This is a genomic window from Serratia sp. HNCC26DJ244 (genome assembly GCF_057180565.1).
On the sequence record NZ_JBXUGO010000010.1, the window covers coordinates 1 to 57,671 of the forward strand.

At 49.2% G+C, this 57,671-nt stretch carries 57 protein-coding genes (1 of these 57 running past the window's edge); 19 read left to right on the forward strand and 38 right to left on the reverse strand.

Going from position 1 to position 57,671, the window contains the following annotated elements; genetic code table 11:
* From AC2A06_RS09955 to fkpA, 9 genes are all read right to left on the reverse strand, one after another.
* On the reverse strand, window positions 1-81 hold an 81-nt coding region (locus AC2A06_RS09955), incomplete at its 3' end, for an elongation factor Tu (RefSeq protein WP_003842260.1).
* Between the two features lie 67 nt (window positions 82-148).
* Complete coding sequence (fusA, locus tag AC2A06_RS09960; protein WP_473196596.1) at window positions 149-2,263, reverse strand: elongation factor G; 2,115 nt, start codon at window positions 2,261-2,263, stop codon at window positions 149-151.
* Window positions 2,264-2,359: 96 nt separating this feature from the next.
* The gene (rpsG, locus tag AC2A06_RS09965; RefSeq protein WP_023490241.1) at window positions 2,360-2,830 is read right to left on the reverse strand and encodes a 30S ribosomal protein S7; all 471 of its coding nucleotides are present in this window, start codon (window positions 2,828-2,830) and stop codon (window positions 2,360-2,362) included.
* Window positions 2,831-2,927: 97 nt separating this feature from the next.
* Entirely contained in the window at window positions 2,928-3,302 is a 375-nt protein-coding gene (rpsL, locus tag AC2A06_RS09970; RefSeq protein ID WP_004930426.1) for a 30S ribosomal protein S12, read from the reverse strand.
* 143 nt (window positions 3,303-3,445) lie between these two features.
* Window positions 3,446-3,733: a sulfurtransferase complex subunit TusB gene (gene tusB / locus AC2A06_RS09975; protein ID WP_023491354.1), complete on the reverse strand. Its 288-nt coding sequence runs from the start codon at window positions 3,731-3,733 to the stop codon at window positions 3,446-3,448.
* A gap of 9 nt (window positions 3,734-3,742) precedes the next feature.
* Complete coding sequence (gene tusC, locus AC2A06_RS09980; RefSeq protein ID WP_484380161.1) at window positions 3,743-4,102, reverse strand: sulfurtransferase complex subunit TusC; 360 nt, start codon at window positions 4,100-4,102, stop codon at window positions 3,743-3,745.
* A gap of 9 nt (window positions 4,103-4,111) precedes the next feature.
* Window positions 4,112-4,501 (reverse strand): sulfurtransferase complex subunit TusD, encoded by a 390-nt coding sequence (gene tusD / locus AC2A06_RS09985; RefSeq protein WP_484380162.1) that lies wholly within the window; start codon window positions 4,499-4,501, stop codon window positions 4,112-4,114.
* Complete coding sequence (locus AC2A06_RS09990; RefSeq protein ID WP_023491351.1) at window positions 4,501-5,223, reverse strand: helix-turn-helix transcriptional regulator; 723 nt, start codon at window positions 5,221-5,223, stop codon at window positions 4,501-4,503. Before AC2A06_RS09990 ends, tusD begins: the two co-directional genes overlap by 1 nt.
* A 454-nt stretch (window positions 5,224-5,677) precedes the next feature.
* Complete coding sequence (gene fkpA, locus AC2A06_RS09995; RefSeq protein ID WP_484380163.1) at window positions 5,678-6,541, reverse strand: FKBP-type peptidyl-prolyl cis-trans isomerase; 864 nt, start codon at window positions 6,539-6,541, stop codon at window positions 5,678-5,680.
* Between the two features lie 384 nt (window positions 6,542-6,925).
* On the opposite strand from fkpA, the gene AC2A06_RS10000 reads away from it, so the two are divergent.
* Entirely contained in the window at window positions 6,926-7,153 is a 228-nt protein-coding gene (locus AC2A06_RS10000) for a protein SlyX (protein WP_023491347.1), read from the forward strand.
* A gap of 48 nt (window positions 7,154-7,201) precedes the next feature.
* Here the strand turns inward: AC2A06_RS10000 and slyD are convergent, their stop codons facing one another.
* The 4 genes from slyD to kefG form a co-directional block, all read right to left on the reverse strand.
* The gene (gene slyD / locus AC2A06_RS10005; RefSeq protein WP_473196594.1) at window positions 7,202-7,789 is read right to left on the reverse strand and encodes a peptidylprolyl isomerase; all 588 of its coding nucleotides are present in this window, start codon (window positions 7,787-7,789) and stop codon (window positions 7,202-7,204) included.
* A gap of 216 nt (window positions 7,790-8,005) precedes the next feature.
* Window positions 8,006-8,209 carry a YheV family putative zinc ribbon protein gene (locus AC2A06_RS10010; protein ID WP_484380164.1) on the reverse strand — a complete coding sequence of 68 codons (204 nt, stop codon included), beginning with the start codon at window positions 8,207-8,209 and terminating at the stop codon, window positions 8,006-8,008.
* A gap of 75 nt (window positions 8,210-8,284) precedes the next feature.
* Window positions 8,285-10,093, reverse strand: a complete 1,809-nt coding sequence (gene kefB, locus AC2A06_RS10015) for a glutathione-regulated potassium-efflux system protein KefB (RefSeq protein ID WP_473196592.1) — start codon at window positions 10,091-10,093, stop codon at window positions 8,285-8,287.
* A 2-nt stretch (window positions 10,094-10,095) separates the two neighbouring features.
* The gene (gene kefG, locus AC2A06_RS10020; RefSeq protein ID WP_484380165.1) at window positions 10,096-10,647 is read right to left on the reverse strand and encodes a glutathione-regulated potassium-efflux system ancillary protein KefG; all 552 of its coding nucleotides are present in this window, start codon (window positions 10,645-10,647) and stop codon (window positions 10,096-10,098) included.
* Between the two features lie 173 nt (window positions 10,648-10,820).
* Between kefG and AC2A06_RS10025 the strand changes: the two genes are divergently transcribed.
* Window positions 10,821-12,740 carry an ABC transporter ATP-binding protein gene (locus AC2A06_RS10025; protein WP_023492797.1) on the forward strand — a complete coding sequence of 640 codons (1,920 nt, stop codon included), beginning with the start codon at window positions 10,821-10,823 and terminating at the stop codon, window positions 12,738-12,740.
* A 204-nt stretch (window positions 12,741-12,944) separates the two neighbouring features.
* Window positions 12,945-13,673, forward strand: a complete 729-nt coding sequence (locus AC2A06_RS10030; protein ID WP_484380166.1) for an ankyrin repeat domain-containing protein — start codon at window positions 12,945-12,947, stop codon at window positions 13,671-13,673.
* Window positions 13,674-13,715: 42 nt separating this feature from the next.
* On the opposite strand, the gene AC2A06_RS10035 is transcribed toward AC2A06_RS10030, so the two are convergent.
* On the reverse strand, window positions 13,716-15,212 hold the full coding sequence (locus AC2A06_RS10035) for a nicotinate phosphoribosyltransferase (RefSeq protein ID WP_037385498.1): 1,497 nt from the start codon (window positions 15,210-15,212) through the stop codon (window positions 13,716-13,718).
* Between the two features lie 10 nt (window positions 15,213-15,222).
* Window positions 15,223-16,083 carry a ribose-phosphate diphosphokinase gene (gene prs, locus AC2A06_RS10040; protein ID WP_484380167.1) on the reverse strand — a complete coding sequence of 287 codons (861 nt, stop codon included), beginning with the start codon at window positions 16,081-16,083 and terminating at the stop codon, window positions 15,223-15,225.
* Between the two features lie 196 nt (window positions 16,084-16,279).
* Between prs and AC2A06_RS10045 the strand changes: the two genes are divergently transcribed.
* On the forward strand, window positions 16,280-17,014 hold the full coding sequence (locus AC2A06_RS10045) for an NUDIX hydrolase (RefSeq protein ID WP_484380168.1): 735 nt from the start codon (window positions 16,280-16,282) through the stop codon (window positions 17,012-17,014).
* Between the two features lie 83 nt (window positions 17,015-17,097).
* Here AC2A06_RS10045 and AC2A06_RS10050 read toward each other — a convergent pair whose 3' ends face one another.
* The gene (locus tag AC2A06_RS10050; protein WP_023490143.1) at window positions 17,098-17,880 is read right to left on the reverse strand and encodes a PhzF family phenazine biosynthesis protein; all 783 of its coding nucleotides are present in this window, start codon (window positions 17,878-17,880) and stop codon (window positions 17,098-17,100) included.
* A gap of 10 nt (window positions 17,881-17,890) precedes the next feature.
* Complete coding sequence (locus AC2A06_RS10055; protein WP_484380169.1) at window positions 17,891-18,493, reverse strand: LysE family translocator; 603 nt, start codon at window positions 18,491-18,493, stop codon at window positions 17,891-17,893.
* Between the two features lie 147 nt (window positions 18,494-18,640).
* Between AC2A06_RS10055 and AC2A06_RS10060 the strand changes: the two genes are divergently transcribed.
* From AC2A06_RS10060 to AC2A06_RS10070, 3 genes are all read left to right on the forward strand, one after another.
* Window positions 18,641-19,621 carry a hydrolase gene (locus AC2A06_RS10060; protein ID WP_484380170.1) on the forward strand — a complete coding sequence of 327 codons (981 nt, stop codon included), beginning with the start codon at window positions 18,641-18,643 and terminating at the stop codon, window positions 19,619-19,621.
* Window positions 19,618-19,851 (forward strand): YheU family protein, encoded by a 234-nt coding sequence (locus AC2A06_RS10065; RefSeq protein ID WP_484380171.1) that lies wholly within the window; start codon window positions 19,618-19,620, stop codon window positions 19,849-19,851. Before AC2A06_RS10060 ends, AC2A06_RS10065 begins: the two co-directional genes overlap by 4 nt.
* Before the next feature lie 92 nt (window positions 19,852-19,943).
* Window positions 19,944-20,813 (forward strand): phosphoribulokinase, encoded by an 870-nt coding sequence (locus AC2A06_RS10070; RefSeq protein ID WP_484380172.1) that lies wholly within the window; start codon window positions 19,944-19,946, stop codon window positions 20,811-20,813.
* Between the two features lie 190 nt (window positions 20,814-21,003).
* On the opposite strand, the gene AC2A06_RS10075 is transcribed toward AC2A06_RS10070, so the two are convergent.
* The gene (locus AC2A06_RS10075) at window positions 21,004-21,411 is read right to left on the reverse strand and encodes an OsmC family protein (RefSeq protein ID WP_023491066.1); all 408 of its coding nucleotides are present in this window, start codon (window positions 21,409-21,411) and stop codon (window positions 21,004-21,006) included.
* Window positions 21,412-21,854: 443 nt separating this feature from the next.
* Between AC2A06_RS10075 and crp the strand changes: the two genes are divergently transcribed.
* Entirely contained in the window at window positions 21,855-22,487 is a 633-nt protein-coding gene (gene crp / locus AC2A06_RS10080; protein ID WP_023489059.1) for a cAMP-activated global transcriptional regulator CRP, read from the forward strand.
* 55 nt (window positions 22,488-22,542) lie between these two features.
* On the forward strand, window positions 22,543-24,615 hold the full coding sequence (locus tag AC2A06_RS10085; protein WP_484380229.1) for a YccS/YhfK family putative transporter: 2,073 nt from the start codon (window positions 22,543-22,545) through the stop codon (window positions 24,613-24,615).
* Between the two features lie 55 nt (window positions 24,616-24,670).
* Here AC2A06_RS10085 and AC2A06_RS10090 read toward each other — a convergent pair whose 3' ends face one another.
* The 17 genes from AC2A06_RS10090 to pilM form a co-directional block, all read right to left on the reverse strand.
* Window positions 24,671-25,057, reverse strand: a complete 387-nt coding sequence (locus AC2A06_RS10090) for a VOC family protein (RefSeq protein WP_484380173.1) — start codon at window positions 25,055-25,057, stop codon at window positions 24,671-24,673.
* Between the two features lie 194 nt (window positions 25,058-25,251).
* Window positions 25,252-26,478: a bifunctional acetylornithine/succinyldiaminopimelate transaminase gene (argD, locus tag AC2A06_RS10095; RefSeq protein WP_484380174.1), complete on the reverse strand. Its 1,227-nt coding sequence runs from the start codon at window positions 26,476-26,478 to the stop codon at window positions 25,252-25,254.
* Window positions 26,479-26,554: 76 nt separating this feature from the next.
* The gene (locus AC2A06_RS10100; RefSeq protein WP_023489055.1) at window positions 26,555-27,130 is read right to left on the reverse strand and encodes an aminodeoxychorismate synthase component II; all 576 of its coding nucleotides are present in this window, start codon (window positions 27,128-27,130) and stop codon (window positions 26,555-26,557) included.
* Window positions 27,131-27,132: 2 nt separating this feature from the next.
* A complete protein-coding gene (gene btsR / locus AC2A06_RS10105) occupies window positions 27,133-27,867 on the reverse strand; it encodes a two-component system response regulator BtsR (protein WP_023489054.1) in 735 nt (244 codons plus the stop codon).
* Complete coding sequence (locus AC2A06_RS10110) at window positions 27,867-29,552, reverse strand: LytS/YhcK type 5TM receptor domain-containing protein (RefSeq protein WP_484380175.1); 1,686 nt, start codon at window positions 29,550-29,552, stop codon at window positions 27,867-27,869. Before AC2A06_RS10110 ends, btsR begins: the two co-directional genes overlap by 1 nt.
* Window positions 29,553-29,772: 220 nt before the next feature.
* A complete protein-coding gene (gene ppiA / locus AC2A06_RS10115; protein WP_023489052.1) occupies window positions 29,773-30,342 on the reverse strand; it encodes a peptidylprolyl isomerase A in 570 nt (189 codons plus the stop codon).
* 387 nt (window positions 30,343-30,729) lie between these two features.
* Window positions 30,730-31,734, reverse strand: coding sequence for a tryptophan--tRNA ligase (gene trpS / locus AC2A06_RS10120; RefSeq protein WP_023489051.1), 1,005 nt, complete (start codon window positions 31,732-31,734; stop codon window positions 30,730-30,732).
* A gap of 2 nt (window positions 31,735-31,736) precedes the next feature.
* Window positions 31,737-32,435, reverse strand: coding sequence for a phosphoglycolate phosphatase (locus tag AC2A06_RS10125; protein ID WP_023489050.1), 699 nt, complete (start codon window positions 32,433-32,435; stop codon window positions 31,737-31,739).
* Window positions 32,428-33,105 (reverse strand): ribulose-phosphate 3-epimerase, encoded by a 678-nt coding sequence (gene rpe, locus AC2A06_RS10130; RefSeq protein WP_023489049.1) that lies wholly within the window; start codon window positions 33,103-33,105, stop codon window positions 32,428-32,430. The genes AC2A06_RS10125 and rpe overlap by 8 nt, the downstream gene beginning before the upstream one ends.
* Before the next feature lie 35 nt (window positions 33,106-33,140).
* On the reverse strand, window positions 33,141-33,953 hold the full coding sequence (gene dam, locus AC2A06_RS10135; RefSeq protein ID WP_484380176.1) for an adenine-specific DNA-methyltransferase: 813 nt from the start codon (window positions 33,951-33,953) through the stop codon (window positions 33,141-33,143).
* Between the two features lie 83 nt (window positions 33,954-34,036).
* Window positions 34,037-35,008, reverse strand: a complete 972-nt coding sequence (locus AC2A06_RS10140) for an SPOR domain-containing protein (protein ID WP_484380178.1) — start codon at window positions 35,006-35,008, stop codon at window positions 34,037-34,039.
* Window positions 35,009-35,256: 248 nt separating this feature from the next.
* Window positions 35,257-36,369 carry a 3-dehydroquinate synthase gene (gene aroB, locus AC2A06_RS10145; protein ID WP_484380179.1) on the reverse strand — a complete coding sequence of 371 codons (1,113 nt, stop codon included), beginning with the start codon at window positions 36,367-36,369 and terminating at the stop codon, window positions 35,257-35,259.
* A 291-nt stretch (window positions 36,370-36,660) separates the two neighbouring features.
* Window positions 36,661-37,182 (reverse strand): shikimate kinase AroK, encoded by a 522-nt coding sequence (gene aroK / locus AC2A06_RS10150; protein WP_023489045.1) that lies wholly within the window; start codon window positions 37,180-37,182, stop codon window positions 36,661-36,663.
* Between the two features lie 639 nt (window positions 37,183-37,821).
* Entirely contained in the window at window positions 37,822-39,069 is a 1,248-nt protein-coding gene (gene hofQ, locus AC2A06_RS10155) for a DNA uptake porin HofQ (RefSeq protein ID WP_484380180.1), read from the reverse strand.
* Window positions 39,070-39,079: 10 nt separating this feature from the next.
* Complete coding sequence (locus AC2A06_RS10160; protein ID WP_473196574.1) at window positions 39,080-39,994, reverse strand: hypothetical protein; 915 nt, start codon at window positions 39,992-39,994, stop codon at window positions 39,080-39,082.
* Window positions 39,987-40,523 carry a PilN domain-containing protein gene (locus AC2A06_RS10165; protein ID WP_484380181.1) on the reverse strand — a complete coding sequence of 179 codons (537 nt, stop codon included), beginning with the start codon at window positions 40,521-40,523 and terminating at the stop codon, window positions 39,987-39,989. Before AC2A06_RS10165 ends, AC2A06_RS10160 begins: the two co-directional genes overlap by 8 nt.
* On the reverse strand, window positions 40,523-41,365 hold the full coding sequence (gene pilM / locus AC2A06_RS10170; protein WP_484380230.1) for a type IV pilus biogenesis protein PilM: 843 nt from the start codon (window positions 41,363-41,365) through the stop codon (window positions 40,523-40,525). Before pilM ends, AC2A06_RS10165 begins: the two co-directional genes overlap by 1 nt.
* Before the next feature lie 121 nt (window positions 41,366-41,486).
* On the opposite strand from pilM, the gene mrcA reads away from it, so the two are divergent.
* Window positions 41,487-44,045 carry a peptidoglycan glycosyltransferase/peptidoglycan DD-transpeptidase MrcA gene (mrcA, locus tag AC2A06_RS10175; protein WP_484380182.1) on the forward strand — a complete coding sequence of 853 codons (2,559 nt, stop codon included), beginning with the start codon at window positions 41,487-41,489 and terminating at the stop codon, window positions 44,043-44,045.
* A 58-nt stretch (window positions 44,046-44,103) separates the two neighbouring features.
* Here mrcA and nudE read toward each other — a convergent pair whose 3' ends face one another.
* Entirely contained in the window at window positions 44,104-44,679 is a 576-nt protein-coding gene (gene nudE, locus AC2A06_RS10180) for an ADP compounds hydrolase NudE (RefSeq protein WP_023489039.1), read from the reverse strand.
* A 646-nt stretch (window positions 44,680-45,325) separates the two neighbouring features.
* On the opposite strand from nudE, the gene AC2A06_RS10185 reads away from it, so the two are divergent.
* The 5 genes from AC2A06_RS10185 (at window position 45,326) to pckA (ending at window position 51,369) form a co-directional block, all read left to right on the forward strand.
* The gene (locus tag AC2A06_RS10185; RefSeq protein ID WP_484380183.1) at window positions 45,326-47,458 is read left to right on the forward strand and encodes an IgaA/UmoB family intracellular growth attenuator; all 2,133 of its coding nucleotides are present in this window, start codon (window positions 45,326-45,328) and stop codon (window positions 47,456-47,458) included.
* A 102-nt stretch (window positions 47,459-47,560) separates the two neighbouring features.
* Window positions 47,561-48,241 (forward strand): GMP/IMP nucleotidase, encoded by a 681-nt coding sequence (gene yrfG, locus AC2A06_RS10190; RefSeq protein WP_484380184.1) that lies wholly within the window; start codon window positions 47,561-47,563, stop codon window positions 48,239-48,241.
* On the forward strand, window positions 48,238-48,648 hold the full coding sequence (hslR, locus tag AC2A06_RS10195) for a ribosome-associated heat shock protein Hsp15 (RefSeq protein WP_023490573.1): 411 nt from the start codon (window positions 48,238-48,240) through the stop codon (window positions 48,646-48,648). Before yrfG ends, hslR begins: the two co-directional genes overlap by 4 nt.
* Window positions 48,649-48,674: 26 nt before the next feature.
* Window positions 48,675-49,553 (forward strand): Hsp33 family molecular chaperone HslO, encoded by an 879-nt coding sequence (gene hslO / locus AC2A06_RS10200; RefSeq protein WP_484380185.1) that lies wholly within the window; start codon window positions 48,675-48,677, stop codon window positions 49,551-49,553.
* 196 nt (window positions 49,554-49,749) lie between these two features.
* Window positions 49,750-51,369 carry a phosphoenolpyruvate carboxykinase (ATP) gene (gene pckA, locus AC2A06_RS10205; RefSeq protein WP_484380186.1) on the forward strand — a complete coding sequence of 540 codons (1,620 nt, stop codon included), beginning with the start codon at window positions 49,750-49,752 and terminating at the stop codon, window positions 51,367-51,369.
* An 83-nt stretch (window positions 51,370-51,452) separates the two neighbouring features.
* Here pckA and envZ read toward each other — a convergent pair whose 3' ends face one another.
* Window positions 51,453-52,823, reverse strand: coding sequence for a two-component system sensor histidine kinase EnvZ (gene envZ / locus AC2A06_RS10210; protein ID WP_484380187.1), 1,371 nt, complete (start codon window positions 52,821-52,823; stop codon window positions 51,453-51,455).
* On the reverse strand, window positions 52,820-53,539 hold the full coding sequence (gene ompR / locus AC2A06_RS10215) for an osmolarity response regulator transcription factor OmpR (RefSeq protein WP_023490569.1): 720 nt from the start codon (window positions 53,537-53,539) through the stop codon (window positions 52,820-52,822). The genes envZ and ompR overlap by 4 nt, the downstream gene beginning before the upstream one ends.
* 459 nt (window positions 53,540-53,998) lie before the next feature.
* On the opposite strand from ompR, the gene greB reads away from it, so the two are divergent.
* The 4 genes from greB to feoB all read left to right on the forward strand — a co-directional run.
* Complete coding sequence (gene greB, locus AC2A06_RS10220) at window positions 53,999-54,493, forward strand: transcription elongation factor GreB (RefSeq protein WP_473196565.1); 495 nt, start codon at window positions 53,999-54,001, stop codon at window positions 54,491-54,493.
* Window positions 54,494-54,645: 152 nt separating this feature from the next.
* The gene (locus tag AC2A06_RS10225; RefSeq protein WP_484380188.1) at window positions 54,646-56,979 is read left to right on the forward strand and encodes a Tex family protein; all 2,334 of its coding nucleotides are present in this window, start codon (window positions 54,646-54,648) and stop codon (window positions 56,977-56,979) included.
* Window positions 56,980-57,261: 282 nt separating this feature from the next.
* Entirely contained in the window at window positions 57,262-57,486 is a 225-nt protein-coding gene (gene feoA, locus AC2A06_RS10230) for a ferrous iron transporter A (RefSeq protein WP_023490085.1), read from the forward strand.
* A 62-nt stretch (window positions 57,487-57,548) separates the two neighbouring features.
* Window positions 57,549-57,671 carry the 5' end (the start) of a Fe(2+) transporter permease subunit FeoB gene (gene feoB, locus AC2A06_RS10235; protein WP_484380231.1) on the forward strand. 2,190 nt of this gene lie beyond the right edge of the window, so 123 of the gene's 2,313 nt are visible here — the first part of the coding sequence; its start codon is at window positions 57,549-57,551; its stop codon lies beyond the right edge, outside the window.

A 57,671-nucleotide genomic window follows, 5' to 3' on the forward strand; every position in this document is an offset into this window, starting at 1 on the left:
GGTAGTTTTACCATGGTCAACGTGGCCGATAGTACCGACGTTAACGTGGGGTTTTGTACGTTCAAATTTTTCTTTAGACACGGCTATATTCCTTACTCTTGTGCTCCCCCCTCATGGAGGGAGCACTGATCAATGTGTTAAACCCGAATTACTTACCACGGGCTTCGATAACGGCCTGAGCGACGTTGTTCGGCGCATCATCGTACTTCAGGAACTCCATGGAGTAAGAAGCACGGCCTTTGGTCAGAGAACGCAGTTGAGTTGCGTATCCAAACATCTCGGACAACGGAACTTCAGCGTGAATCTGAACGCCAGTAGCGTTGGATTCCTGACCTTTCAGTTGACCACGACGACGGCTAAGGTCACCGATGACGTCACCAGTGTTCTCTTCCGGCGTTTCAACTTCAACCTTCATGATAGGCTCAAGCAAAACAGGTTTCGCTTTCTTAAAGCCATCTTTAAAGGCGATAGACGCGGCCAGTTTAAACGCCAATTCGGAGGAGTCAACATCGTGGAAAGAACCGAAATGCAGACGCACACCGAGATCAACTACCGGATAACCGGCCAGTGGACCAGCCTTAAGTTGCTCCTGAAGACCTTTATCAATGGCAGGGATGTATTCCGTTGGGATCACACCACCTTTAATGTCATTGATGAACTCGTAGCCTTTCGGATTTGAGCCCGGCTCCAGTGGGTACATGTCGATAACAACATGACCATACTGACCACGACCACCAGACTGCTTGGCGTGTTTACCTTCGATGTCAGTAACTTTCGCGCGAATCGCTTCACGGTAAGCAACCTGCGGTTTACCCACGTTCGCTTCAACGTTAAATTCACGACGCATACGGTCAACCAGGATATCCAGGTGAAGTTCACCCATACCTGCGATGATGGTCTGACCTGATTCTTCGTCAGTCCATACGCGGAATGATGGGTCTTCCTTCGCCAGACGGCCCAGAGCCAGACCCATTTTTTCTTGGTCAGCTTTGGTTTTTGGTTCTACCGCTACCGAGATTACCGGCTCAGGGAACTCCATACGCTCAAGAATGATCGGGCTTGCAGGATCACACAGCGTATCACCGGTAGTGACGTCTTTCAGACCGATTGCCGCAGCGATGTCGCCTGCACGAACTTCTTTAATCTCTTCACGCTTGTTAGCATGCATCTGAACGATACGGCCCAGACGCTCACGCGTTGACTTCACTGAGTTCAGAACCGTGTCACCGGAGTTAACAACGCCAGAGTACACACGGAAGAACGTCAGGTTGCCCACGAATGGGTCGGTAGCGATTTTGAACGCCAGTGCAGAGAACGGCTCTGAGTCATCTGAATGACGCACAGCCGGGGTATCTTTACCGTCGTCCAGAATACCGTTGATAGCCTCAACGTCATCTGGTGCTGGCAGGTATTCGATAACCGCATCCAGCATTGCCTGTACGCCTTTGTTTTTAAAGGCTGAACCACAGGTTACCAGAATCACTTCGTTGTTCAGCACACGCTTACGCAGAGCTTTCTTGATCTCTTCCTCGGTCAGCGTTTCGCCGCCCAAGTATTTGTCCATCAGCTCATCTGACGCTTCTGCAGCAGACTCAACCAGATTCTGGTGCCATTCAGCAGCCAGTTCTTGCATGTCAGCTGGGATCTCTTCGTATTCGAAGGTCACGCCCTGATCTGCTTCGCTCCAGTTGATGGCTTTCATTTTCACCAGGTCAATAACACCGGTGAATTTCTCTTCTGCGCCGATAGCCAGTTGCAATGGAACTGGATTCGCGCCCAGACGAGATTTGAGCTGACCAACAACTTTCAGGAAGTTAGCACCCATACGGTCCATTTTATTAACGAACGCGATGCGTGGAACTTTGTATTTGTTAGCCTGACGCCATACGGTTTCAGACTGCGGCTGAACACCACCGACAGCACAATAAACCATTACAGCGCCATCAAGAACACGCATGGAACGTTCAACTTCGATGGTGAAGTCAACGTGCCCAGGGGTATCAATGATGTTGACACGATGCGGCTCAAACTGCTTAGCCATACCAGACCAGAAAGCAGTTGTTGCTGCAGAAGTAATGGTAATACCACGCTCCTGCTCCTGTTCCATCCAGTCCATGGTAGCTGCGCCATCATGAACTTCACCGATTTTATGGTTTACACCGGTGTAGAACAGAATACGTTCGGTAGTGGTGGTCTTACCGGCGTCGATGTGAGCACTGATACCGATATTACGGTAACGCTCAATGGGTGTTATACGAGCCATTTGATTCCTCTATTGCCTTGGGCGTTCAAGTTCAGTTAAGCCAAGCGGGTTGGCTAGCTAAAGCGCCCGCCTGGTTAGCATAACTACAGTGTGGTATTACCAACGGTAGTGGGCGAACGCCTTGTTGGCTTCTGCCATACGGTGAACATCTTCACGCTTCTTAACAGCAGAACCTTTGTTCTCTGCCGCGTCAGACAGTTCGTTCGCCAGGCGCAGAGCCATGGATTTATCACCACGTTTACGAGCAGCATCAACGATCCAACGCATTGCCAACGCATTACGACGAACCGGACGAACTTCAACTGGTACCTGATAAGTAGAACCACCAACGCGGCGAGACTTAACTTCTACAGTCGGGCGAACGTTGTCGAGAGCAACCTCGAAGGCTTCCAGATGATTTTTACCAGAACGCTGAGCCAGGGTCTCCAGCGCGGTATAAACGATTGTTTCTGCAGTAGATTTTTTACCATCTACCATCAGGATATTTACAAATTTAGCCAACAGCTCAGATCCGAACTTAGGATCTGGCAGAATTTTACGTTGGCCAATTACGCGACGACGTGGCATGGAAATACTCCGTTTAAAATTTCAGGATTGTCCAAAACTCTACGAGTTTATTTTGACATTAAAGTGAAAATGTTTGGCCTTACTTAACGGAGAACCATTAAGCCTTTGGCTTCTTCACGCCGTACTTGGAACGAGCTTGCTTACGGTCTTTAACACCGGAGCAGTCAAGTGCACCACGGACGGTGTGGTAACGCACACCTGGCAGATCTTTAACACGACCGCCACGGATCAGGATCACGGAGTGCTCCTGCAGGTTATGACCTTCACCACCAATGTAGGAAGTCACTTCGAAACCATTAGTCAAACGCACACGGCATACTTTACGCAGTGCAGAGTTTGGTTTTTTCGGAGTGGTAGTATATACGCGGGTACATACACCACGTTTCTGCGGGCAGGCTTCCAGCGCTGGAACGTTGCTTTTAGCAGCCTTCACAGAGCGTGGTTTGCGAACCAGCTGGTTAATTGTTGCCATTCAAAAAGCTCCTGGGTTTTGCTTCGTTTTTGCTTCGTAAACATGTGATAAATCACCTCGTATGCACTATTGGCAAAGTACGAGGACGCAGAATTTTATGGCTGACCAGAAGAGGTGTCAAGAAATATACAACATCAAGACGATTACCATGCAATTTGGCTATGATGTTTTTCGGTCAATCGAACAAAATCAGTATAGCTGATGATGGCGATTTTGTGTGAAAAATAGCCATCAAGCCCCCTGGCCTCTAGGTCATCTTGTAATGCATACAACGATATGGGGGCATTAAGCAGTAAATCAAGACTGGCACTCCCGACAAGACCAGCCAATACACCATCTTGCAACAGCAACAGCTCATCACCAGATGCCATCAGTCTTAACATGGCTGGCAAATCACAATGCGTTGGCGAACGACTGAGGGTATACAACATTAAACTATCCTAAAAAGTCATCACGACATCATAGCTAGCCAACTTTTGGCGTAAAGCTTCCTCTGGCAGGATCGCTGCCGGTAAAACCCAATCCACGACCTGTTGCAAACCACGCTCCTGTAAAGCGCTTGCACACAGATAACATTTCTCCACCTCATACAACGGCAACACACCGAAGGTTGCAATATAGTTACGCGCCAGGATCTTCTCAGGCTGCTGACCAGGGAGCAATTGCAGCACGCCATCGCCAATAAAAAACACACCAATGTCTCCACCCAAGGCCGCCGTGGCGAGCAACGCATCCAACCCTTCCCTTCCTGCCGCATTACCATGTGGCCCTTGGGTAAAAACAAACGCAACTCGTTTCATCTTGCTCACTTAAAACTGTACCAAACGATCACAACTCAGTGCCGCCTCTGCCAACGCCCCCAACCCGCTGAGGGTAAACCCCGATTGCAGATTTGCCGCCAACAATTCAAGCTGTACGGCGTCTTGTTGAGAAGTAATACCACGGCGTAAAGCAGCGGCCACACAGACACTCAGCTCAATGCCATGCTGTTGCGCCAACGTCACCCAGGCACGAACCAAATCGAACTCATCATTCGCGGGTGAAGTCAGATGATTGGCGTTCGACACCCCTTCACGATAAAAGAAAATGCAGGTAATGCCATGACCTGCTGCCAACAAGGCGTTGGCGAACTGCCAAGCACTACTGGCTTGCTGAGTACCATAAGCCGGACCAGTAACCAATAAACAATAGCTCAGCATCAGCGGTCATCCCCCAACAAGTCGCCACTTTTAAATTGGCGAATATACAGGTACACCGTGTGCTTAGAGATATTCAGGCGGTCAGCGACCTGATTGATGGCATCCTTGATATCAAAGATGCCTTTTTCATAAAGGTTAAGCACTATCTGACGATTTTTGGCATTGTTGGTGACACCACGATCGGCATTGACCTCTTCGATGGTGAACTCCAAGGTCTGTGCCACCAGATCATCCACCGAGGAAGCAAAGTTAACCGAGGAAGCCACTTCCTGTGTTTCTGGCGGCATAAAAGTTTGTATTATCTGCGAGAACGGGACATCGAGGTTCATGTTGATACACAACAGACCGATAGCACGTTGCTGACGGTTACGGATGGCAATCGTCACCGACTTCATCAGTACACCGCTTTTGGCCCGAGTGAAATAAGCCTTGGATACGCTGCTATCATCGCCAGCCATATCGTGCAACATACGCAAAGCCAAATCAGTAATAGGCGAGCCGATTTTACGCCCGGTGTGCTCGCCATTAGCAATGCGCACCGCGGAACATTTCAGATCTTCCAGCGAGTGGAGCACAATTTCACAGTGCCCACCAATCAGCATAGCCAAACCATCCACTACGGCTTCATACGATTGCAAAATTTCATGATCCGTTTGACTAAACGGGCGCTCATTCAGCAAATCAGGTTCGCTGGCTTCGCTGGATAAAAGCGAATTAGACATTGAAGATACCACCCTCATAAATCGCCTGTGCCTGGGGTACAGATAAAACTGTTCGTGCTGTTGCGCCTAGGAAATATGTCCGTCTTCCGTGGACCCTGATAACCAGGAGCAACTTAATACCCAATTGATTTCAAACAACAGATGTGTCGGCTTGATGACTTGAGCCCGCTACCGGCCTTGTACCAACCAACAACTATTTGCAAACAATGAGGTATTGATACACGCCCTCAAAGGCAGGTGCATAATTAACAAGTACAGACCACTAATCTGACAAAACGGCCAGACCAGAACCGCGACATCTGTGCGAGGTATTGACGTTAAGCCCGAGACCCGGCAAACGTCAAGTTATCAGTAAGGTGATAAATAAAACTTTCTGGAAATTTGGCATTATTGACGAGAAGCAAAACGACAACCGCCGCGAACATAATCCGCGGCGGTTAAGCAATCAACTGATTTATTGAGCTTTGGTATCCGTTGGTGCTGCATCGTTGGCTTTGCTATCAGTCGCAGCCGCAGCATCAGTATCAGCCGCTTTTTCTGCTTTCGCCTCAGCCTTGGCAGCCGGTTTCACATCCATCAGTTCGACATCAAAGACCAGTGTCGCGTTTGGAGGAATGGTTCCTGGGATCCCCGCTTTGCCATAAGCCAATGCTGGTGGAATCACCAACTTGATTTTACCGCCTTTTTTGACGTGCTTCAGCCCTTCAGTCCAGCCAGGGATCACGCTATCCAGACGGAGTGTGACTGGCTCACCACGATCGTAAGAACTATCAAATACCCGGCCATCATACAAGGCCCCTTTATAGTTCACGACGACCGTATCACTGTCTTTCAGTGCGTCGCCCGTTCCCTCTTTTTCTACTTTGTAAAGTAAACCAGACTCTGTTTTCTTCACGCCTTTTTCTTTGGCAAAAGCTTCAGCAAATTTAGCGCCGTCTTGCTCGATCTTAGCCTGCACTCGGACTTCAAAATCTTGCAGAGATTTACCGATATCGGCGTCACTTAATTTGCTCTGGTTGGCCAATGCATCCTGAACACCCGCGATCAACTGTACTTTATCCAGCTTGATACCGAGCTTTTCTTGTTCATTCAGTGAATTTTCCATATAGCGGCCCAACGATGCACCCAGTGCATAAGCTGCCTGCTCATCATCACTCTTAAACTTGGCAGCACTGGGTGCCGCTGCTGCTTCTGCAGGCTTAGCCGCTTCTGCCGGCTTGGCCGCGGTGTTAGTATCATCAGCCGCCATAACCTGAGTCGCACCCAGAGCAAAAGCCATCGTAGTGGCCAGAAGTGTGACTTTAAACAAAGATTTCATCCAGTTCTCCAGAGTCTGAAGCAAAGCCTCAAACGATCATTCATTGAGTAAAATTAATTAACCAAGCTACTATCACTGCCAGAAACCAATAGCTGCCAGAAACAAACCCAAACAGTCACACAGCTCATCAATTGAGTCAAGATGTGACTTAGGATTCAAACAGAAGTTTTACCGCCCTTTACTTTTAGCCCCAAAGTGACACCAGTGGCAGAAAGAAGACCCATACTACTCCCCCAGTCAACTGAGATATACCCAAGCTTTAAGTTAACACCTATCGCTCCAGCAACTTGAATGCCCAGCGAAATAGAAAGAGCCTAGTACAAAGTCAGCGGCTACTGTTAACATAACGCCAGCCCTAGATTTAATCGTGCAAGAGGTAATCGTATGCTCGAGGTAGACAACAAGAACTTGCTACAACGACTGGAAGAGTTGGAAAGCCGACTGGCCTTTCAGGAAGTGACCATCGAAGAGTTGAATCAAACGATCGTCCAACATCAGTTCGAGATGCTGAAAATTCAGGAACATCTCCGCCTGCTAACCGATAAACTACGCGCCACCCAACCCTCAATGATTGCATCACAGTCAGAAGAGACGCCTCCACCACATTACTAAAAGCAAAAAGGCCGCAAGAGCGACCTTTTTATCGTAATAGTATCAACGTTAGTGGCAGCCGCAACCACCGTTACCGTTACACCCTTCTTTCTTGCCATGGTCATGATCGTCGCCTCCGCAGCAACCCTCATCATGACCGCCACAGCAACCATCACCGTGATGATGATCGTGCGCGCCGTGGACATGACCATGGGCTAGCTCTTCTTCCGTCGCCTCACGGATAGCAACCACTTCAACATTGAAGTTGAGATTCTGACCAGCCAGCATGTGGTTACCATCAACCACGACATGGTCACCATCCACTTCCGTGATCTCAACCGGAACCGGACCCTGATCGGTATCCGCCAGGAAGCGCATACCGACCTGCAATTCATCAACGCCCATAAAGACATCTTTAGGCACGCGTTGCACCAGGTTTTCGTCGTAGTTGCCATAAGCTTCATTAGCACCCACATGTACGTCAAAACGATCACCGATATTGTGACCTTCGAGCGCGTTTTCCAGACCTGAGATCAAGGAACCATGGCCGTGCAGATAGTCCAACGGTGCACTCACCGGAGACTCATCAACCAAAACACCGTCTTCTGTACGTACTTGGTAAGCCAAGCTGACCACCAAGTCTTTTGCTACTTTCATGATATCTCCTACCGTTGGATACCCTTCTAACTCTAGGTTGCTGCGGTATTGGCGGCGTTGGCTCACCTGAATCACTTACGCAGTAAGCTTATCAGTGGCTCTCAATGCCCCCTGCTAGCAACCCAAAGTACTTTGGGCAGACACTAAATCGGTGAAGATTGTAACGGAAATCTGCACCGCTGTACCCTTCAGCATGAAAAATCACACTGAATTAGACTAATCTGGATGAAAAATAGCAATCACCTGCTCTTGCGGGCGTAACGGTTTTTCTTCCATTTGGCTGGTCTGGCGCTGGTGTTGACCACATTTAGCACACTCTACGACCTCGATCTGATCTTCTCGCCAGATTGCCAACGTATCCATCGCATTACAACTCGGGCAAATTGCCCCAGCAATAAATCGTTTCCGTGTTGTCGACATATTTATGGTTACCAGTATGTTGGGAATTATTGGGTTCGCTATCTGAATTCAACGTAATCGATAAAATATAATCGCCTAGTCGTCTTCATCCCAGTCATCAAACTGCCGCTTTTCTTTTTGCATTTCACGATGAAACAGCTCATCAAGTTCCCGCCGAGCCTCTTTAACACGAGAGATCTGCGAAACATCCCCCTGATGAAGTGGCATTAACTCACGCAACATCCGCATGTCTAGCCGACGAAAATGCTGTTGCGCACGATAGGCCTGATGGGGATGCATTCCCAACTCTACCAATGTCTTGCGCCCTAACTCCAAAGCACTGGAAAAGGTTTCCCGACTGAACAGTGTCACCCCTGCTTGCAGTAGTTCATGGGCTTCCACACGCCCCCTGGCGCGCGCCAAAATGGTAAGATTCGGGAAGTGCCGCTGGCATAGATGGACGATAGCTACGGTATCTTCAGGTTCATTACAGGTAATAACGATGGATTTGGCTTTCTCAGCCCCCGCTGCCCGCAGTAATTCGAGTTCGGTTGCATCACCATAATAGACTTGATAGCCATAACGACGCAGCGCAGCAACCGCACTGACATCACGTTCAAGTACCGTGATACGCATCTTGTTGGCCATCAGCAAACGGCCCACCACCTGACCGAAACGCCCAAAACCGATGACAATCACCTGCGGATCGTTATCTTCCACATAAGGTGTCTCTTCATCTTCTTCTTTAGCGTTGTAACGGCGAGCCAAGATGCGATCAATAACCTGCATCAATAATGGTGTCGTCATCATCGAAAGCGTCACCACCACCAGCAGTAATGCCAACTGTGCGGTATTTAACACATGTTGCGTCGCCGCCGCTGAAAACAACACAAAAGCAAACTCACCGCCCTGACTGAGCACCCCTGCAAACTGAAGGCGTACTGAACTCCGTAGAGCGACAATGCGTGCCAACAAATACAATACGCCTGACTTGACCACCACCAGAAGCAGCACACCAAGCAGTATCTCGGTCAGATGGGTATACAACACCCCCATATTCAGTACCATGCCTACCGAGATAAAAAACAACCCAAGCAATAACCCCTTGAAAGGCTCAATAGCGATTTCCAGCTCATGGCGATATTCGCTCTCCGCCAACAGTACCCCAGCGATAAAGGTTCCCAGCGCCATTGATAGCCCCAGAACATCCATAAATAGCGCCGCCCCTAACACCACCAGCAAGGCCGCGGCAGTAAAAATTTCACGCACACCGGACGCAGCGATATAGCGAAATAGTGGGCGCAACAGGAATCGACCACCGATCAACATGCCGCCAAACGCAGCCACTTTAATGGCTATCTCTGCCCAATCATCACTACTTCCCCCACGACCAGCCAAAATCGGGATCAAGGACAATGCGGGTATGACGGCCATATCTTGGAACAACAGCACCGAAAATCCTAGCTGCCCGCCTTCATTACGGTTCATGCCTTTCTCGCGCATCAACTGTAGTGCCATCGCCGTGGAGGACATCGCTAAACCAATTCCGCCAATCACCGCCGCCTGCCAGGCAAAATGGCTCAAATACAGTAATGCTGCCAACACGGCAGCCGTGAGCAACAATTGCCCAGCCCCCACACCAAAAATCGAACGGCGCAATTGCCACAATTTGTTGGGGTTGAGTTCCAATCCAATAATAAACATCAGAAACACCACACCCAACTCTGAGAAGTGCAGGATCTCATCCACATCCTTGATAAACCCGAATCCCCAAGGGCCGATGGCAATACCGGCAATCAAATAGCCCAAGACGGCACCAATACCCAAGCGACGGGCGATTGGCACCGTCACGACAGCCGCAAACAGAAACAACATTATCGCGGTCAGTTGTGTTGAACCTTCCATCTTTATCTCCCCGTATAGGGCAACGGGTTACGTAACCAATCCGCATAGGCACTGGCATGGCTATACACTAGCTCACGCTTCTGGCGACGAGCCCAATAGATAATCATTGGCTTTATCCAGTGCATATGACACATCGCTGCTGTTAGCTCAAAAGGCCGCAATATCTCCTCTATCGAATAACGATTATAACCGCTGGTACTATAGGCGCCTTCAGGCTCACCCGTGGTGATCACCGAACGCCAATATTTGCCTGCCAGCGCATTCCCCCCCACACCGCTGGAGAAACCTCGAACCAAAACGCGATCAATCCACTCTTTCAGCAACGCTGGGCAACTATAGGTATAGAGTGGATGTTGGAAAACGATGACTTGATGATCACGCAGCAACTGCTGCTCATACTCAATATCAATAAAAAAATCGGGGTAGTGTGCATAGAGATCATGCACGGTAACATGCTGCAATTGCTCTGCCGCACCTAATAGAATACGGTTTACCACCGACTCCTGGGGCTCAGGATGAATATATAACAACAGAATCTTAGGCGGCTGCGACATTATTCCTACGTTCAAAATTGCCAGTCTCCCTTCCCCATACAATAAAATTCGATAAAATACCCGGAGCCCTTCAAGTGGCTGAAATGGAAACTCAACTTGAAACAACTTGGGTATCTATGACCTGTTCACTTACAATCATGCCAATTTAACATACTCTGAACAAACGGCGCTCTATGATTGTTTTCTCCTCGCTACAAATCCGACGCGGTACTCGTGTCCTGCTGGACAACGCTACCGCGACGGTTAATCCTGGTCAAAAAGTCGGCCTGGTCGGTAAAAACGGCTGTGGTAAATCGACCCTGCTGGCACTGCTGAAAGGGGAGATTAGCGCAGACGGTGGCAGCTACACCTTCCCCAGTAACTGGCGACTAGCCTGGGTTAATCAGGAGACGCCGGCATTAGACGTGCCTGCCATTGAGTATGTTATTGATGGTGACCGGGAGTTTCGTCAGCTTGAAGGGGAATTGCAGTTAGCCAATGAACGGAATGACGGCCACGCGATTGCCACCTTGCACGGCAAACTCGATGCCCTGGATGCCTGGACGATTCGCCCTCGGGCAGCCAGCCTGCTACATGGATTAGGTTTTTCCAACGAACAGTTACAAAGTCCGGTGCGTGCTTTCTCGGGGGGATGGCGTATGCGCCTTAATCTGGCACAGGCGCTGATTTGTCGATCAGACCTGCTGTTACTGGATGAACCCACCAACCACCTGGATCTCGATGCAGTGATCTGGCTGGAGCGCTGGCTGAAAAGCTATCAGGGTACTTTGGTGCTGATTTCCCATGACCGTGACTTCCTCGACCCGATTGTCGATAAAATTCTGCATATCGAAAATCAAACCATTAACGAATATACCGGTAATTACTCGTCATTTGAGCGCCAACGGGTGACCAAACTGGCACAACAGCAGTCACTTTATCAGAGCCAGCAAGAAAAAGTGGCACACCTGCAAAGTTATATCGACCGCTTTCGTGCTAAAGCATCCAAAGCCAAGCAGGCGCAGAGTCGCATTAAAATGTTAGAGCGTATGGAGTTGATTGCCCCCGCTCATGTCGATAACCCGTTCAGTTTCAGTTTTCGTGAACCGGAAAACCTGCCCAATCCATTATTGCGCATGGAGAAAGTGAGTGCAGGTTATGGCGATACAGTGGTTCTGCAATCGATTAAACTCAATTTGGTACCGGGTTCACGCATTGGTCTGCTGGGGCGCAACGGTGCCGGTAAATCGACGCTGATTAAAATACTGGCCGGTACGCTACAACCGCTGAGCGGAGAAGTTGGGCTGGCAAAGGGTATCAAGCTAGGCTATTTCGCCCAACATCAATTGGAATTACTGCGTGCCGATGAATCACCGCTCCAACATTTGAGCCGTATCGCTCCCCGGGTACTGGAACAGCAGTTGCGTGATTATCTCGGTGGCTTCGGCTTCCAGGGCGATAAAGTCACTGAAGTCAGCGAGCGTTTTTCTGGCGGGGAAAAAGCGCGGCTGGTACTGGCATTGATCGTCTGGCAACGCCCTAACCTCTTGTTACTGGATGAACCCACCAACCACCTGGATTTGGATATGCGCCAGGCACTAACTGAAGCGCTGATTGACTTCGAAGGCGCGTTAGTGGTGGTTTCGCACGATCGCCACTTACTGCGTTCCACTACCGATGACCTCTATCTGGTGCATGATGGCCAGGTGGAGCCGTTTGAAGGTGATCTCGATGATTATCAACAGTGGCTGAGTGACCTGCAAAAGCAGCAGGCACAACAGGACGCGGCACCGAAACAAGATAACGGCAACAGCGCACAGGCACGTAAAGATCAAAAGCGCCGTGAAGCAGAGTTTCGCACCCAAACCCAGCCACTGCGCAAACAAATCACCAAACTGGAACAGCAGATGGAAAAACTGGGAGCAGAATTGGCGTTGGTGGAAGAGCAATTAGCAGACTCTGCGCTGTATGATATCAATCGTAAAACTGAACTGACCGAATGTTTGCAAAAACAAAGCCAAGCCAAGTCAGCCTTGGAAGAGACGGAAATGACTTGGCTGGAAGCGCAAGAGCAGTTGGAGCATCTAACTCAGGAGTTTGAGTCAGGAAATTAGACCTTACTTTACTACAGCAATTGAAGCTCACCTTATATAGCAAGGTGAGCTTATTATTTAAACCAGCATATGAACACCCCTTCAGATACTCAATTATTTTGAGCATCATCAACAATAATATTGTGGGTAGTATCGAAAGAAATAGTATAGAAATAGCATGGCATTATTATGGAAATATTTTAAATTCACCTCAGGATAATTAACATGATGAAATTAGCTAAAATAATATTCTTTGCTGGCATTATCACCTCAGGCTCTTTTAATGTATACGCACAAGAAAACAAACAAAATGTAGACTTGTCAAAGTTCAGATTTAGCTACGAAGAAATGCAGCAAATTGCCAATCCCAAGTTGCTATCTCACCGTATTTTCTATCAAAACCCTTCTGTAGGCCCAGATGCAGCTTGGTTTGATGCCGTGAAGCAAGGCAATTTAGCTGCGGTTAAAAAGATGGTCGAAGCAGGGCAAAATCTTGAGGCTAAAGACGAAGCATCTTTAGGGCAAACAGCATTAGGCTGGGCGGCGTTCATTGGTTATTTGGATATTGTTAAATATCTGACGGAGCAAGGGGCGGATATTCGCGCTACAGATAGAGCAGATGTTTATAATACGGTCAAATCCGCTGTTATGGGTAAAAATGCCGAGGTTGTTAAATATCTGCATGAACGCTTAAAGAATGAAGTGGACTGGGATGCCAAAGAGAAGGACGGTGAAACATTATTTATGGTCGCCGCTGTAGATGGCAGACTCGACATCGTAAAATACATTCTACAATTCAATCCGGACTTGAATGTCGTTGCAGTAAACGAGCAGCCTAAAATTAATGCTAGCCCTCTCAGCGGAGCTTGCGAACGTGGCTTTACCGACGTTGCAAATCTTCTGATAGAAAAAGGGGCGATCAACCATAAAACAGGTAAATCAAGCTGCGATTAATGCTCCAGGCCCTTCTCCTCGCGAGAAGGGCCATCTGCACTTTTAACTTGCTTGTAAACCAGCCAAACGTTGGCGAATCTGTTCCAATGACTCCTGATGATAGAGTTGACCATCCAGAAAACGCGTTTTAAGTTCCCCTTGCTGTTCCTGCTGCCAATCCTGATTATCCAGCAATTGGTATTCGCCTTGGTCATCGCGAATCACCCGTAATAAACCACGTGCAGACTGTTTTAACCCACTGTCTGTCTTGGGTTGTTTGAAAATCGCACGCCCAACACCATTCACCTCACCATAAGTGGCTTTCATGGCAAACCCAAAAGTATCACGCGTATTATATTGATAAGTAAAGGAACCAACGCCAAAGACCACATTGGAGCTGGCAAAACCTTTCGCCTCCAAGCGACGCATTATTTCTTGTGCACGTTCCAGGGTAATAGAGTCGCCATAGATCAGCCCAACGTGAGGATCCAATACCTTGTAGCCCTTACTGTTGACCGTGCCACCAAATATTTCCCACAACACTTCCACTGAACCTTTCTCTTCTGCGCTACGCTGCGCACGATGATCACTGTCATCACCAGTACCACACAGAATAGCTACCGGGTCGCCACTGTCGGGGCGAAATACCACACGGCCATCACGCGCCATAATTTTGCTGTATAACTCACGGGTAAACTCTGTGAGCACTTTCCAGTAATCCCAGGTATCCGAAACAATAGAAACCAGGCCATTGGGGTAAAGGTCTTCAATCAAACGGCGAAAAGTCTCTATTTCCGTTGCCTGTTCTCCCATACACATCACGCTGTGTTCGGTGGCAGGGATACTGCCAGCCACAAAGTAGTCATCAGTGGTGGGGTAATAGCGCTGCGCATAGAGAATGGCAGGTATATTGTCGGTACCTTTGAAACTGAGCAAATGCCCTACTCCGGCTTGAGCAACATCATGCATACCCGACATACCACGGAAAGAGAAATCGTGACATTGGAAGTCAATGTGTGTCATATCATCACAGGTTTTCTCTGCCCACTGCTGGCAGATCTTGCGGTAGTGATGGGCAATGGTGGCATTAGTCGACGCTTTCCACAGTTCAGCAGAGATCACAGTTTCCAAGTAATTGACCAACCAAAAGAACTCATCGATGGTATTGGTGATAGTCAGTACCGGTATCTTCATCTTTACTTTGCTGCCTTCATCCAGCCCTTTGATATGCAGTGGCAGATAACCCAATCGATGTAAGTCACGAATATGTTCCACAGATACCCGATCCTGACCAATATAGCTGTCCATCAAGCGTTTATAATCTGCTACCACTTGCTCTTCCGGTTGAGCAAAAAACTGCTGGTTGAATAGATCCACCATAAACCAGCGCAAAAAACCCTGTAAACCAAAGAACACCAGTTGTCCATCTGGCTGCGGAGAGATAAAAAAGCGATCACTGCGTGGTGTGAAGTTCGAATACACCCGAGTGGTACCCAACGGATACTGCTCACGGTGAGAGACTTTGTAACCATCAATTGCCAGAATGGGATTTGTTAACATAATGAGTTCCTTAACAGGCGTAGATTTTTTCAATATCAATTAATTCAACATGTTTCTCAGCGAGATCCGCAGTTGCATACGACGTTGTGGTGTAAATGTTTGCGATGCCCTGGTTCAGTAAATGCGCGGTACCTTGTGAAAACACGCCATGGGTAACATACAGGTTTACCTGGCGTGCACCGGCTGCGTGCAATACGGCTGCTGCACCAATAAAAGTGCCACCACCGTCACACAGGTCATCAACAATCAGCACGTTCCTACCAGATACATCACCCTTTAACACTTCAAAACCCGTCAATTTACCGCTGAGTACATCACGTTGCTTAGACATAATGCCGTATTCCGTAACGCCGAAATGTGCCGCGACCGCGTGGATCTTTTTCAACGCCCCGGCGTCTGGTGCCATCAACAACAGGTGGGGTTGGCTCAATAACGCGGTCAACCTACTGCTGTGTTCCATACACTGTTGTTGGCTAATGATGTCCATGTTATTAACCACAGCGGCAGACACTTCACTATGAGGATCCAGCACCCGCACTCGGTCAAAACCCAGGGTATTCAATAATTGACCGAACACTTTCAGTGCAAAGCTATCACCCGATGTCATATGACGATCCTGACGGGCATAGGGTAAATAAGCCAGTTCGAGCACACTTGTGCTAATCAGGTAGTGGTGGCGTACTGCCTGCACCAATTGTGCCAACAGCATAAAATCATCCATGCTATTCATGGTCGCTGCACGGATACGCATGTGGGAAACATCACGCCTTGCTGGCGGTTGAAAGCGGGCATAAACCGCCCCATCAGGAAACTGCCCGGTCGTCACTTCCACTGCCATTTGATCCAAAAATAACTGTAGTTTTACGTTCATACTTCCCCCTGATAGTTATTGTCCCTTAGACACTTATATTATTGTCCCTAGGACAATAACAAGCAAGCAGAAAATTAACCAATGGATAAATCATCCATAACACATTGTTTATAGTGAATTTATTTTAACATGCTTGCCTTGTGGTATCGCGTATCAGTTGCTATTATTGTCTTAAAGACCTTTTCCGAACACAGCGATGACAACAGAAACCGAATACCTCAGAAATTACGATCCTCAGCGTTTCCCTTCACCGATTGTGACTGTAGACAGCGTCTTGTTTACCGTTTATCGCGGGCAGCTTTGTGTGCTCTTGGCCAAACGTGCCAATCACCCTTTTTTGCATCATTGGGGGCTACCGGGTGGTTTTATCGATCTGTTGCATGACAGTTCCACACAAGCAACCGCAGAACGAAAGTTGATGGAGAAAACCGGGATCGTACCGCCGTATCTTGCACAGTTGGAGAGTTTTTCCGGCGCGAAAAGAGATCCACGCGGCTGGAGCCTGACTACTGTCTATTTTGCGTTGATCGCTCATGCCGATTGCCAGGCACATATCATTGATGTGGATGACGTCGCCTGGTTGCCACTGGAAACATTGTCAGCCCACTCGCTGGCGTTCGATCATCGCCAAATTATCGACGCGGCCTTACAACGGCTGCGGCAGAAAACGACTTACTCCATGTTGCCGATCTACTGCCTACCAACAGAGTTCACTCTATCCCAGCTACAAGAAGTCATTGAGATTATCCTGTCACATCCGGTGCAGCGCAAAAGCCTGGTACGGCGTTTTACTGCCTCAGAAATGTTTGAAGAAACTGGCGAGATGGCAGTGACAGGGGCACGTAAGGCCCGCTTGTATCGTAAAAAAGCAGGAGTCGATATGAGAAATTTTTCTCGAAACCTGCTGATAGACTCATTTTCAGGCGAATAAAGGCAGCCTAGCAAAAAAACGAAACAATACCTCGAGCCAAACATTAACTAAGGGCTGTTGACGATTTTAACGGCCAAATCCTGTCAGAGATTGATATTACCCCGCAAGAAGATCTGAGCATAGCCCCCTAATAGTGAGCGTTCCCCGTGCAATTCACAGAACAATTCACCCCCGCGGGATGATATCTGCCTGGCATGTAACTCATGGCGGCCTAAACAGGCGGTCCAGTAGGGCAACAATGTGCAGTGTGCTGAGCCCGTCACCGGGTCCTCACAGCGATCCAACGAAAAGTAGCGCGAGACAAAATCCACGTTATCTCCAGGTGCCGTCACGATAATGCCACAGCCAAAGTGATCAATCAGGGCGGGAATATCCGGCTGTAACGCTTTGACCTGGGCTTCATTCGCCAATACCACCATCATCGCTTTGGCTTGCCAGACCTCCTGCGGTTGAACCCCCAGCAATGCCGCCAACTGTGCCGGTTCATCGATTTTTTGAGGAGGGCGAGACGGGAAATCCAGAATCAAACGCTCACCGTCAGCCACATCACGCTTAACTTGCAGTTCACCGCTGGCAGAACGGAAACGAATCTCTTTCAACCCCGCATCGACCACGTTGAGTAAGACATGCGCCGCGGCCAACGTGGCATGCCCACAGAGATCAACCTCCCTCGTTGGCGTAAACCAGCGGATCGCCTGCATATCGCCATCATTCCAGACAAAACTGGTTTCAGGTAGGTGTAACTCATTGGCGATAGCTTGCATTTGCGCCGTTTCCAGCGGTTGTTTCAGCAAACAAACACCTGCAGGATTGCCACGCAGCCCGACACCGATAAAAGCGTCAACATGAAAGTAATTGTCGTTCATTAGCATTTCCTCAACGCCAAATCAGTAGGACACAGGCCGCAGTTAACAGCCCCATCGAAACGTTAAAAATAATCCAGGCCTTTTTGCTACGTAGCAAACGGCCAATCACCGTACCGAACCCCAACCAGATGACCCCAGCAACAAGATTCACCAACAGTAGTGCACCGGAGATGATCAAAATAGAGTGATAGTACTGAACACCAGCCAAGCTAAAGCTGGTGACCGCCCCCAACGTCATCAACCAGGCTTTAGGGTTAAGGAATTGCAGTAATCCCCCCTGATATAACCTTACTGGCTCTGGCGGTGCCGCATCCATCTCCAATCGTTCATAAGCGGCGGTGCCCACTTTCCACGCCAACCATAATAGATAGAGGCTACCCAGGACCTTCAAGGTGATATGCAAAGCAGGATAAATTAAAAGTAAGCCCCCCACACCAAATGCCACCAACAACAAGATACTTTGCATCCCCAGCATGATACCCACCATCAGCCACAGAGAACGCATAAAACCGAAGTTGGCCCCGGAGGTGGTCAGTAATAAATTGTTCGGTCCTGGTGTAATCGCCGCAACCCACAGGAAACCTAATAACGAAACAAATAAACTCAGTTCCATGAAGTGGGTACTCCTCACCCAAATGCTTTTTTTGCCGTATGATTAGAGACAACAAGGCTACTGCTTGTCAGGCGCAGATGTCAGGGTATTGAAACTAACAGTGCGGAATTAATCACACAATAGCCACCAACGCGATTTTTATTCACTATGCATGAATCCTTTCGCCCTCTGATAGGGGCCAGCAATCCACATTTGCAAACGCTGTTACCGCGGCTGGTTCGTCGCCGCGTATTGCTGCAACCCCACTGGCAACGGCTGGCATTGCCCGATGGTGATTTTGTCGATCTGGCCTGGAGTGAAGACCCACAACTGGCGCGGGAAAAACCGCGTGTGGTGTTATTCCATGGGTTGGAGGGGAGTTTTTACAGCCCTTACGCCCATGGGCAACTCAATGCCTGCCGCAACAAAGGTTGGCTGGGTGTCGTGATGCATTTCCGTGACTGCAGTGGCGTACCCAATCGCAAACCACGCCTCTATCATTCAGGTGAAACGGAAGATGCCCGTTTTTTCCTACAGTGGTTAAGCAACAATTTTGGCGAAGTCCCGACGGCTGCGGTCGGGTTTTCCCTTGGTGGCAATATGTTGGCTTACTATCTGGCACAACAGGGAGACAGCAGCCTGTTACAAGCTGCAGTGGTTATTTCTGCCCCACTGATGCTGGAACCTTGTGCTATTCGCATGGAACAAGGATTTTCGCGTGTATATCAACACTATCTGCTGGACCAGTTAAAACAGAATGCTACGCGTAAACTCCTGAATTATCCCGGTACCTTACCACTGAATCTGGCACAGTTAAGTAAACTGCGGCGTATCCGTGAATTTGATGAAGTGATTACCTCGCGCATTTACGGTTTTACTAATGCCATTGATTACTATCGGCGCTGCAGCGCATTACCGTTATTGCCAAAGGTCACCCTGCCGTTATTGATTATTCATGCCAAAGACGATCCTTTTATGACCGATAAAGTGATCCCTGACCTTGCTCACTTACCGCCTAATATCGAATATCAGTTAACGGAATATGGGGGTCACCTAGGCTTTGTCAGCGGTAACTTGAGAAAACCGCAAATGTGGCTGGAACAGCGAATCCCAGCCTGGCTCACTCCTTTTTTGGAATCAGGCAAATGATTATCCCCTGGCGAGATATTGCTCCGGAAACCCTGAATAACTTGATCGAATCCTTCGTCCTGCGAGAAGGCACCGATTATGGCGAGCACGAACGGTCACTGGAACAAAAAGTGCATGATGTGGTCCGTCAACTGAAAAATGGCGAAGTGGTACTGATATGGTCGGAATTACATGAAACTATCAATATCATGCCGAGTAGTCAGATCCCCACTGAGCAAGAGAATATTTAGTCACACCAGCCTATGATTGACCAAAAAAATCAGGTAACAATGGATTATCGCTGAACAACGCCTATGCAGTTAATACGGAGTGACAAAACACCATGTCTGCCAAACACCCCATTATCGCAGTGACCGGCTCCAGTGGCGCGGGTACCACTACCACCAGTCTGGCGTTTCGCAAAATTTTTCAACAGTTGAAAATCAGTGCAGCGCAACTGGAGGGGGACAGTTTTCACCGCTATACCCGACCTGAAATGGATGCGGAAATCCGTAAAGCACGCGATCTTGGTCGTCATATCAGCTATCTCGGCCCAGAGGCTAATGACTTTAACCTACTGGAACAGAGCTTTATCCAATACGGTAAAAATGGCACTGGGCAGTCACGTAAATACCTGCACACCTATGATGAAGCCGTCCCTTACAACCAGGTACCGGGCACCTTTACCCCTTGGGAACCCTTGCCATCACCAACCGATGTCCTGTTTTACGAAGGATTGCATGGTGGCGTAGTCACCCATCAAATCGACGTAGCCAAGCATGTTGACCTGCTGGTGGGGGTCGTCCCCATCGTTAACCTGGAGTGGATGCAAAAGTTAGTTCGCGATACTGGCGAACGCGGTCACTCCCGTGAAGCCGTGATGGATTCTGTGGTCCGTTCAATGGAAGATTATATCAACTACATCACGCCACAATTTTCACGAACCCATATCAATTTCCAGCGGGTTCCCACCGTGGATACGTCCAATCCCTTTGCGGCCAAAGCGATCCCCTCGCTGGATGAAAGCCTGGTGGTGATCCATTTCCGTGGCTTGGAACAGATCGATTACCCCTATCTTCTAGCCATGTTGCAAGGGTCATTTATTTCACATATCAATACGTTGGTGGTACCTGGTGGTAAAATGGGGCTGGCAATGGAGCTGATTATGACGCCACTGGTGCAACGGCTACTGGAAGGCAAGAAAATCGAATAATATCGAATCATGTAGGTGGGCGACGATTAATCTCACGCCCGTAATACTCCGTTTCATCTGCAATCCAAGCGGGTGACACGCCCTATCGACAGTCTGCCGCAGACACAACGTTTACACAAAAATCGCCGCAGCCCAAAACGGCACGGCGATGCTTAGCGTTATTCCGTGTCAACATGACACAGAGTAGTGCTCAATCAACTTCATGGATTTCAAAACTGTGGGTAATAGTGGCCGCTTTGCCCAACATCAGGGAAACGGAGCAATATTTTTCGGCAGAAAGGTCTACTGCACGTTCCACCACCTTTTCGGTTAGCCCTTTTCCGGTGACAATAAAATGCAGATTGATGTGGGTAAACAGTCGAGGTGCCTCTTCACGGCGTTCTGAAGTCAGTTTCACCTCACAATCGCGCACATCATTGCGGCCTTTTTGCAAGATCGACACCACATCGATAGCGCTGCAGCCCCCCACAGACATCAACACAATTTCCATTGGGCTTGGGGCCTTATCACCCGCATTACCATCCATCAAAATCTGATGGCCGGAAGCAGACTCCCCCAAAAATGTCAGCCCTTCTACCCACTTCACTCTTGCCTGCATATTGTTCACTCCGATTATTTTTTAAAATCAACGTACGCTTTCATAGAGAAACTGACAACGAAACCTGACACTAATCATGCTGAAACGAGACAACACAAGACACCCGCCTCACTCTGTGCTACAAACACAGCTGCAATACTTTTTTCATGGCATCAATTTCAGGGATATATCCTAAGATCATTGGTGAGTTAATGGAACCTAGCTTGCAGCACTTAATACGAGTTAATATGCTAGTGTATAAGTGATTTTTTTACCCAGATTCGTTCAAAATGCCGGTAGGCGACAAACGAACGAGTCTACTACGGCTTGAGTGACAACGGGGATATACCTCACCTCAAAACCTGTTGATAGCCACAACTAAAACATCAGGCTATAAGCACGTTTTACAGGGAACTCTGACCCCTGTGATACAAGGCAGCGATAACAACAGAGGATAATAGCGCATGGTTCTCGGCAAACCGCAAACAGACCCGACTCTTGAATGGTTCCTGTCTCATTGCCACATCCACAAATATCCATCAAAGAGTACGCTGATTCATCAAGGTGAAAAAGCGGAAACTCTTTACTACATCGTCAAAGGTTCCGTCGCGGTGTTGATTAAGGATGAAGAAGGCAAAGAGATGATCCTCTCCTACCTAAATCAGGGGGATTTCATCGGCGAGCTTGGATTATTTGAAGAAGGCCAGGAACGAAGTGCCTGGGTAAGGGCGAAAAGTGCCTGTGAAGTAGCTGAAATTTCCTATAAGAAATTTCGCCAGCTCATTCAGGTTAACCCGGATATTCTGATGCGCCTATCTGCACAAATGGCAAGTCGCCTGCAAGTCACCTCAGAGAAGGTAGGTAACCTCGCTTTTCTTGATGTGACTGGCCGTATCGCACAAACCTTGCTGAACCTGGCAAAACAGCCTGATGCGATGACTCACCCGGATGGTATGCAAATCAAAATTACCCGCCAGGAAATTGGTCAGATCGTCGGTTGTTCACGTGAAACTGTTGGCCGCATTTTGAAAATGCTTGAAGATCAAAATTTGATTTCCGCTCATGGCAAAACCATTGTCGTGTACGGTACCCGTTAATCATTAAAGAAACGGCGCTGCAATGCGCCGTTCTTTGTCTGCTGAACAGCAAAACATGTGGCGCCGCCTGATCTACCATCCAGAAGTGAACTATGCCCTGCGACAAACGTTGGTGTTGTGCCTGCCTGTCGTTGTGGGTTTACTGCTGGGCCACCTGCAACAGGGGCTGTTGTTCTCGTTAGTGCCTGTCTGTTGCAATATCGCCGGGCTGGATACCCCCCATAAGCGTTTTTTCAAGCGCCTGATAATCGGCGGGGCACTGTTCGCTCTCAGCTGTGTTTTGTTGCAACAGGCGCTGTTGTGGCATATCCCATTACCCTTACTGATGCTTGCTATGGCGCTATTGCTGGGTGTCAGCGGGGAAATCAGCCCACTACATGCACGCTTGCTGCCCGCCGCACTGGTTGCGGCCATTTTCTCTCTGAGCATGGATGGCCTACCTATTTGGTATGCCCCGCTACTGTATGCCGTAGGCACTCTCTGGTACGGCCTGTTCACTTGGTTTTGGTTTAAATTATGGAAAGAACAGCCAATCCGTGAATCTTTAAACCAACTCTATATACAGTTAGCTGATTATTTTGAAGCCAAATATTCGCTGCTGACCCAACATACTGATCCTGAAACCGCGCTACCGCCACTGTTGCAACGCCAACAGCAAGTGATGGACCTGATCAGTTTGCTGTATCAGCAGATTAACTTTCTGCCACACGCCAATAATATGGAGCAAAAACGCCTGCAACGAACGTTCCAAGTGGCACTCGACCTGCAAGAACACATTAGTGTCAGCCTACACCAGCCAGAAGAAGTGCAAAAATTGGTGGAGCAGAGTCAAGCTGAGGCGATCATTCGTCGTAATGCTCAAGTAATCGCTGCACGTTTGCGCGTTGTCGCAGAAGATATCCTCTATCATCGGCACTCCCGCCTTTTTAGCATGAAACACGAATTGGCCGCGCTGGAGAAAGTGGCTACACGGCATGCTGATAATCCCGTTGGCCAGTTTTGTTACTACCATTTCAGCCGTATTGCTCGCCTGTTACGTACACAGCGTCCTCTTTATCGTCGAGACCTGATGGCCAACCAGTCACGGTTACCCTTCTGGCCTGCAGTGGTAAGCTATTTATCGTTCAAATCCAACGCACTACGCAATGCAGCCCGACTGGGGGTCATATTGGCTGTAGGCAGTAGCCTAGGCCTGCTGTTGCATCTGCCAAAACCCTATTGGATCTTACTGACCATCATGTTTGTCAGCCAGAACGGTTATAACGCTACACGAGTAAGAATACAGCACCGTGCCCTCGGCACCCTGATTGGGCTGGTGATTGCAGCAGGGCTTTTGCAACTGCAGTTACCAGAATATGTGACGCTAAGCATTATGCTGGCAATCACCCTCACCGCTTATCTGTTCTTGCGTAAAAACTATGGGCTGGCAGTAACCGGATTCACCATTACCGCCGTCTATACCTTGCAAATACTGGATCTCAGCGGCAGTCATTTACTGATACCTCGGCTGATTGATACCTTGATTGGTTGTGTGTTGGTCTTTGGTGGAACGATCTGGTTATGGCCACAATGGCAAAGCGGTCTACTACGCAAAAACGCTCACCAGGCGCTGGAACAGGATCAGGCCGCATTACGTTTATTACTGGAAGAACAAGAGCCGGACCCAAGCAAACTGGCTTATGCGCGGATGCAGGTAAACCAGTCACACAATGCCTTATTTACTTCGCTCAATCAGGCAATGCAGGAGCCGGGTTTTGAATCAAATTATCTGGCAGATATGCGTTTGTGGATCACCCACAGTCAGTTTATTGTCGAACACCTCAATGCCATGACCATTCTGGCCCGTGAACATTACATGCTGACACCCCAGTTGGCGGAAGAGTATCTGCAAAGTTGTGAAATCGCGCTGCAAAGTTGTCAGCAGCGGCTGGAATATGATGGCCCAAGCGTCAGCAACAGCGTTATGCGCCCACCGGTTTTACAACCCAATATGCCCATTAGCGAAATGGAACGTCACTTACAGCGTATTCTTTCCCACTTGGCGTTAATGCATACCATCTCTTCGCTAGCTTGGCGCCAGCGCCCACATCATGGTCTCTGGCTAAAACGGAAACTACGGGATAAGTGACTAGGCTAAACTCTGGATAAAAAGCCGCTAACAGCTCTTTGTCAGGCCACGGTGTCTATACGGGTATTTGATTAGCAATTTCGATCAAATTATTGTCGGGGTCCCTAATATAGAGTGACATAATTGAGCCGATAGCCCCCGTCCTCTCTATCGGCCCTTGTTCTATTGTTACCCCTAATTTAACTAACTCCTCAACAACTTGCCGTAGGGGTGTCGCACAGATAAAACACAAATCGGCGGATCCGGGCGTCGGATGGCCTGCATTAGGGAGAAACTCCTCACCGACCTGATGCAGGTTAATCTTTTGCTGCCCAAAGACTAACGCTTTGCGGTTCCCCCGAAAGGTGACAATATCAAAACCAAGAACCTGATGGTAAAAGTCGCAACTGCGTTCGACACTGTTAACGGTCAAGACTAAATGGTCCAAGTGTTCTATTTTCATCTTATGTCCTCGTCTGTCCATCACCCATCAAAGCAATGATGCGTCATGTTACCCTCAACTTTGGTTAAGTATTCCAAAGAGAAGAACATGTCGCATCATCGAATTAAGTTGGAATTGAGGTTCCAAGCACATTCACCGCCTTGTTAGACCAGTCTACCGCCATCTTCTTGTTCTCGGCCGACTTGTCTTGACGATTATTGGTTGCTGGCATTCACCACATCCTGTACCGCCAATTCAAACAGCGCCATACCTTTATCAATATCTTGCAACTCCACCACCAGGGAAGGTGCAAAACGGATCACATTTGGCCCAGCATTGAGGATCATCAAACCACGGGCTGCTGCCGCAGTAAGAAAATCTCGCGCTTTGCCGTGGTATTCCGCCTTCAACTCTGCGCCAATCAATAAGCCCATGCCGCGAATATCACTGAAAATAGCGTACTTCTTATTAATCGCCTGCAAAGCGCGTTCAAATACGCCCCGGCGTTGTTCAATGCCACTCAACACTTCCTGCGTATTGATAACGTCCAATGCGGCTTCTGCCACTGCGCAGGCCAGTGGATTACCCCCATAAGTGGTGCCATGTGTACCCACCTGCATCACTGCGGCAATCTCCTCAGTGGTCAACATCGCACTCACCGGGAAGCCGCCCCCTAGCGCCTTAGCGGTAGTCAGGATATCCGGGGTAACATCGTAATGCATATAGGTAAACAGCTTGCCACTACGCCCCATGCCACTTTGCACTTCATCAAACACCAGCAACGCCTGATACTTGTCGCACAATTCACGCACCCCTTTGAGGAACGTCGCATCAGCCACCGTGATACCGCCTTCCCCTTGTATCGGCTCCATCACCACCGCACAGGTGTGATCGTCGATTACCGCTTTCACTGCGGCCAAATCATTAAACGGTACATGGATGATATCCGCGGGCTTCGGGCCAAAACCATCAGAATATTTTGCCTGCCCACCCACGGAAACCGTAAACAGCGTGCGACCATGGAATCCATTATTAAAGGCAATAATCTTGGTTTTATAGGGGCTGTGGCGAGTGATGGCATAGTGACGAGCGAGCTTGAAAGCCGCTTCATTGGCTTCAGCGCCGGAGTTGGCAAAAAACACCCGGTCAGCAAAGGTAGCTTTGATCAGCTTGGTTGCCAAACGCAATGCGGGTTCATTGGTGAATACATTGCTGGTATGCCACAGGGTTTCACCCTGCTGTTTTAACGCGGCGACCAGTGCGGGATGGCAGTGTCCCAACGCCGTTACCGCAATCCCCCCCGAGAAATCAACATACTCTTTCCCTTGCTGATCCCACACTCGGCTGCCTTGGCCTTTTACTGGCACAAACTGTGCGGGTGCATAAACAGGCAGGATCACCTGATCAAAAGTACTGCGATTGACGACGGTTTTTTCGCTCATTACTGGCTCCAGACGAATAGCTATCAAGTGAAAATATAATCACAAAATATGCATAAAAAACCAAGCGAGAGCAAACTTAAATTTTAAGGAAATTATCCAACAGTTGATGCCCCTGTTCGCTCAGAATGCTCTCTGGATGAAATTGCACCCCTTCCAGAGCCAACGTGCGATGGCGGATACCCATAATTTCATCACGCTCACCATCACGTTCACTCCAGGCGGTCACCTCAAAACAATCTGGCAATGTGGCGGCATCCAATATCAGCGAATGATAACGGGTAACCGTCAACGGATTATTCAGTCCCTTAAAAACGCCCTGCCCAGTATGGCGAATAGCCGACGTTTTACCATGCATCACCGCCCGCGCACGCACCACATCAGCACCAAACGCCTGACCGATCGCCTGATGCCCCAGGCAAACCCCGAGGATAGGTAATTTACCGGCAAAATGGCGGATAGCCGCCAATGAAACACCCGCCTCATTCGGCGTACAGGGGCCGGGGGAGATCACCAAATGCTGCGGAGCCAACTGCTCAATATCGGCCAGTTGCAGTGCATCATTACGCTTAACCCGCACTTCTGCTCCCAGCTCGCAGAAATACTGATAAAGGTTATAAGTAAAAGAATCATAGTTATCGATCAGCAGAACCATAGTTATCTCAATTTAGAAACGATACCCAACTCTTCTTTCAGCGATTTCAGATAACGACGGCTAACGGGTATGGGTTCCCCCACCGACATAATCATTTCTGCCGCGCCACTCTCTTCAAAACGGATCTCTTTAACCTGCTCAAGATTGACCAGATATTGCCGATGGCAACGTACCAACGGCGTGCGATTTTCCAAGGTGCGTAATGTCAGTTCAGTGAAGCACTCCATGCCATCATTACGCACCACATACACCCCCGTTGAGCGGGAACGAATGGCAATTACCTCGTCGAAGCGCAACAAATAAATCCGGCTGTGGCCGGTACAGGGAATGTATTTCAGATAACCGGCGCTCTCTTCCAGCGCTTCAATATCCTGCGGAGCACGGCGTTGATGTAAACGCTGCAGTGTTTTATTCAACCGTTGAGGCTCAGCAGGTTTCAGTAAGTAATCGAACGCATGCTCTTCAAAGGCCCGCAGTGCATATTCATCATAAGCCGTCAAAAACACGATATAGGGCATACGATTGGGGTCAAGCATACCCACCATTTCCAAACCGCTGATTCGAGGCATTTGGATATCGAGAAATACCACATCCGGTTGCAAACGGTGGATTTGGCTAATCGCCTCAATGGCATTGGCACACTCACCAATAACGGTGACCCCCTCTTCCGCTTCCAATAGATGACGCAGGTTATCACGCGCAGAGGGCTCATCATCAACAATCAATACTCGCAACATCAGGCCACCCTCGCCAATGGCACATGCAGGGTAATACAGGTAAACATTTCAGGCTCACAAGAAACCTGTATACCGTAACCCTCGCCATAACGGACACGGATACGCCGATCGACCAGATTCATTCCCAGTCCGCTACCTGCGGTGGGTTTACCGAACAATCCCGCATTATCCGTCACCTGCAACAGCAAGTGTTCCTCCTCCTGCCGGGCACCGATATCAATACGCCCTACCCCCAACAGATGTGATGTCCCATGCTTAATCGCATTTTCTACAATCGGCTGCAGTGAGAAAGCCGGCAACTTCGCCGCCAATAACTCTTCAGGCAATGAAACTTTGATCTCCAACCGTTCAGCAAAACGGGCCTTTTCAATCTGCAGATAAGCGTTCACGTGTTCAATTTCATCAGCCAATGTGACTTCATCATCTGAGCGCTTCAGATTTTTGCGAAAAAAAGTGGAGAGATACTGAACCAATTCACAAGCCTTCTCACCATCACGGCGAATCACCGCCACCAGGGTATTCAAGGCATTAAACAGGAAATGTGGGTTAACTTGGGCATGCAGCAGTTTGATCTCTGACTGCGCCAATAGCTGTTTATGACGCTCATATTGTCCGGCCATGATTTGCGCCGACAGCAAGCTGGCAATCCCTTCGCCAAGGGTACGATTAATGGTACTGAATAGTTTGGTTTTGGGCTCATAGAGCTTGATAGTCCCAATCACTCGCTGATTCTCACCCCGCATAGGGATCACTAAGGTTGAACCTAATTTACAGTTGGAGTTAATTGAACAGCAGAAAGAGAGTTCATTGCCATCGGCGTAAACCACTTCGTTATTATCAATGGCACGCTGTGAATGAACGGAAGAGATAGGGGTACCCGGCAGGTGATGATCGGCTCCCATGCCGATAAAGGCCAACAACTTATCACGATCGGTGATGGCTACAGCGCCGATACCCAGCTCCTGGTAAATCACCCGCGCTACCTTCATACTGTTTTCTTGATCAAATCCCTGACGCAGAATACCTTCAGTACGTTCAGCAATTTTCAGTGCCTTGGAGGAGAATGCACTGGTATATTTCTCGAACATTGCCCGTCTATCCAGCAAAATCTGAATAAACATGGCAGCACCTACGGTGTTGGCAATCATCATCGGTAAGGCGATATGTTCCACCAACAGCAGCGCTTCCGGGAAAGGGCGTGCGACCAGCAGAATAATGGCCATTTGTAACACTTCTGCCGTTAATGCGACCCCCGCGACAAACAAAGGATTAAACAGCAGGTCAATCCGCCCTCGCCGCATGGCAATAATATGCACCACTCCGCCGACCAAGCCTTCCGCTACTGTGGATATGGCACAAGCGACATCCGTCATTCCCCCTAGCGTATATCGGTGTAAACCGCCGGTCAGACCAACCAGAAAGCCAACAGAAGGGCCCCCCAGTAACCCACCCAAGACGGCACCAATAGCACGGGTATTAGCAATTGAGTCCTGAATATGCAGACCAAAATAGGTACCCATAATGCAGAACACAGAGAAAATAACGTAACACAACAGTTTGTGTGGCAGACGAATAGTCACCTGCGTCAATGGAATAAAGAGTCGCGTCTTGCTCAGTAAATAGGCAATAACAAGATAGACGCACATCTGCTGTAGTAGCAGCAAGATCTGGTTAAATTCGAACATGGCAGCAGCTCATCGGGACAACGGAGGCAAACAAAAGAAGCCAGTTATCTGCAACTCAAGTCGCCTAGGCGCTGGCTATCGTCGCGCACCAGCCACTTGAATAAGTCAGGGTATCTACAGAGGTATATTAAATCATGCGGCATTGAAAAAAACCGTGATGCCAGCAAAGCTTCGTGAGGGAAAACAGACCGGCTCCTGATGGGAACCGGCCACACTTGACTTATGGCAGCACTTTCGCTGACAGGATAACAATCGGTTTACTAGGTACATTCTGATAAGGGCCAACATTACTGGTTGGTACCTGGGAGATTTTGTCTACCACTTCCATCCCTTTCACCACCTTACCAAACACCGCATAACCAAAATCACGTTGGCCATGGTCCAGAAAAGCATTGTCTGCCACATTCAGGAAAAACTGACTGGTCGCGCTGTCTTGATCCGCTGTACGCGCCATGGAAATGGTGCCGCGCAAGTTACGCAGACCATTATCAGCCTCATTTTTGATCGAAGCATTGGTGGTTTTTTGCTGCATATCGGCAGTAAAACCACCACCTTGCACCATAAAGCCGGGGATCACACGATGAAATATCGTATTGTTGTAATAACCACTGTTCACGTAGTCAACAAAGTTCTTGGTAGAGATGGGGGCCTTCTTACTATCGAGCTCTAACTCGATATTCCCTGCGGTGGTAGTCAGCATGATGTGAGGTCCCGCAGCAGCCAAGGCAGCAGGGATCATCGCTGACAAGGAACACAGTGCAACGAAGGTCACTAAAGTACGTTTGAACATGAACGGGTCCTTTCTCTAAGAGACAAACAACGGAAAATCGCTCTGATTTTAAACAGCCACACCCGACAGCGCCAGCCATTTACTTATATTTACTCAACAATTAGACATTTCTTAATTAGGCTGAATTTCGCTGCCGACAGTATGGTCCCCATCCCTCTTTTTGCCAAGTCGCTCACGACACTATTTATCACTTTTACTTTTTATGACAATAGGCCGGAAAAACCGCCAGACTTGCCACTTCAGCCTCTACCAGGCGGGTTGCTCGGTGGTCTGTAGATATCCAGATAAATAGATCAGTTGATATCAGCCCGCCTTGCACCTCGACGCCCATGCAAGCTACCGCAATAAGCCAGCAGCTTGCATGACAACAGCTATAAAGTACAGAACTCAAGGATGGGGAACAAAACCCACAGCTTGATACACTTTCGCCAACGTTTCCTGTGCCCGAGCCCGGGCTTTCGCCGCTCCGTCACGCATCACCTGCTGCAGGAACACTTCATCGTTACGGTAACGGTGATAACGCTCTTGCAGGCCACTCAACATGTCGGAAACAGCTTCAGCAACCGCCCCTTTCAAGTGGCCATACATCTGGCCTTCGAACTCCGTTTCCAATTGGGCGATGCTTTTACCCGTCACGCCAGACAGAATATCCAACAAGTTGGAAACACCTGCCTTGTTCGCCACGTCATAGCGGATAACCGGTGGGTCTTGTGAATCCGTCATCGCACGTTTGATTTTTTTGGTCACCGCCTTCGGGTCTTCCAACAAACCAATCACGTTGTTGCGATTTTCATCGGACTTGGACATTTTCTTAGTCGGCTCCTGCAGCGACATCACACGTGCACCGGATTTCGGAATAAACGGCTCAGGAACCTTGAAAATATCGCCATACAGTGCATTGAAACGCTGACCAACATCACGACTCAATTCCAGATGTTGTTTTTGGTCCTCTCCTACTGGCACTTGATTAGTCTGATACAGCAGAATGTCTGCCGCCATCAATACCGGGTAGCTGAACAGGCCGGCATTAATGTTTTCCGCATAGCGCGTAGACTTATCTTTAAACTGGGTCATGCGGTTCAGCTCACCAAAATAAGTGTAACAGTTGAGCACCCAGCTTAGTTGTGTATGTTCCGGCACATGAGACTGCACGAAAATAGTGCTTTTCTCTGGATCGATACCACAGGCCAAGTACAACGCCAGGGTATCCAGTGTCGCTTTACGCAACTGTTGCGCATCCTGACGCACCGTGATGGCATGCAGATCAACGATACAGTAAATGCAGTCAAACTCGTCCTGCATCTGCACCCACTGACGCAACGCCCCCATATAGTTGCCAATAGTCAGTTCACCGGATGGCTGTGCGCCACTGAATACGATAGGCTTACTCATAGTTAAATTTCCTGATCTGCGAAAGATGACAGCCCAAGAACGGGCAATAAATCGGCAAAATGTTCCAACACGCGGTCTGGCTTGCTCAATGCGATCGCTTCACCATAGTTATAGCCGTAAATCAGGCCAACACTTAGGCAACCCGCCGCCTGAGCGGCCTGAATATCGTTACGCGAATCACCGACAAACAACACCTCACGGGCTCGCAGGCCGAGTTTGCCAAACACCATATACAACGGTGCGGGGTGTGGTTTTTTCTCCACCACATCATCACCGCCGATAATCAACGAGAAAAAGTCGCTAATACCCAGTGATGCTAATAACGGTGCGACAAAGGGCGTCGGTTTATTCGTCACCAACGCCAGCGGGTAGCCCTGTTCAGCCAGACAGCTTAATGTTTGTTCCACTTGTGGGAACAGACGGCTACCACTCTCCACGGTTTGAGCGTAGAAATGATCAAAGTGTTGGCGCATTTGCAGGCTTTGTGCTGCCGTCGGCTCTACGCCAGCCCATCGCAGTGCACGTTGCACCAGCACATCAGCTCCATTGCCAATCCAGGTACTGACCAGCGCCTCTCCTGCCACTGGCAACCCCATGGCGGTTAACGCCAGATCTATCGCAGCAGCCAAGCCAGGAGCACTATCAACCAGGGTGCCATCAAGATCGAAGGCCACCCCACGAATAGCAGAAAAATCAGCCATGGCTTACCTTCGCTAACTCGCTGCGCATTTTATCGATCACCACGCGGTAATCCGGCTGACCGAAGATGGCCGAACCCGCGACGAACATATCTGCCCCTGCGGCAGCTATCTCGGCGATATTATCGACTTTGACACCCCCATCGACTTCCAGGCGAATATCACGACCACTTTCATCGATAAGCCGACGTACCTGGCGCAATTTATCCAATGTACCGTGAATAAATGATTGGCCACCAAAGCCTGGGTTGACTGACATCAGCAGGATCACATCAATTTTATCCATCACATAATCAAGATAGCTTAACGGTGTAGCCGGGTTAAATACCAAGCCCGCCTTACAACCGTTCTCTTTGATTAATTGAATGGTACGGTCAACGTGTTCAGAAGCTTCAGGATGAAAAGAGATGTAGGTTGCCCCCGCCTTGGCAAAGTCCGGTACAATACGATCCACCGGTTTCACCATCAGGTGAACATCAATCGGTGCCGTAATGCCATAATTACGCAACGCTTCGCACACCATCGGGCCAATCGTCAAATTTGGCACATAGTGATTATCCATAACATCAAAGTGCACCACATCCGCGCCAGCCGCCAACACATTGGCCGTATCTTCACCCAATCGGGCGAAATCTGCCGACAGAATGGACGGGGCAATCAAAAATTTTTTCATCCTCATCTCCAAACATGGGGGCTGAGTTATTCAGCTTATTTAAACAGTGCCAGAAGTTCGTTCACTTTACTGCGGCCAAGAATATTCCGACTAATAGTGCGGGGGGCCTCAACCACGTGCAGCTCAGCATGCTGGTACCAGTCACGAGTCAATTCAGTATCATGATTTGAAATCAAGACAGGCACCTGATTTTTTACCGAGAGTTGGCGTGCAATTTGTGCTAACCCTTGTTGGTCGGCAAGACTAAAGCTGTTGGTATGATAAGCAGTAAAATTTGCCGTCACTGACAACGGGGCATAAGGTGGATCGCAATAAATCACCGCACCCGGCGTTGCTTTTAGCATGGTATCTCGATAGTGCTCACAGACAAACGTCGCATTACGCGATTTTTCAGCAAACCAATACAACTCTTGTTCCGGAAAATAAGGTTTTTTGTACCGTCCAAACGGAACATTAAACTCACCCCGTAAATTAAAACGGCATAAACCGTTATAACAGTGGCGATTCAGATACAGGAAGAGTAAAGCACGCCGATAAGCATCAGTACTGACATTGAACTCAGCACGCAGCAGATAAAACTGCTCTGAATGATTGAATTCGCCAGTGAAAAGAACACGGGAATCACGCACGAAATCATCCGTGCGCGATTTAACGATTTTATACAAATTGATGAGATCGCTATTGATATCAGCAAGGATATAGCGGTCATACTCGGTATTCAGGAAGACTGAACCCGCGCCCACAAAGGGTTCGATTAGGCAGTCGCCCTCAGGCAGATGACGACGGATCTCACCGATCAGAGGGTATTTTCCACCAGCCCATTTTAAAAAAGCGCGGTTTTTCTTCATGCCGTCAGTTAGCTACTTATACAATTAAGAGCGGCGGATTGTACCTTGTTTCAAACAGCACATCAGCGCACAAAGTTAACAGTTTATTTTTTTAGCTCTTGCTGCACTTGACTGACGGGGCGAGCCCAAGGCTTCTTGGCCTGAACCTCCGCTGGTAAAGTAGCAATTGCACGTTTCGCCTCTTCTGAAGAAGCATAGTTACCCGCCACCAACACATACCACGGCTTACCATCACGTTTGGTTTCATACACCGTAAAATGTTGTAGATTCTGTTGCTTGGCAAAGGCATTCAATGTGTCAGAACGCGAAGCCCCGCTCAATTGCAGCGTGTAATGGCTACCTGGAGCACTCTTAAGCGACCCCGTACTACCACTGCTCACCGCACTCCTGTTACTGACTGCCGGAGGGATATACACGGTGGTAGCGTTTGCCGCAGGTTTCGCCGCTGTTCCTGGTTTGGTGGTTGACGTTTCTGGCTTCGCCGTTGTCAGCGGTTTAGTCCGCGCTGTTTCACGTGGAGTCGAACCACTCATCACGGTTGCCGGTGCCGTTGGCAAACCTGCAACGGGTGTATTGATATCTTGAACTGCCGCATCCACCAGGCCCTGTTGTGATGACAGCACGGTGGACATATCACCTGGCAAGTCAACGCGCTGCTGAGCCCCACCAGGCGCTGGTAATGGTGGTGCTTCGGTTGGCGTACTGGATATAGGAGGAATGTTGATAGTCTGCGGCTGAGTTTGACCAACACCATTGTTATCATGGGAATCGGTTGTCCCTCCAGCAACACCGCTGTTGTTCGTCGTCAACGATGAGGTCCCTGACAAATTGATGTCTCGAGCCCCCCCTGATTGTGCTGTTTCTGGTTTGGTTGGTGACTTCATGGCTGAGCCAATCATAGCTATCAGCAGTAAAAGCACCACAATACCAATACCAATCATCATATGTTGACGTGAAATAGCAAAGCGCGGCGCAGTCGCTGGGCGTCGTGTTCGCAAAGGGCGGCGGTCACTGGCATCAGGCCTGAGATCGTCTTCCGTTTTAAACTCTTCCATCTGAAACCCTCCAACTAGAGGCAAAAGCTCACCACCCAAGATACGGTATGGTTCGAGACTATTAACCCAATGATGGCAAGGGGGTATCTACCACACCTTACTCATTAAATACCCGTTATCAATCAAACTGCAGCGGTATTGCCGGCTGACAAACACTCAGCACCACCAATACCAAGCTAAAATAAATGCGGACAGCCAACACCACATCCCCATCAAAGTATGACGAGTATTCCCCTCATATTTCAAGCTTAAGCGTGGCTCGCTGATTGCTGTGAGGGTGGCAGACAATCGGCTATTGACGCCAATACTACGTCATGGGGGACACCACCACGCACTTCCGCTTGACCCATTGCCGTTGGTAATACTAAACGCAGCACCCCGCCCAAGACTTTCTTGTCACGCATCATATGTGGCAAATAAGCTTCAGGAGCCATCTCTTGCGGACCGCAAACCGGCAAACCGGCACGTGATAACAGCCCTTTAATCCGGTCGATATCATCACTAGAAAATTGCCCCAAACGACGAGCGGTTTGCGCTGCCATCACCATACCTGCCGCCACCGCTTCACCGTGCAGCCATACCCCATAGCCCATTTCCGCCTCGATGGCATGACCGTAGGTATGTCCCAGATTAAGCAACGCCCGTGAACCACTCTCTCGCTCATCGGCAGCGACCACTTGGGCCTTCAGTTCACAACAACGCCGGATACAATAAGCCAATGCACTCCTATCAAGCGCCATCAGATTATCAATATTATTTTCCAGCCAAATAAAGAAATCACGGTCAAGAATAATGCCGTATTTGATCACTTCTGCCAGGCCAGAGGAGAGCTCTCTTGGCGGTAAAGTATATAAGCAATCAAGATCCACCACGACCGAGGCCGGTTGGTAAAACGCGCCAATCATGTTTTTACCGAGCGGATGATTGACGGCTGTTTTACCGCCAACGGAGGAGTCCACCTGCGAGAGTAATGTGGTTGGAACCTGGATAAAACGGACACCACGTTGATAGCAGGCAGCGGCGAAGCCAGTCAGATCACCAATCACGCCGCCACCCAAAGCCACCAGCGTGGTATCACGCCCATGGGGCTTTTCCAGCAGTGCCGAAAAAACCTGTTCCAGAGTGGCGAGGGATTTATACTGTTCACCATCAGGCAGTATCACCTGATCCACCACGATGCCCCCCTGCTCAAGCGTCTTACGGATACGCTCCAGATACAGCGGTGCCAGAGTCTGGTTAGTGACCAGCATAACCTGCTCACCAGCCTTCAACGGCATAAAAGAAACCGGATCGTTAAACAATCCGGTAGCAATGGTAATCGGGTAGCTACGCTCCCCAAGCGTTACGATCACTCTCTCCATATTCGAGTTCAGTTCTCGGTGTAATTGATCCTCGCCCAGGCGGGGAACACTAAAAGAATCCTCGCCTTAACCAGCAACCTGCGGCCAATACGAAAATCACGATATCTTGAACAATTCGCGTTGCCTATTACCGACAAGGCCGAAACAAATCTGTTAGCAACCGATTTGAATCGCCGCTTGCGCTAATCCGCAGGGTGAAAGTTCATCATTTCCCAGGCGCATAGATAAACGAAATGACAAGCGCCAACAGACACTGTCAATAATCATACAATTCAAAGTATGATCAGTATATCAATTACTTTCCAGCATATTGATTATCTGGTTAGCCACTACTTTAGCGCTTTGGTCGTCAGTGCGGATGGTGACATCTGCAATTTCTTCATACAACGGATTGCGCTCTTTAGCCAACTCCTCCAAGACTTCACGTGGAGGGGTGTCAACCTGTAATAATGGGCGCTTTTTGTCGCGTTGGGTCCGAGCCAACTGCTTTTCAATGGTGGTTTCCAAATAGACCACTACACCACGCGCCGACAAGCGGTTACGCGTTTCACGCGACTTAACCGAGCCCCCACCAGTAGCCAGCACAATCCCTTGTTTTTCCGTCAGTTCATTAATGACTTTTTCTTCACGATCACGGAATCCCTCTTCCCCTTCCACGTCGAACACCCAGCCCACATCGGCACCGGTACGTCGCTCTATTTCTTGATCAGAGTCGAAAAACTCCATATTGAGTTGCTGAGCTAACTGACGACCAATAGTGCTTTTGCCGGCACCCATAGGCCCAACCAGAAAGATATTGCGTTTCTCTGCCATGTTTTTCGATATTACTAAGACAATTCGTTAATGATAACCCGCCCCGCCAATCAAATCAGCAACGGGACCTAAACTGAAACCTCATGAGCGATAATGCGAGATCAGGTGGAAAATTATCTCAACACTCCTGGTAGTTTGGCAACCGAATAAATCGCTATCCACGCCGCGGGAGGGAAACCATAGGTTTTTAACGGCGTCTTATACCTTATGGGTTTCAAGTTGCAGCCAGAGAGCAAACGTAGCCACCGCTGGGAACTTACTAAAGTAAATCACCAGGATAAGTACGTGAAGCCAACAACATAGCAGCCTGAAAGACGGCAGGTATAGCATTAATAAAAAACTCGGTACTCAATTCGGTAACCCTTGTAAGCTAAATCGGCGGCAGCGTCAAACCCAGATGCCTACAAGGTGATAAAAAAGTGTATTTATCCGTCCACTTTGAAGGTTGTTCAGTCGGTCAGATGCTAAACAATCTCTATTGAAATCAGCGGCTACTCGATTACTGACTCGGGAACATCTAAAAAAGTGGATTAACCTTCCCCAAAAATAAACAACCCCCATCGTAAAGTAGAAAGATAGATGACCAGTGTCACCACCGTGACGTATACAATGGCACTAGGGCTAATTAAAGGAAACCACCTAAAGCTTGATCAACGTAGGTGTGATGAAAATGACCAACTCACGTCTTTTATGCTGTTTGATTTGCTGTTTGAACAACGCACCCAATAGAGGGACATCCCCCACACCGGGTACTTTATCAACACCTTGGGTGTTCTGCCGTTGGAATATCCCCCCCAACACAATGGTTTCACCATTTTTCACGGTCACCTGAGTTTTAATTTCCTGCTTATCAATGGCGAGTGCCTCTCCTGCCCCCTGTTTTATCGAACGCCCTGGCACATTCTGACTAATCTGCAATGTCAGGGTGATTCGGCCATTGGGCAGGATTTTGGGCGTTACTTCCATACCCAGTACCGCTTCCTTGAACTCTATGGATGTCGCACCACTGGCACCGCTCGACACTTCGTATGGGATCTCCGTACCCTGTTTGATACTGGCAGTTTGCTGATGGGCGGTGAGCAGACGTGGACTGGCAATAATCTCTACCTCATTCTCTTGTTCCAGCGCGGATAACTCCAGATCCAGAATACGCCCACTGATACGTGCCAAGTGAAAGCCGGCCGTCACCACGCTATTTTCTACTGGCAAGCTCACATTGAAATTACCTATCCGCATGGCTTTCGCAGGCCGTTCTTCTGCAGCCAACCCCCAGCGCACGCCAAGCTCACGCAGGTTTTCGCTGCTAATAGTGACGATATACGCCGACAGTTGTACTTGCTGCAAAGGGGCATCCATCTCCCTCACCCAGGATTTTATTTGAGCAAGTGCGCTTGCGGTATCTCGCAACAACAACGAATTAGTGCGTTTGTCGACGATCACACTACCACGCTCAGTCAATAGCTTGCTGCGGGCATTGTCCAAGCTGAGAGCGATGTCACTCGCTTCAGCATTGTGCAGTGCTAGGGTCAAATTTTGCAGCGGTAACTGTTGAGTCAAAAGCTGCTGTCGGCGCTGCTGCTCCTGTTCATCGGGCTCGGGGAGAATCATCATCACATTCCCCTCAATAGACATCGCCAAATGCCCCATGCGCAACACGACCGCCAGTGCCTGTTGCCAAGGCACCTCCTCCAACCGCAACGTTAAGTTACCTTTAACGCCTTCACCCACCACGAGATTCAAATGCTGATATTCCGCCAGCGCCTGTAAAATCAAGCTAATTGGCGTATCGTGAAACACCAGCGACACCGGTTTTTCTTTCTGCACCGCCCCTGACACCATCATCGGCAGTACCAGTAACAAGGCTAACAACCCGTTGTATCCTTTCATGACTCGTTCCTTAGCGTTTTTCCTCTAATGCCAGTACCAGGTTACCCACCTGCGGAGAACAGGCGCTGTCTATTTCTGGCATAGCCAATTCAACTTTACGGGGATGAACCTGCGCCACTTGCCAATACCCATCCAGTAAGCGTTGCTGGGGTAACAGGCCTAACCATTGCCCCTGTGGGGTCACCACCCAGCCGTAACGCAAATCCTCGGTGCCAATACTGCCTTTCAGTTGCCAGTTTTCTGGGGAAGTGATTGGGCGGATGCAGGGAACAGCCTGAGGGGGTTGGAAAGGATCACGTTCATCTGTGCTCAAGACGGAAGGCAACGGAGCAAACCCCGATGAATTGGCAAAAATCAGTGATTCAGGTGAGCTGACGCAGCCAGAATCCTGGCAATTAGCATCACTCTGTGGAGAGTTATCACCCGCCCCATCAGAGACAAGTAACGTCAATTGGGTCATCAACCCTGTGGGTTGCCGCTCGATCCTGATCTGCCCAATCCGCTGAGTTGACGATATTCCCGCCAAAAAATGCAGCAAACCGTCAAATTTCACCTGTACAGTCACCTTTTGCTGTGGTGGCTTATCTTGTTGCTGCCAGCGCAACAGCTCCCCACCCACTTGCTGGAGTAAACCAGCAATATCTCTCTCTTTTTGCGGATCAGGTTGTTCCGCAGCCTGCTGCAAGCGCAGTTCAAGTTCTTCCAGCGCGGGTAACCGATCCCATTGTTTCTGATGCTCCGCAATCTGTAATTCAAGCTGTTGCCGCTGTTGATCTAGCTGTTGATACCGTTGCCACTGGTCAGCCAGCAGCCCTATGCAGGTTAACAGCACCAGGCCAGCCAACCCCGACCATTGCAGGCTCAATATCTGCCAACCAGGTCGATTTAACCAAGGTATCAGCCAATCTGGTATCGGGTTATTCATCTTGCCGCCAAAATGCTGTCAGGATGAAAGCCAATACCCCATCTTTACCCTGTATCACGTCAGTCAAATGACTACTCCGCAACCAAGGCAAGACTGATAAACGCTGTTCAAGCAAGGCTATGGCGGCATAATGCCCACCCTGCCCATGCAACGAAATCCCTTTTGCATTATCTTCAAGTTCAGTGAGCCATAACGCTTCGGGTAACGTTCGAGAGAGTTGCTGTAGCAATAAAAGATAGCGGCGATTATGGGCCTCATTCTGCTGATGACGCTCTTGCACTGCCGCCAGACGTGCCAATTCGGCGATGATTTGTTGCTTTTGCTGGATCTGCCCCTCAAGGATGGCATATTGCTGTGCCTTTTCTTGCAGAACACGATGTTGCTGCAATTGTTGATAACTGAGTGACCCGTATATCAAGGCAAGCAAAACCAGTATCACCAGCAGTTGCAGGCAGAAACAAGATAACCAGAAGCGATAACGTTGCCGCAACCGATGGATCCGCCAGGGTAAAAGATTAACTTGATACATCAATTATCCTCATGGCGAAGGGCCAAACCGCACGCCAGCACGAATGCCGAAGGTAACGTAGGTAACGGTGGATGCAACTGGCTGAATGCCGTAAAGGGTGACCAGGGCATCACCGCTTCCGGTAAGGGCTCATCCAGTACCGTGCTGTAATACACCTCTTTAGCCTCTAATACCGGACACTCCCGGTGTATCATCGCCAGTGCCTGCCTGGCACTCTGGGCTTCCTGACAAGAAAGCGTGCCGTAGGCAAAAGGTACCGTCCGCGGTGCCACCCACAGCCACTCCTGTTCCAAGCGGTGCAACAGACCTGCTTGCGGGTCCAGGCCAGCAAACTCAGCCATCTGTGACAAAGCACTGGGAGCGATATCGATAACCTGCGGTTGTAAGTCAGCCAGTTGCAAGCAGCGCAACCACTGTTCAAGCTCTTGCTGACGCGCCGCTGTAAGCAGCAATTGATGGGTGTTGGGTTGTGCCTGACGATAATCTATCGCCAACGTCTGGCTGGCTAACGGAAACTGTTTCATCCCCTGGCTGATAATATAATCATGACGTATCGGCTCTCGTAGACGGTTATCCGGTAGTGGTAAGGTTTGCTGTAAAACCCGCTGAGCAGGTAAGGCAATACGTAACGAAATATGTCTTGGTAAACGAATACGCCACTGCTTCAGCCAGGACACTAACAGGTCAGAAGTTTCTATCTGGCTCTCTCGCAATATCGGCTGTGGAAGCCGTTGTTGCCACCAGTGCCGCAGTTGCCAGCCGTTACGGCGGCGTTGTGCTGCCAATGCTCGGATACTGTGACCTTGTATATCCAGCCCCACTTGCCACCCTTGCGAAAACATATTTTCAGCCACCTCCGTATCGTTAGATAACAAAAGAACATATCCATGTTGCAGGCTTGCCTTTATACTACTGCCCGACTGTTTATAAACTGCCCAACTGACATGAAATGGGAAATCTCAGGTGAAGTTCGTAAAGTATTTTCTAATCCTTGCTGTATGTTGCATCTTATTGGGAGCAGCCTCGATTTTTGGCTTGTACAAATATGTCGAGCCACAACTACCAGATGTCGCGACGCTGAAAGATGTACGGCTGCAAACGCCAATGCAGGTTTACAGTGCCGATGGCGAATTGATCGCTCAGTTCGGTGAAAAACGCCGTATTCCTCTCACGCTGGAACAAATCCCACCGCTGATGGTGCACGCTTTTATCGCCACTGAGGACAGCCGTTTCTATGACCACCATGGTGTAGATCCAATAGGCATTTTTCGTGCTGCCTCGGTGGCGGTGGCTTCTGGTCACGCCTCACAGGGCGCCAGTACCATCACTCAACAGCTGGCAAGAAACTTCTTCTTGAGCCCAGAACGCACGTTGATGCGAAAAATCAAGGAAGTCTTCCTGGCGATTCGTATTGAACAGATGATGAACAAGGATGAAATCCTTGAGCTGTATCTGAATAAAATCTATCTCGGTTACCGTGCTTATGGGATAGGTGCTGCCGCTTACGTCTATTTTGGTAAAGATGTCAATGAGCTGACGCTCAGTGAGATGGCCACTATCGCCGGGTTGCCGAAAGCCCCTTCAACGTTTAACCCGCTCTACTCTCATGATCGTGCCGTTGCACGCCGTAACGTGGTGCTATCACGTATGCTGGACGAGGGCTACATCACTCAAGCACAGTACGATCAGGCCCGTAGCGAAGAGTTAGTTGCCAATTACCATGCACCCGAGATCAATTTCTCGGCACCTTATCTTGCCGAAATGGTGCGCCAGGAGATGCTCAATCGTTACGGTGAAAACGCCTATACCGATGGCTACAAGGTCTACACCACCGTTACTAAAAAATTACAGTTGGCAGCCCAGGAAGCTTTACGCAACAACGTATTGAATTATGATATGCGCCATGGTTATCGTGGCCCATCAAACGTGTTATGGAAGGTGGGTGAAACTGCTTGGGACCAGAAACAGATTGTCGAGTCGCTTAAAAACCTGCCGACTTACGGCTCGCTGGTACCCGCCGTCATTACCTTGGCAAATGCTGAGCAAGCTACCGCTATCTTGGCTGACAGCAGCAGTATCGAGTTACCGCTGTCCGGCATGCGCTGGGCTCGCCCATTTAAAAGCGATACGCAGCAAGGCCCAATACCGAAACGCGTCACCGACGTGGTTCAGGCTGGCCAACAAGTCTGGGTACGTAAGGTCAATGATAGCTGGTGGCTGGCACAGGTACCGGACGTCAATTCAGCCCTGGTTTCTATCGATCCTGACAATGGTGCGGTCAAAGCATTGGTGGGTGGTTTCGATTTCAACCAAAGCAAGTTCAACCGAGCCACCCAGGCTATGCGTCAGGTGGGTTCCAACATTAAGCCATTCCTGTATACCGCCGCGATGGACAAAGGACTGACACTGGCCACCATCCTTAACGATGTGCCCATTACACGCTGGGATGCAGGTGCAGGTACTGACTGGCGTCCTAAAAACTCACCACCTACCTATGATGGCCCCATTCGTCTACGCCAAGGTCTAGGTCAGTCTAAGAACGTGGTTATGGTCCGCGCCATGCGCGCCATGGGGGTAGATTACGCAGCTGAATATCTACAACGTTTCGGTTTCCCGGCTGAGAATATCGTTCATTCAGAATCGTTAGCGCTGGGTTCCGCTTCATTTACCCCCATCCAGGTGGCTCGTGGATATGCCGTATTGTCAAACGGTGGTTATCTGGTTGACCCCTACTTTATTACCAAAATTGAGGACGATACGGGCAAAGCGGTGTTTGAAGCCAAACCGAAGATAGTGTGCCAAAGCTGCAACCTGCCGGTGATCTATGGTGACACTCGTCGTCCAGCCATACTTTCTGACGATAATGTGGAGAGCGTAGCGGTTTCACAAGAAGGCAGTAATGCCAATGTGCCCATGCCACAGCTTGAACAGGTTACCCCTGCACAAATACAGCAGGATAATGATCAGCAATATGCACCTCATGTGATCAGCACACCGCTGTCGTTTCTGATCCGCGATGCACTTAATAGCAATATCTTCGGTGAACCCGGTTGGATGGGGACGGGCTGGCGGGCAGGCCGCGACCTCAAACGCCATGATATTGGGGGGAAAACCGGTACCACTAACAGTTCAAAAGACGCTTGGTTCTCTGGCTACGGCCCCAATACGGTGACGTCAGTCTGGATCGGATTTGATGATCATCGCCGTGACTTAGGACGCTCAACGGCGTCTGGCGCAATTGACGATCAGATTGCAGGTGGTGAAGGGGGTGCGAAGAGTGCACAACCTGCCTGGGATGACTTTATGAAAGTCGCCTTAGAGGATATTCCTGAACAGAAGGTCGTGCCACCGCCGGGGGTGGTCAGTGTATCCATTGATAGGAGCACTGGAAAACTGTCCAATGGCGGAGCGAATAGTCGCGCGGAATACTTTATCGATGGTACTCAACCAACAGAATTCTCAGTGCCTGATGCAGGAATGACGCTCACCGAGCCTGGGGGGGAAAGCCAGGAGCTGTTCTAAAAACAGCGTTATTTATTATTCATCTACCTAAAAATGGCCAGAGCAATCTGGCCATTTATCAACGCCGATGCCCCCCACTTTGGCGGGCATCACGCAGGAACAACTCCGCCAGGAAAAGTGCACTGACATTACGCGCTTCACGAAAGTCCACTTCCGACAATAAGTCCATCATGTTGGCGATAGGCCAACGTACCTGAGGTAACGGCTCGGGCTCATCCCCTTCCAGGCTTTGCGGATAAAGCTCATGTGCCAAAACAATATTCATCTGACTGGAAAAATAGGATGGGGCCATGGTCAGCTTGCCAAGGAAGTCAAAACGACCAGCACCAAAACCAACCTCTTCCATCAACTCACGATTAGCCGCTTCCAACACCCCTTCGCCAGGATCGATCAATCCTTTAGGAAAACCCAACTCATAGGACTCAGTTCCCACGGCGTACTCACGGATCAATAACAAGTCATCCCCAATTACCGGCACTATCATCACCGCTTCACGTTCCGAAGGCCTCATACGCTCATAGACCCGCCGGACACCGTTACTGAATTCCAGATCCACCGATTCAACATTAAATAACCGTGAACGGGCGACCGTTTCTACTTTCAGAATTTTAGGTTTTTGCAGGTGTTTATCCATAATTACCTCAAATAGGTTAACCACCGTCTCCCTGACTATCCCTGGGTTGATGCAATTTACAGATATACCCGTCACTAATGACGCTGCAGGGTTGTTGACTACGCTCGTTCGCCCTAGTCACATAATTATCTATGCTCCTAGGGTCCCACTCGCTTGCCGCCTACCTGCAACTTCATTGAACTTGGGTTATAGATGGTCCACGATATCCATCCCGATGGTATTTTGTTCGGGTAAGCATACGCAACCAACACACCTGCAACTGACATAACCTTAGCGATCATCAGAGCCGCCAAGCGAAAAACCAGGATCCAGAATAATAATGGTGTGCCTATCACACCGGACCAAAAATACTCAACAAATAGTGACCCTCCCCCCGCAACTTGCCTAACCTTGGGGGCAAATACCACCCTGCGGACATTGTGCGTTAATTCGAACCCCTGCTGCAACCAGCCTGAATAGTAACTCAATTTTTTTTAACAAATGTAGCCAATAGCCTATCCTTTCTATATAAATTCATTAAAACCGATAAAAAAATTAGGATAAAGACGATATAACACCTATATAAGGTTTGTTATGATCACGCAAATCAGTAACAAACGAGTGCAACCGATAACACTGCGGCTTGAAAAATGATGATGGTTATAACATGGGCACAATAGTGTTGATATTCGCCTTGGTATCAGGTTGCCTGATTGCTACTGCCTTTTATTGCTATTTGAAACGCCGTAATCGATCATCCCTGGCGGGTTTACAGTTATCGAGGAAACCCGAACGCCGGAAACTGAGCACGGAAGAGCGGCGAGCCATTGAATATTATCTCAATAAATACAACGCATTAGATAATACGTCATCGTCTGGTTCTGCGCCCCTATCGGCCAACAAGTTGGCCCTGAATGCACAGAGTAACACCGTCTATGCTATCACTCATGCTATCACTCGCTATGGCCTGGCAAGCGATGAACCCAATAATTGGCGCTACTACCTGAATGCCGAAGAGATCCACTTGCCAGCGTTTTGGGACTCCTACATTAGTACTGACAACCGTGTTGAGTTAATCAAAACACAGACACTACTTCTCGTTATTTCACTTAACGGTCATTCGTTACTTAGTGATATTAATGATGCCTCCGCCGTTACGGTGATGGCTGCCACATCATCCCAAAATGCCCACATTCACCAGCACGAGAACGAATATATTGAGTTAGTGAATATTCGTCAGGAAACCCCTGAAGAACACGCCATTAACCATCCCAATGGCATAAAAGAAGCCGTTATCATCTCCACGGCTCTACTCCTGTTGTTCTTCAGTCTGATTAGCCCCATAGCCGCCACCCCCTGGATGGTTTTTATTGCCATACTGATACTCACTTGGGGGGGATGGAATCTGTTGCGACGCCCCGATGCAAGCAAACAGCAAGAGATACACTGCCTACGCGGCACACTTAAGTGCTGGGGATTGTTCGGCGAATCCAACCAGGAGCAAACCAATAATATCTCTCTGGGGATGATCGATTTGATCTACCCGCCGCACTGGCAACCTTACCTGATGGAAGACCTGGGCAAAATCACCCATGTGGATATAAAGCTCAACCGGCAGGTAGTCCGCCAGGGGCGCTATCTTTCTCTACATGACGAAGTAAAAAAATTTCCTTTACAACAATGGGGCAAGAATGCCGTGCTGGCCACCAGTTCGCTGGTGATACTGTTATTACTACTGACCTACATTCCACTCAGTCTGCCAGCAAAGTTAACTAGAGCATGGTTGCAAGGCTCACAGAACATCGAAGTCACTGATGTCCAACGACTGGAAAAAACACCTCTATCAATTGGTAATATATTGAAAGTAAAGGGTAATGGAAGGTGCTACGCGCCTCTTGATCCCCGTAGCATCAAGACCCCGGATTTTGCACCTTTCGATTGTTCAGAGATCTATTGGAATAATACCGTCACACCAGTACAGCCTGAATCCGCGGTAGCTAATAAAGCCATCGCGCTGCTGGGCGCCATCAATCAACAACTGCATTCAAACGGTACCAAACCAAATATTGACCCAAGACTGATCAATGCAATCGATAAGTCCGGTATGATTCTTCTGGCGGATTTTTCGGATATCATCTTAAAAACGCAAGATTTGTGTGGAGCAGAAACCGTATGTACGCGGTTAAAAAAGGCCTTGGTTAATCTGGGTAATACAAAAAACTGGGGCAGTCTGGTGAAAAATGCCAAGTCAGGTAACCTGAAAGGGGTTAACGTCCTGTTGCGGCCAATCAGCGCCGATGCACTGGAAAACCTCACCAAGGCGGTTACCTTGGCCTTTATTACTCGTGAAACACGTCAGGCATCCCAATTGCTTAGCAAAATACCCGCAGGTGGCTTTTTAATTTCCAGCGATGAGGGGAAGTCGTTGGTTGACCATCCGCCCCCACCTCAAACGTTCAATGACCCTCCTATACTCGACCAATGGTACGGATTACAGCGCCTCAGCAATCTGTTATTGAATACACAGTTCCAAGCTCAGGGAGTGATCACCAATATCTTTATTGATGCCAATGGTACCCGTCATATTGAATTGCACAGTGAACCCGATAAAGTCACTCAGTGGCGATACCTGGCTACCAGCTTGCTGTTGCTGACACTGGTGATGATTTTTGGCTACAACTCATGGCGATGGTTACAACGCTGGTGTAAAAGTAAACACCGCTTGACGGATATCCAACGTTATTATGAAAGTTGCTTCAAACCAAAATGCATTGCTAGCTCAATAGATCCGGACAAGTAGCCTCCGCTCTACTATCTGATTATGCTACGCTACTGTCATATACCCATTATCGTTGGGCCATCCGTGACCTGCCTATGCGTGACCTACCTATGGAGTTGTGACATGGTGCCTGAATTTGACTGGTGCGATATTGAGACCGTGGTGCTGGATATGGACGGCACCTTGCTGGATTTGGAATTCGATAGCCATTTCTGGCTTACTCTGGTGCCGCAAGCGTTAAGTGCACAACGAGCCATATCCTTTGATGATGCACGTAAAATCATCCATAAAGAATATCTTGCCGTACAACACACCATGCAATGGTACTGCTTTGATTACTGGAGTGAACGGCTCAATCTCGATATCTACCAAATGACCCGTGCAGTGGGGAATCGTGCGCGTTTACGTGAAGATAGCGAACCCTTTTTACGTGCATTACGTGCTGCGGGGCATCGTACTATCCTGCTGACTAATGCCCATCCGCACAGCCTGTCAGTGAAGGTGGAACACACCGGTTTGGACCAACACCTTGATTTATTACTTTCCACCCATACATTTGGTTATCCAAAAGAAGATCAACGTTTGTGGCAGGCTGTGCAACAGCAAATCGGCTTTGATCCGCAACGTACACTGTTTGTGGATGATAGTGAAACCATTCTGGATGCCGCCCAAGCATTCGGTATCCGTTACTGTCTTGGTGTACAAAACCCGGATTCCAGTATGGCGAGTCAAACTTTCCAGCGTTACCCGTCGATGAGCGATTACCGCCAGTTGATCCCAGCGTTGGAACGGAGAGAACCATGAAAGCCAAAACTGTATCGGATGATGATGCCGTTCGCCTCGATAAATGGCTATGGGCAGCCCGTTTTTATAAAACCCGGGCACTGGCTCGTGAAATGGTCGATGGCGGAAAGGTGCACTATAACGGGCAACGTAGCAAGCCGAGCAAAGTTGTCGAAGTTAATGCCGAAATCAAGCTACGCCAAGGTAACGAAGAGCGTACCGTGATTGTCCTGGCAGTCAGCAGCCAGCGGCGGATGGCTAGCGAGGCGCAACTGATGTATCAAGAAACACCGGCCAGCATCACCAACCGCGAAAAAGTGGCATTGGCGCGTAAGATGAATGCGCTAACGATGCCACACCCGGACCGTCGTCCAGACAAGAAGGAACGACGTGATTTAATTAAATTTAAGTTTGGTGAACACGAATAACATCTTCACCATAATGAGAGAATACCATGTCAAATCATGACCAATTGCACCGTTATCTGTTCGAAGACTACGCAGTGCGCGGTGAGCTGGTTACTGTCAGCGAAACCTATCAACACATTTTAGCCAACCATGATTACCCAGCACCGGTACAAGCACTGCTCGGTGAATTACTGGTTGCTACCAGCCTGCTCACGGCCACACTGAAGTTCGAAGGGGATATTACGGTCCAGTTACAAGGTGACGGCCCGTTAAAGCTGGCAGTGATCAACGGCAACAACCGCCAGGAGATGCGTGGTGTCGCCCGTATTGAAGGGGATATTGCTGCGGAAAGTTCCCTGCAGCAGATGCTGGGTAACGGCATTATGGTGATCACTATAAGCCCTTCGGAGGGGGAACGTTATCAGGGCATCGTCGGCCTGGAAGGCGCAACCCTGGCTGAGTGCCTGGAAGGATATTTCCGCCAATCTGAGCAATTGCCAACCCGCCTGTTTATCCGCACCGGTGAAGCCGAGGGGAAACCAGCCGCCAGCGGCATGCTATTACAAGTCTTACCTGCGGAAGAAAGGAACCCGGATGAATTTGATCATCTGGTACAGCTCACCGCCACCATTAAAAGTGAAGAACTCTTCACTCTGCCGGCGAACGAGGTGCTGTATCGTCTATACCATCAGGAAGAGGTGACATTGTATGAACCACAGGACGTTATCTTCCGTTGTACCTGTTCACGCCAACGCTGTATCGATGCGTTGATGACCCTGCCAGAGGAAGAAGTCGCCACTATGTTACAACAGGATGGTAACATTGATATGCATTGCGACTACTGTGGTAGCCATTACGTGTTTGATGCGTTAGATATTGCCGGTTGCCATGCGGGTAGTACCGATAATCAGCCACAGTTACACTAAAATAGTCTCACTCCCTGGCGGGTGGTCGTGATACCCGCCAGGTCCCACCGTTTACATGATTGCTTTTTTCCGTGCTCTACATCTCATAATGTAACTATAAATTTTCATTATGTTAAATATTTGATACCTATCGCTGTTACTCTGGTCTGAATGCTTACAATTAGCCGCAGAAATTCTGTGATCAAGGAGCAGTGACATGCGAGTTAAAGAATTAACCCACCATGATCTTGCCGCTTATGGGATCCATAATGCTGGTGAAATCGTTCACAATCCGAGTTATGAATTGCTGTTTAAGGAAGAAACTGACCCATCACTTGAGGGGTTTGAGCGCGGTGTCGTCACCACACTGGGTGCCGTTGCCGTTGATACCGGCATCTTTACAGGTCGTTCGCCCAAAGATAAATACATCGTCCGTGACGATACCACCCGCAATACCGTCTGGTGGGCCGACCAAGGTAAAGGCAAAAACGATAATAAACCCCTCAGCCCTGAAGTCTGGGCAGATCTGAAAAAATTGGTCACAGAGCAACTCTCTGGCAAGCGTCTATTTGTGGTGGATACCTTTTGTGGTGCCAACGAGGACACCCGTCTGAAGGTGCGTTTTATCACCGAAGTCGCCTGGCAGGCACACTTCGTGAAAAACATGTTTATCCGCCCAAGCGAAGAAGAACTGCAAGATTTTGTTCCTGACTTTGTGGTGATGAATGGCGCCAAATGCACTAATCCAAACTGGCAGCAACAGGGAATGAATTCGGAAAACTTTGTCGCATTCAACCTGACTGAGCGTATGCAGTTGATCGGGGGTACCTGGTACGGCGGTGAAATGAAGAAAGGGATGTTCTCAATCATGAACTACCTGCTGCCACTAAAAGGCATCGCCTCCATGCACTGCTCCGCCAACGTGGGTGAGAAAGGCGATGTCGCCATCTTCTTCGGTCTGTCTGGTACCGGCAAAACCACCTTGTCCACCGATCCGAAACGTCAATTAATCGGCGACGATGAACATGGTTGGGACAATGATGGTGTGTTCAACTTCGAAGGTGGCTGTTACGCCAAAACCATCAAGCTGTCCGCCGAAGCTGAACCCGATATCTATCATGCCATCAAACGCGATGCGCTCTTGGAAAACGTCACCGTGCTGGCTGACGGTACCGTGGATTTCAACGATGGTTCGAAAACAGAAAACACCCGTGTTTCTTACCCTATCTATCACATCGATAACATTGTCAAACCGGTGTCAAAAGCGGGTCATGCGACAAAAGTGATATTTCTGACTGCGGATGCCTTCGGTGTACTCCCTCCAGTATCCCGTCTCACGGCTGACCAGACGCAGTATCACTTCCTGTCCGGTTTCACCGCTAAACTGGCCGGTACCGAACGTGGCGTCACCGAGCCTACCCCGACCTTCTCTGCTTGTTTCGGTGCGGCATTCCTCTCTTTGCACCCAACACAATACGCAGAAGTGTTAGTTAAACGTATGCAAGCGGCGGGTGCTCAGGCCTATCTGGTCAATACTGGCTGGAATGGTTCCGGTAAACGTATCTCTATCAAGGATACCCGCGGTATTATTGATGCCATCCTCAATGGTGAGATCGATAAAGCTGAAACCATCACGCTGCCAATTTTCGATTTGGCGATGCCAATAAGCTTACCGGGTGTTGATCCGGCTATTCTCGACCCTCGTGCGACCTATGCCAGCATAGAGCAATGGGAAGAGAAAGCGCACGATCTAGCCAACCGCTTTATGACCAACTTCGATAAATACACGGATACACCTGCTGGGGCGGCACTGGTCAGTGCTGGTCCGAAACTGTAATCCCCACTGGCAGGGCAATGGTTGCCCTGCCACTTTAATCAACTTGAGGATGTTTTTGCCGAGAATACAGCAGAACGCTGTGTTTAGACGTTCTCTCTCACTGATGAAAGCCCTTGGGTGGCTTCTTTTTTGTCTATCAGCAAGGGAATATATGCACGGATACGCAAGCCTCCACGCTCACTGGCGCCGATCTCCAACTCACCCGCATGGGCATCAATAATCCGCTGAACGATCGCCAACCCCAACCCTGTGCCACTGGTGCTGCGCGCACTATCGCCACGCACAAAAGGCTGTAACAAATGCGGCAACTCTTCTGGCTTAATGCCTGGGCCGTCATCCTCAACCTGGAACCAACCACGTTGTAACTCTCGCCCACTACTGACTCTGATCCAGCCGTTACCATAACGCGTGGCGTTGACCACCATATTGACTACCGCTCGTTTAATCGATAACGGATGCACATTTACCCTCAGTTCATCCGGCAAGATATCCGTTTCAATGATCCGCTCATAGCCACTTTCTACCGCGACAACTTCGCCCAGAATGCAATTCAAGTCACAAACTTCTGTCTGCATTTCCTGACCGGTACGCAAGTAATCAATAAACTGTTCGATAATCGCATTACACTCTTCGATATCTTTATTGATCGACTCCGCCAGATAACCATCTTCGACACTCATCATTTCCGTTGCCAGGCGGATACGCGTCAATGGGGTACGCAGATCATGGCTCACCCCCGCCATCAACAAGGTACGATCATCGGCGAGTTGCTTCACTCCAGAAGCCATCTGATTGAACGCTCGCGTCACTGAACGAACTTCAGAGGCACCATATTCACGCAACGGTGGGGGAATAATACCTTTCCCCACCTGTAAAGCCGCGTGTTCAAGTTCCACCAGAGGGCGGTTCTGAATACGGATAAATAACCATGCCCCGCCTATCGCCAATAACATGATAGCCAAGGTGTAGCGGAATAAGGGTGAGAAATCCCCTTGATGGATTTCAGTTAACGGAACACGCACCCAAATATCCGGTTGCAACCAGGTTTTCAGCCAAACTACCGGTGAATTTTTGTTGACCTCGACACGCACATCCGTCGGCCCACCCAACTGTTGTGCCATCTGCTGACTCAGGAATTGGTAATGTTGCGCCCAACGCAACCCACTCTCCTGTGCCGCCGCATCGGTATACAGCGAAATACCCAACTCGCGATAGATTTCGCGCCGGAAAGCCGGTGGCACTTCCAGTAATGTGCCATCCTCCAGTTGCAGACGGTCAGTCATCAGCATACGGACTTCATAAGCCAACACTTTATTAAACTGCTGCAGACTGGGCAGGATCGCGAAATTAAGCACCACCAGATAGGTCGTCACCAAGCTGACAAACAGCAAGGTGACGATCAATAACAACGTGCGGGCAAACGAACTGCGTGGAGAAAAAGGCAATCGCCTCATGGCTTACTGCCATCCGGCACAAAAACGTAGCCAAGCCCCCACACGGTCTGGATATAGCGTGGATGTGCCGGGTCTAGTTCTACCATACGGCGCAGGCGCGAAATCTGCACATCAATCGAACGCTCCATCGCACTGTATTCGCGACCTCGGGCAAGGTTCATCAATTTATCACGTGACAGCGGTTCACGAGGGTGGATCACCAACGCCTTGAGTACCGCAAATTCACCGCTGGTCAATGGCATAGGCTGATCCTCACGAAACATTTCGCGCGTACCAAGATTCAGTTTGAATTTACCGAAGGCAATCACCGCTTCTTCCTGAGACGGCGCCCCAGGTAATTCATTGCCCTTACGACGCAACACCGCACGGATACGCGCCAGCAATTCACGCGGATTGAAGGGTTTCGGGATATAGTCATCTGCGCCAATTTCCAGACCGACAATACGATCAACCTCTTCACCTTTAGCGGTCACCATAATGATCGGCATCGGGTTGCTCTGGCTCCGCAGGCGACGGCAAATAGACAAGCCATCTTCCCCAGGAAGCATCAGGTCCAGAACCATCAGATGAAAAGACTCACGCGTCATCAAACGATCCATTTGTTCCGCATTGGCTACGCTACGAACCTGAAAACCCTGCTCAGTTAAATAACGCTCTAATAGCGAACGCAAGCGCATGTCATCATCGACCACCAGAATTTTATGGTTCTCTTGCATTGTCTCACTCCCAAAGGCTGAATTGCCGGATTATAGGCTGTGCTCCGCACTTATACATCGATATGACGCCAATATACTGACAACTATACGCTGTTGAAGTTGCACGATGTCTCTTTTGGCAACAATCCCATATTGTTAAAAAAAACCATCATTACTGATAGCAATTACTGAGATCTATTCTAGCCGAAATTGTTACAAAGCTTATCCTTTCGTTGGTAAATGCATCAATTCGCTCCATTCTTGATGCCTGCATGGTAACCGATAGGGTTGACCAAACACCGTTTTCTGATTTAACACCGCCGACTGGAGAAATACTATACCCCCATTATTGATCCCAATTTATTCAGGTAACTACCATCGTCTCACCGCTTGAAGAAACTGGGGTATCACATGATTACTACTTTATGCGAGAATTCTAGTCATTAATGCCGATTAGCCGGTGCCTGGATGGACGTTTTGATGAAAACATTGCTGATCACCCGCGAGGGTTACAACAAGTTAAAGCAGGAACTGGATTATCTTTGGCGCGAAGAACGCCCGGAAGTCACCAAAAAAGTCACCTGGGCGGCCAGTTTGGGTGACCGAAGTGAAAATGCTGATTATCAGTACAATAAAAAACGGTTACGAGAAATCGATCGCCGGGTACGTTATCTCACCAAATGCCTTGAACAACTGAAAATTGTCGATTACTCGCCACAGCAGGAAGGCAAGGTGTTTTTTGGCGCTTGGGTCGAGATTGAAAATGATGATGGCGATATTAAACGCTTCCGCATCGTGGGTTATGACGAAATTTTTGGTCGCAAAGATTACATCTCTATCGACTCACCCATGGCGCGCGCATTACTGAAAAAAGAGGTGGGGGATACCGCCACGGTACAAACACCGTTGGGGGCTGCCTATTGGTCAATCAACGAGATCGAATATATCAGGCAGAGCGATTCATTCAGCTCTTAACCTGTGCCCCGGACTCAGAGAGAAGGGGCGATGATGCTGCTGACCCCAGCCAGACCAAAATCATCCCCTCCTATACTGAGACTGGCATTTTGCCCCAGCAATACGTATAACTGTCCCCCTATCGATTTTCGTTCCTAACAGATAACTGACTTATGACTGACCCACTAAGCCGAATTATTGCAACCGAACTGCAGGCCCGACCGGAGCAAGTTGACTCCGCTATTCGCCTGCTGGATGAAGGTAATACCGTGCCGTTTATCGCACGCTACCGTAAGGAAGTCACTGGTGGGCTGGATGACACCCAACTACGACAATTGGAAACTCGCCTGAGTTATTTGCGTGAACTGGAAGATCGCCGCCAAACCATTCTCAAATCCATTGATGAACAAGGCAAACTGACCGAGCCATTAGCCACGGCAATTAACGCCACGCAGAGTAAAACCGAGCTGGAAGATCTGTACCTGCCTTATAAGCCTAAACGGCGCACGCGCGGGCAAATAGCCATCGAAGCTGGGCTGGAACCGCTGGCTGACTCTCTTTGGCAGGATCCACAACAACAGCCAGAACAACTGGCGGAACAGTTTGTTGATGCAGAAAAAGGGATTAGTGATGTCAAAGCGGCACTGGATGGTGCGCGCTACATCCTGATGGAACGCTTTGCTGAAGATGCCACACTGTTGGCTAAAGTCCGTGATTACCTGTGGAAAAATGCCCATCTGGTATCCAAAGTGGTGGAAGGCAAAGAAGAAGCGGGCGCTAAATTCCGCGACTACTTTGACCATCATGAACCTATTGCTCAGGTTCCCTCACACCGTGCTTTAGCGATGTTCCGTGGCCGTAATGAAGGCATACTGCAACTGACGTTAAATGCCGATCCGCAGTTTGAAGAAACACCACGTGAAAGCCAGGGGGAGCTGATTGTCATCAATCACCTCAATCTGCGGCTGAACAACGCCCCCGCAGATGCCTGGCGCAAATCCGTGGTTAACTGGACATGGCGTATCAAGGTGTTACTGCATCTGGAAACTGAATTGATGAGTACCCTGCGTGAGCGTGCTGAAGATGAAGCGATCAACGTCTTCGCCCGCAACATGCACGACCTGCTGATGGCAGCACCTGCTGGTATGCGCGCCACCATGGGCCTGGATCCGGGCCTACGTACGGGCGTCAAAGTGGCGGTTGTCGATGCTACCGGCAAGCTGGTTGCTACCGATACCGTTTATCCACATACCGGGCAGACAGCAAAAGCGGCAGAGATCGTGGCTCGACTGTGCATCAAACACCAAGTTGAGCTGGTTGCCATCGGTAATGGCACCGCATCACGGGAAACCGAGCGCTTCTATACGCAATTGCAACAGCAATTCCCGGCAGTGAATGCACAAAAAGTGATTGTCAGTGAGGCTGGTGCTTCCGTTTATTCTGCTTCTGAGTTGGCTGCGCTGGAGTTTCCAAACCTCGATGTATCGCTACGGGGAGCTGTTTCCATCGCCCGTCGCTTGCAAGATCCGCTGGCGGAGCTGGTAAAAATCGATCCTAAATCGATCGGTGTTGGTCAATACCAGCACGATGTCAGCCAGAGCCAGTTGGCAAAAAAGTTGGACTCGGTGGTAGAAGATTGTGTGAACGCGGTGGGTGTTGACCTCAATACCGCTTCGGTACCGTTATTGACGCGTGTAGCCGGTCTCACTCGCATGATGGCGCAAAACATCGTCACTTGGCGTGATGAGAATGGTCGCTTCAGCAACCGCGAGCAGTTGCTGAAAGTCAGTCGTTTAGGGCCAAAGGCCTTTGAACAATGCGCTGGCTTTTTACGCATCAACCACGGGGATAACCCGTTGGACTCCTCAACGGTTCACCCAGAAAGTTATCCGGTGGTAGAGCGTATTCTTGCCGCAACTCAGCAAGCATTGCAGGATTTGATGGGTAACCCCAATGCAATTCGCACTCTCAAAGCCAGTGACTTTACCGATGAAAAATTCGGTGTTCCCACCGTCACCGATATCCTCAAAGAGTTAGAGAAACCCGGGCGTGACCCTCGCCCAGAGTTTAAAACTGCACTCTTTGCTGAAGGTGTGGAAACGCTCAATGATCTGCAGGTTGGCATGATCCTGGAAGGCTCAGTAACCAACGTCACTAACTTTGGTGCCTTTGTTGATATTGGTGTTCATCAGGATGGCTTGGTCCATATCTCATCGTTAGCGGATAAGTTCGTTGAGGATCCGCATACTGTGGTGAAAGCCGGTGACATCGTTAAAGTGAAGGTCATGGAAGTCGATTTGCAGCGTAAACGTATCGCGTTGAGCATGCGCCTTGATGAACAACCCGGTGAAGGTTCAGCTCGCCGTGGCGGCGGTAACAATAGCCCTGCCACGCGTAACCCCCCTGCCCGAGCCGCAGACAACAAAGCCAAGCCACGTAACAGCTCACCAGCCGGCAACAGCGCCATGGGCGATGCACTGGCCGCAGCTTTTGGCAAAAAAAGTTAAACCGATGCCATAGCCCGTTGCCGCCAACTCCGCGGCAACGGGCCTAACGACAGCCGTCATCTGATTAACGATGAGTGCTGTCACACCCCGTCATTATTGTCGAATACTTCCCATATTGAATTTGATAATCATTCTCATTAGTATTAGTCTGTTCTTTACTCAATGGTCGGAGTAGAATGCCCTAACCAACTTACCTTCACTTTATCAATGCAGGTAGCCTGGGTAACAAAGGGTTCTGAACACAGTGTTCCAGCAGAAAAGAGCGATCATTAAGAAGGTAATATGAATCTTCTTCCTAAACAGACATATAAAATTACCGGTTTCTCCAGCGAAATCAGCCCTGCCTATCGCCAGAAACTCCTGTCACTGGGAATGTTGCCCGGCTCGCTATTTAACGTCGTGCGGGTGGCACCACTGGGTGATCCCATTGAAATAAAAACTCACCGCGTCAGCCTGGTGCTGCGGAAAAAAGATTTAGACCTGATTCTGCTTGAGAATCAACCGTAGCAGGTTATCCGCCTGCCGCCGTTTTTGCCGTCTTAACTGACTGACGGGTATCACGTTGTATGATGAAGAAAATAACTATTGGCTTAATCGGTAATCCGAATTCAGGGAAAACCACGCTGTTCAACCAACTCACCGGCGCGCGTCAGCATGTCGGTAACTGGGCTGGCGTCACGGTTGAACGCAAA

Coding starts and splice junctions, on each gene's coding strand:
- AC2A06_RS10100 (WP_023489055.1), bottom strand. CDS start 27,130: ATGGTTCTGCTGATCGATAACTATGATTCTTTTACTTATAACCTTTAT.
- AC2A06_RS10090 (WP_484380173.1), bottom strand. CDS start 25,057: ATGAAAATAGAACACTTGGACCATTTAGTCTTGACCGTTAACAGTGTC.
- ppiA (WP_023489052.1), bottom strand. CDS start 30,342: ATGTTCAAACGTACTTTAGTGACCTTCGTTGCACTGTGTTCCTTGTCA.
- AC2A06_RS10055 (WP_484380169.1), bottom strand. CDS start 18,493: ATGGAACTGAGTTTATTTGTTTCGTTATTAGGTTTCCTGTGGGTTGCG.
- dam (WP_484380176.1), bottom strand. CDS start 33,953: ATGAAGAAAAACCGCGCTTTTTTAAAATGGGCTGGTGGAAAATACCCT.
- AC2A06_RS10075 (WP_023491066.1), bottom strand. CDS start 21,411: ATGCAGGCAAGAGTGAAGTGGGTAGAAGGGCTGACATTTTTGGGGGAG.
- aroK (WP_023489045.1), bottom strand. CDS start 37,182: ATGGCAGAGAAACGCAATATCTTTCTGGTTGGGCCTATGGGTGCCGGC.
- slyD (WP_473196594.1), bottom strand. CDS start 7,789: ATGAAAGTAGCAAAAGACTTGGTGGTCAGCTTGGCTTACCAAGTACGT.
- argD (WP_484380174.1), bottom strand. CDS start 26,478: ATGAGCGAAAAAACCGTCGTCAATCGCAGTACTTTTGATCAGGTGATC.
- AC2A06_RS10070 (WP_484380172.1), top strand. CDS start 19,944: ATGTCTGCCAAACACCCCATTATCGCAGTGACCGGCTCCAGTGGCGCG.
- AC2A06_RS10000 (WP_023491347.1), top strand. CDS start 6,926: ATGCTCGAGGTAGACAACAAGAACTTGCTACAACGACTGGAAGAGTTG.
- rpe (WP_023489049.1), bottom strand. CDS start 33,105: ATGAAAAAATTTTTGATTGCCCCGTCCATTCTGTCGGCAGATTTCGCC.
- aroB (WP_484380179.1), bottom strand. CDS start 36,369: ATGGAGAGAGTGATCGTAACGCTTGGGGAGCGTAGCTACCCGATTACC.
- AC2A06_RS10050 (WP_023490143.1), bottom strand. CDS start 17,880: ATGAACGACAATTACTTTCATGTTGACGCTTTTATCGGTGTCGGGCTG.
- kefG (WP_484380165.1), bottom strand. CDS start 10,647: ATGTCGCAGCCGCCTAAGATTCTGTTGTTATATATTCATCCTGAGCCC.
- rpsG (WP_023490241.1), bottom strand. CDS start 2,830: ATGCCACGTCGTCGCGTAATTGGCCAACGTAAAATTCTGCCAGATCCT.
- AC2A06_RS10060 (WP_484380170.1), top strand. CDS start 18,641: ATGCATGAATCCTTTCGCCCTCTGATAGGGGCCAGCAATCCACATTTG.
- AC2A06_RS10030 (WP_484380166.1), top strand. CDS start 12,945: ATGATGAAATTAGCTAAAATAATATTCTTTGCTGGCATTATCACCTCA.
- fusA (WP_473196596.1), bottom strand. CDS start 2,263: ATGGCTCGTATAACACCCATTGAGCGTTACCGTAATATCGGTATCAGT.
- AC2A06_RS10125 (WP_023489050.1), bottom strand. CDS start 32,435: ATGGCTGATTTTTCTGCTATTCGTGGGGTGGCCTTCGATCTTGATGGC.
- hofQ (WP_484380180.1), bottom strand. CDS start 39,069: ATGAAAGGATACAACGGGTTGTTAGCCTTGTTACTGGTACTGCCGATG.
- tusB (WP_023491354.1), bottom strand. CDS start 3,733: ATGTTGTATACCCTCAGTCGTTCGCCAACGCATTGTGATTTGCCAGCC.
- AC2A06_RS10165 (WP_484380181.1), bottom strand. CDS start 40,523: ATGTATCAAGTTAATCTTTTACCCTGGCGGATCCATCGGTTGCGGCAA.
- greB (WP_473196565.1), top strand. CDS start 53,999: ATGAAAACATTGCTGATCACCCGCGAGGGTTACAACAAGTTAAAGCAG.
- ompR (WP_023490569.1), bottom strand. CDS start 53,539: ATGCAAGAGAACCATAAAATTCTGGTGGTCGATGATGACATGCGCTTG.
- AC2A06_RS10065 (WP_484380171.1), top strand. CDS start 19,618: ATGATTATCCCCTGGCGAGATATTGCTCCGGAAACCCTGAATAACTTG.
- feoA (WP_023490085.1), top strand. CDS start 57,262: ATGAATCTTCTTCCTAAACAGACATATAAAATTACCGGTTTCTCCAGC.
- prs (WP_484380167.1), bottom strand. CDS start 16,083: ATGAACGTAAAACTACAGTTATTTTTGGATCAAATGGCAGTGGAAGTG.
- pckA (WP_484380186.1), top strand. CDS start 49,750: ATGCGAGTTAAAGAATTAACCCACCATGATCTTGCCGCTTATGGGATC.
- tusD (WP_484380162.1), bottom strand. CDS start 4,501: ATGCTGAGCTATTGTTTATTGGTTACTGGTCCGGCTTATGGTACTCAG.
- AC2A06_RS10025 (WP_023492797.1), top strand. CDS start 10,821: ATGATTGTTTTCTCCTCGCTACAAATCCGACGCGGTACTCGTGTCCTG.
- nudE (WP_023489039.1), bottom strand. CDS start 44,679: ATGGATAAACACCTGCAAAAACCTAAAATTCTGAAAGTAGAAACGGTC.
- btsR (WP_023489054.1), bottom strand. CDS start 27,867: ATGTTGCGAGTATTGATTGTTGATGATGAGCCCTCTGCGCGTGATAAC.
- crp (WP_023489059.1), top strand. CDS start 21,855: ATGGTTCTCGGCAAACCGCAAACAGACCCGACTCTTGAATGGTTCCTG.
- hslR (WP_023490573.1), top strand. CDS start 48,238: ATGAAAGCCAAAACTGTATCGGATGATGATGCCGTTCGCCTCGATAAA.
- AC2A06_RS10010 (WP_484380164.1), bottom strand. CDS start 8,209: ATGTCGACAACACGGAAACGATTTATTGCTGGGGCAATTTGCCCGAGT.
- AC2A06_RS10035 (WP_037385498.1), bottom strand. CDS start 15,212: ATGTTAACAAATCCCATTCTGGCAATTGATGGTTACAAAGTCTCTCAC.
- AC2A06_RS10110 (WP_484380175.1), bottom strand. CDS start 29,552: ATGTTCGAATTTAACCAGATCTTGCTGCTACTACAGCAGATGTGCGTC.
- AC2A06_RS09990 (WP_023491351.1), bottom strand. CDS start 5,223: ATGTCTAATTCGCTTTTATCCAGCGAAGCCAGCGAACCTGATTTGCTG.
- AC2A06_RS10160 (WP_473196574.1), bottom strand. CDS start 39,994: ATGAATAACCCGATACCAGATTGGCTGATACCTTGGTTAAATCGACCT.
- AC2A06_RS10045 (WP_484380168.1), top strand. CDS start 16,280: ATGACAACAGAAACCGAATACCTCAGAAATTACGATCCTCAGCGTTTC.
- fkpA (WP_484380163.1), bottom strand. CDS start 6,541: ATGAAATCTTTGTTTAAAGTCACACTTCTGGCCACTACGATGGCTTTT.
- AC2A06_RS10225 (WP_484380188.1), top strand. CDS start 54,646: ATGACTGACCCACTAAGCCGAATTATTGCAACCGAACTGCAGGCCCGA.
- AC2A06_RS10085 (WP_484380229.1), top strand. CDS start 22,543: ATGTGGCGCCGCCTGATCTACCATCCAGAAGTGAACTATGCCCTGCGA.
- envZ (WP_484380187.1), bottom strand. CDS start 52,823: ATGAGGCGATTGCCTTTTTCTCCACGCAGTTCGTTTGCCCGCACGTTG.
- tusC (WP_484380161.1), bottom strand. CDS start 4,102: ATGAAACGAGTTGCGTTTGTTTTTACCCAAGGGCCACATGGTAATGCG.
- trpS (WP_023489051.1), bottom strand. CDS start 31,734: ATGAGTAAGCCTATCGTATTCAGTGGCGCACAGCCATCCGGTGAACTG.
- AC2A06_RS10185 (WP_484380183.1), top strand. CDS start 45,326: ATGGGCACAATAGTGTTGATATTCGCCTTGGTATCAGGTTGCCTGATT.
- hslO (WP_484380185.1), top strand. CDS start 48,675: ATGTCAAATCATGACCAATTGCACCGTTATCTGTTCGAAGACTACGCA.
- pilM (WP_484380230.1), bottom strand. CDS start 41,365: ATGTTTTCGCAAGGGTGGCAAGTGGGGCTGGATATACAAGGTCACAGT.
- yrfG (WP_484380184.1), top strand. CDS start 47,561: ATGGTGCCTGAATTTGACTGGTGCGATATTGAGACCGTGGTGCTGGAT.
- AC2A06_RS10140 (WP_484380178.1), bottom strand. CDS start 35,008: ATGGAAGAGTTTAAAACGGAAGACGATCTCAGGCCTGATGCCAGTGAC.
- rpsL (WP_004930426.1), bottom strand. CDS start 3,302: ATGGCAACAATTAACCAGCTGGTTCGCAAACCACGCTCTGTGAAGGCT.
- kefB (WP_473196592.1), bottom strand. CDS start 10,093: ATGGAAGGTTCAACACAACTGACCGCGATAATGTTGTTTCTGTTTGCG.